We start from the raw sequence: 57,671 nt of genomic DNA, 5'->3' as shown, positions 1-57,671 counted from the left end.
CAATCAGCCGCGCAGCTTCTTCGCGGCGATGAGCTGGGGCAACTGCGGTTATGCGTTCCCCACGATCATCGGTGCGAAGGTTGCGGCGCCGCATCGTCCGGCCGTGTCGTATGCAGGCGATGGCGCATGGGGCATGAGCCTGATGGAAACCATGACCTGCGTGCGCCATAACATTCCGGTGACGGCCGTGGTGTTCCATAACCGCCAGTGGGGCGCGGAGAAGAAGAATCAGGTGGACTTCTACAACCGCCGCTTCGTCGCGGGCGAGCTCGACAACCAGAGCTTCGCCGAGATCGCGAAGGCGATGGGCGCGGAAGGCATCGTCGTCGACAAGCTGGAGGATGTGGGCCCGGCGCTCAAGAAGGCTATCGATCTGCAGATGAATCACGGCAAGACGACGATCATCGAGATCATGTGTACGCGTGAACTCGGCGACCCGTTCCGTCGCGACGCGCTCTCCAAGCCGGTGCGCATGCTCGACAAGTACAAGGACTACGTCTAAGTCCCGCGTCACGCCGCTCCGCGCCCACGGGGCGGCGTTTTTCCTTTGCATCTCACCGAGCGCCCCCATGAAAGCCATGCATCGCATCATCGATCAGGCTCGCGACCTGCCGATGCGCATCGTGCTCTCCGAAGCCGAGGACCCGCGCGTGTTGCAGGCCGCGCAGCGCGCGCATCGGGAAGGCATCGCGCGCATCGTGCTGGTCGGTGCGAGATCGCGTGCGCATCAGGTCGCCGATGAAGCGAACCTCGATCTCGACGGCATCGAGTTGATCGATCCGCGCGAATCGCCACTGACGCAGCGCTTTGCTGAAACGTTGTTCGCCTTGCGCGAAAAGAAAGGCATGACGGCCGATGCGGCGCGCGCCGCCGTGCTCGATCCGCTGTGCTTCGCCAACCTGATGGTACGGCTGGGCGAAGCGGACGGCTCCGTGGCGGGCGCGGTCAACACGACCGCCGACGTGGTGCGCAATGCCATCCAGATCATCGGCGTGCGGCCTTCCTTCAAGCTCGTGTCGAGCTTCTTCCTGATGATGCTGTGCGAGCCCTTCCATACGATGAAAGGCGGCCTGATCTTCTCGGACTGCGCGCTCGTCGTGCAGCCGGACGCCGGGCAGCTCGCCGAAATCGCCATGGCCGCCGCCGACAGCGCGCGCAGCCTGCTGATGGAAGACCCGCGCGTCGCGATGTTGTCGTTCTCCACCAGCGGCAGCGCGCATCATGCGGCCGTGGACAAGGTCATCGAGGCGACCCGGCGTGTGCAGGAAGCGCGCCCCGGCCTCGCCATCGACGGCGACGTGCAGCTCGATGCCGCGATCGTCGCCGAGATCGCCATGCGCAAGGTGCACCACTCGCGCGTCGAGGGACATGCGAACACGCTGATCTTCCCGAGCCTCGAAGCGGGCAACATCGGCTACAAGCTGGCTGAACGGATTGGCGGCGCGAGGGCCATCGGTCCGCTGCTGCAAGGGCTTGCGAAACCCGCCAACGACCTCTCGCGCGGCTGCAGCGCCGACGACATCTATTACGTGATCGCGGTCACCTGCGTGCAGGCGCAGGCCGCGCGGCACGCGACGACGTGAGGCCGCATGGATATCCGAGTCGACACCGCCACGCCCGGCCTGACTGAAGCGGCGGAGAGCGCCGCGCTCAACGACACCCACCCCCACGCGCGCGCCGAGACGCCGACGCTGCGCGCCTTCAGCGTGCTCGAACATCTCGTCGCCGCACGCGGCGCGCTGTCGCTTGCGGACCTGGCGAATGCGCTCGACCAACCCAAGGCTTCGCTGCACCGCATGTTGCAATCGCTGGAAGCGGGCGGCTTCGTTGCGCGCGAGCCGGGCCAGAAGAACGCGTATGTGGTCGGGCCGCGGCTCGAACAACTGGGCGTCGATGTGATGATGCACAGCGGCGCGCGCCGCCAGCGTCACGCGATCCTCCAACGTCTCGTCGCCGATCTCGGCGAGACCTGCAACCTGAGCATGCTGCACGACACGGAAGTGCTCTATCTCGACCGCTGCGAGTCCACCTGGGCGCTGCGGCTCGAACTCAAGCCCGGCTCACATGTGCCCGCGCATTGCAGCGCGAGCGGCAAGCTGCTGCTCGCCACGATGCCGCGTGAAGAACGCGCCGCGCTCATTCGCGCGATGCGGCTGGAACGCTTCACGCCCAACACCCTCGACGAACCCAATCTGCTCGAAGCCGAACTGGATCGCATCGCCCATAAAGGCATTGCCGTGGATAACGAGGAGTTCGTGCCGGGCATCGCCTGCGTGGCCGTGCCGGTGCTCGATTCGCGCGGCAAGAGCATCGCCGCGATCGCGGTGCATGGACCCGTGTCGCGCATGAGCCTGGCGCGCGCACTCACTTTCGTGCCGCGTCTGCGGGAAGCAGCAAGCGAGCTGTCCGCTACTTTCTGATGCGCCGCATCAGCGTTTTTTTTCGGAATTCCAGGCATTAAAAAACGGCTCCGCGAGAACCCGAAGAGCCTCATTTTTTTGAATCGGATTTGGCACTTTCCGTTTCACTTTCGCGTTCTCGCGCGCTTTTCTCTTGGCATCGCCCGCAGCTTCTTCCACATTGAACGTACAGGAAACGAAACGCTTCGTTCCAGAAGAAGACTCCAGGAGACAAGTCTCATGCAGCAGGAAGTCGATTACGTCATTGTCGGAGCGGGCTCGGCAGGCTGCGTCCTCGCCAATCGCCTGAGCGCCGATCCGTCCAACACCGTGCTGTTGCTCGAAGCCGGCGGACCCGATGCGAATCCGTGGATTCATATTCCCGTCGGCTACTTCAAGACGATGCACAACCCCGAACTGGACTGGTGCTACCGCACCGAGCCGGACCAGGCGGTTGCCGGGCGCAGCATCGACTGGCCGCGCGGCAAGGTGCTGGGCGGCTGCAGTTCGCTGAACGGCCTGCTGTATGTGCGCGGCCAGCGCGAGGACTATGACCGCTGGGCGGAGCTCGGCAACGCAGGCTGGAGCTATCGCGACGTCCTGCCCTACTTCAGGAAATCGGAAGATCAGGAGCACGGCGCGAACGAATATCACGGCGTGGGCGGCCCGCTGAAGGTCTCGGACCTGCGCCTGCGCCGTCCTATCGCCGATCACTTCATCGCGGCGGCGCAAGAGACAGGCATCCCCTTCAACGACGACTACAACGGCGCCACTCAGGAAGGCGTCGGCTACTTCCAGCAGACGGCCTACAAGGGCTTGCGCTGGAGCACGGCGAAAGGCTTTCTCAAGCCCGTGCGCGACCGGCGGAACCTGATCGTCCAGACGCGGGCGCAAACCCGCAAGGTGCTCTTCAAAGGCCGCGAGGCGGTCGGCATCGAATATATGCATGAGGGCGCAGTGAAGACGGTACGCGCGCGCGTCGAGGTGATCCTCGCGGCCGGGGCCATCGGTACGCCGCAGATCCTGCAGAACTCGGGCGTCGGTCCCGCCGATGTCCTGGACCGCGCCGGCGTACAGGTACGTCATGCGCTGCCGGGCGTGGGCCGGAACCTGCAGGATCATCTGCAAGTGCGGCTCGTCTTCAAGACCCGCGAGCGCACCCTGAACGACGAAGTCAACAACCCGCTGAAGAAAGCGCTCATCGGTCTGCAATATGCGATCTCGCGCACCGGTCCGCTGACGCTCGCAGCCAGTCAGGTCGTGATCTTCACGCGCACGTCGCCCGATCTCACGCGTCCCGACATCCAGTTCCACATGCAGCCGCTTTCCGCCGACAAACCCGGCGAAGGCGCGCATCCGTTCTCCGCGTTCACGTCGTCGGTGTGTCAGTTGCGGCCTTTTAGCCGAGGCAGCGTCGAGATCCGTTCGAACGATCCGCTGCAATATCCGGCCATCCATGCCAACTACCTGTCTGACGAACGCGATCATCCGGTGGTCATCGGCGGCATCAAGGTGGCGCGCCGGATCGCCGCCGCGCCTGCGCTTGCCAAACATATCGTGTCGGAATTCATCCCCGGCGCGGCCTATCAGACCGATGCCGACCTGCTCGAAGTCGCGCGCAAGTTCAGCCAGTCCATCTATCACCCGGCGGGCACCTGCAAGATGGGCAGCGACGCGCAGGCGGTAGTGGACGAACGTCTGAAGGTGCGCGGCATGGGCCGGCTGCGCGTGGTGGATGCGTCGATCATGCCGGAGCTCGTATCAGGCAACACGAATGCGCCCGTCATCATGATCGCCGAGAAGGCAGCCGACATGATTCTCGAAGACCAGCGTTATCAGCGCGTCACGCACGTGGAGGAAGCACCCGGCGGCGTCATCGAGACGCCCATGGCCCATGCAGCACAGAGAGACTGAACACAAGTCTCGAACACACGCAGACATACGGAGACAACCATGAATGCACTGCCCCGAACCGATGGCAAGCAGATGAGGAAAGTCGTCGTCGCCAGTCTCATCGGCGCGACGATCGAGTGGTACGACTTCTTTCTATACGGTGTCGTTGCCGGCATCGTCTTCAACAAGCTGTACTTCCCGAGCGGCGATCCGCTCATCTCGACGATGCTCGCCTATGGCACCTTTGCGGTCGGCTTCCTGAGCCGTCCGCTGGGCGGCGTGATCTTCGGGCACTTCGGCGACCGCATCGGCAGAAAGAGCATGCTGGTGATGACGCTGACGATCATGGGCGTCGCGACCGTGCTGATCGGCATGGTGCCCACGTATGCGCAGATCGGCATCTGGGCGCCTACACTGCTTCTGCTTCTGCGCGTGCTGCAAGGCATCGGGCTCGGCGGCGAATGGGGCGGCGCGGTGCTGATGGCCTTCGAATATGCGCCCGAAAACAAGCGCGGCTTCTACGCGAGCATTCCGCAGATCGGTCTCGCGCTAGGCCTGTGCATTTCGTCCGGCGTGGTCGCGCTGCTCTCGCTCACGCTCACCGATGCGCAGTTCCTCGCATGGGGCTGGCGTCTTGCGTTCTTCCTGTCGTTCGCGCTCGTTCTGATCGGCATGTATATCCGCTTGAACGTCATGGAGACGCCGGAGTTCGCACGCATCCAGAAGACCGGTGGCGAAGCACGCATGCCGATTCTCGAAGTGCTCACGAAGTATCCGGGCAACACGCTTGCCGGCATGGGCGCACGTTTCATCGACGGTGTGTTCTTCAACGTGTTCGGTGTGTTCTCGATCTCGTATCTCACCGGCACGCTGCATCTTGCGCGAACGGATGCGCTGCTCGGCGTGATGGTCGCCGCCTTCGTGATGATCTTCACAATACCGCTTTTCGGACGGCTTTCGGATCGCGTGGGCCGAGCGCGCATCTACTTCTGGGGCTCGCTTGCCACCGGGTTGTCCGCCTTCCTCGGCTTCTGGCTGATGAAGAACAGCGGCGGCAATACGATGATCGCGTGGCTGGCCGTGGTGATCCCGCTCGGGGTCGTCTATGCCTCGATCTACGGGCCCGAGGCCGCGCTCTTCTCTGAACTGTTCGACGCCAACGTGCGCTACTCGGGCATCTCCTTCGTCTATCAGTTCTCGGGCATCTTCGCGAGCGGCATCAGCCCGATCATCGCGACGTGGCTCCTGCAACGCAACGGCGGCGACCCGTGGATGATCGCCGGCTACTGCCTCGCGGCGGGCATCGTGAGCGCGCTGTCGGCGGCATGGGTCGGTTTGCGGCAACGCCGTTCGCTCGCCTTCTCCGTGAGCTGAGCGCGCTTCTTCGAACGGTTCGCAGCCGCCGCGCCGATCCTCCGGCGCGGCGGCTTTTTTCACCCGCTGGCCAAGCGTGCAAGGCGCACGTAAGATCGCTGCATCACCATGACTTTGCAGGAGACAGGCAATGCCCACCCGCCCGACCGCCACGCTTTGGGCGCAGCTCTTCGAGCGTTCACGGGTCTCGGGAATGAGCCTGCAGAACCAGATCCGCCAGATGATCGTCAATGCGATCCTGAGCGGACACATTGCGCCCGACAGCGCCCTGCCATCGAGCCGCGAGCTTGCGGATCAACTGAACGTGTCGCGCAATACGGTCGTGCTCGCTTATCAGCAGCTGATCGAGGAAGGTTATCTCGTCTCGCGTGAACGCAGCGGCCACTTCGTCAATCCCGCAACCGAAGAACTGCAACGCGGCTTCACCGCTACGGGCATGCGCGCGACGACGCCCGCCGTGGAGACCCAGCACGGTCATCCGGACTGGAGCGCGCGCATCCGGCATGCGCCTTCCAATCAACGCAACATCGTCAAGCCGTCGAACTGGCAGAGCTACGAATATCCCTTCATTTACGGGCAATTCGATACCGAGCTCTTCCCCACCAGCGACTGGCGCGAGAGCTGCATGCACGGCCTCTCGGTGCTGGAGATACGCAACTGGGCGCCGGATCTCATCGAGCGCGACGATGAAACGCTCGTCGAGCAGATCCGCACACGCGTGCTGCCGAGACGTGGCGTGTTCGCGATGCCGGATGAGATCGTCGTGACCAACGGCTGTCAGCAGGCGTTGTATCTGATCGCCGACCTGATGTGCGGACCGCAGACCAAGGTGGGCATGGAGAACCCCGGTTATCCCGATGCGCGCAACATCTTCCAGCATCGCAACGCGCAGATCGTGCCGCTTGCGGTGGATGACGATGGCGCCGTCATCGACGACGAAGAGCTGATGGCGTCATGCGACTACGTGTGTGTCACGCCGAGCCACCAGTGCCCCACCACCGCGACCATGCCGATCGAAAGGCGGCGCGCGTTGCTGGATCTGTCGGTGCGGCATGATTTCATCATCATCGAAGACGATTACGAAAGCGAGAACACCTTCTCGGGCACACCGCATCCGGCACTGAAGAGCCTCGATACGGCGGAGCGCGTGGTGTATATCGGCTCGCTGTCGAAGACTTTTGCGCCGGGGTTGCGTCTGGGTTATATCGTCGCGCCGCGCGCCCTGATCCGCGAATTGCGCGCACTGCGCCGGCTGATGATCCGGCATCCCGCTGCTTATATTCAGCGCGCGTTCGCCACGTTCCTCGCGCTGGGTCATCACGACACCCTGCTGCGCAAGCTCGCGCCGGTCTACAAGGAACGCGCCGAGGTGCTGATGCGCGCGCTCGCCACGCATCTTCCCGAATTGCGCGCGTCGAAGATAACGGGCGGCGCGTCGTGCTGGGTCGAAGGTCCGCCCTGGCTCGATGCCACGCGCCTCGCAAAAGACGCGCTGGCGCTGGGCGTGCTGATCGAACCGGGCAACGTCTTCTTCGCCGATCTCGCCGATGGTCAGCGTTGCTTCCGCATGGGCTTCTCGGCGATTCGCGCGGAACTGATCGAGCCCGGCGTGCGTGCGCTGGCCGAAGTGGTCAAGCAGCAGAAGCCGTGATGCGCGCGGCTTACTTCCATGGCGCCATCGCGTGAAAGACGCCGTCGCGCCGCACGAGCGCATGGAACAGCGCGGCCGCCAGATGCACGACGATCAACGCAAAGAAGCACAGGGCCAGAAAGCGATGCGCGTTCCACAGCAGCGTATGCAATGAATTGCTATGCGGCAGCAGCGACGGAATGCGCGTGCCCGCCACGACGACCGGATAATCCGCCGCCGACAACATGCCATAACCCAGCAGCGGCAACGCGATCATCAGCGCATAGAACACGTAGTGCGAGAGCTTGGCCGCGAGTTTCATCGGCATGGGCATGTCGGCGGGCAAAGGCGGCGCGCCGCGCGTGATGCGCACGACCAGGCGGATCAGCGCGAGGATCAGTATCGTGACGCCGAGCGGCTTGTGGATGGAAACGAGCGTCAGATACTCGGGCTTCACCGTCGACACCATGCCGACGCCGATGAACAGCATCGCGAGGATGCAGATCGCCATGACCCAGTGCAAGGCGCGTTGCAGCGGCGAGAACCGCTCGTTGATCGCGTTCATTGCCGGGCTCCTTCGGCGGGCGTGTGCGGATAGTCCTTGTCTTCGGCGGTGCGCCGGTTGAACGAGACCGAGTACGCAGCCGAGCGCGCGGCCGGGAAAGGATCGTCGGACACGTGCATGCCCGCGGGCAGCACGGTGGGATCGAAGTTGAGATCGCGGCACGGGCCGTCGGGCTCGGGTTCGATCTGCTTCACGACGAGCGTGCCCACTTCCACCGTGTGGCGGTCTTCAGGCCAGGCCTTGCTCGGGTCCGCCGTGGGATCGCCGGGATTCGCGACGGTCACGACCAAGGCCCAGCGTTGCGGCGCGCTCTGCACGCGTTGGGTGATCTCGGCATCGAGGAAGTTGGCGCCCTTCTCCTTGAGCTGTGCCGCGCTGATGTTCTCGACCTTGGCCGCCGGAACGAAGGACCAGCGCACGACCTGATCCTGTCCGTCCGCATTCGAGAACACGAAGCTGTTGAGACTGTTGAAGCGCTCCTCCGCATAGGAGGACGTCCAGGGCGCGCTGCCCGCCCACGCGCCAAACGCCGCGATCTCGGGATGCGCGGCGGAAAACTTCTGCATCGATTGGGGATCGTCCTTGTTCGCGAGTGCGAGTTGCAGCGCGTAGAAGGCTTGCGGCGTGGCGACTGGAAAGACGGGCGCATCGATCATCGCAGAACGCCATTCGCTGCCGTCCGGCGTGACGATGCGCAAGCCGAGACCACGCACGCGCGCCATGGCATCCGAGGCCTTCGGGTCGGGCGTCGCGAGATTGAAGCGTCCTGTGACGGCGTAGGTGCCCGGCGCGAACATCTTGGCTTTGGAGAGCGTTGCGCCCGAGCCATTGGATTCGAAGTCGCCGGTGAAGCAGATGCCTTTCGCGTGATTGCGCCTGAAGCCAGGCACAGCGCCGCCGGGAGGCGCAAGGCTGCCGACTATCTTCGCGGGCGTCAGGCGCTTCGGCGACAGCCAGCCCGCCGTGTACGCGAAGGCCGCGACCAGCACGGCCACGACGGCCGCGATAAGAATCAGCGAAGGCACTGCGGAGCGTGGGGATGCGTTCTTGTCGGTCATCGAAGTCTCACGAGATCTACGATTCGGCAGCAGGGGTAATCTAGCAGCGTCAGGCAAATCGTGCCAGAGACGTCTAAAAATCGCAGTTATCCATCCTCTACGTGGACGGTATGCCGTTCGCTCGCGCTTTCTCGCTGATGTGCTCGACAGGCAGCCTCGCGCTTGGCCCCAATGCTTTGCTCATATAAATAGCCGGATCGAGTAATAACGCCTTAAAAATGTTTCAGCGGTTACTACTTTCCTACCGAAACCGCGTTTACATTCTTACGATGAGAAAGTAATCTTGGCTCCGTCGCAGGCAATCCGGAAAGTATTGCTTTACCCGCCGAGCAATTCGGTAATTCAACCCTGATAGATCATCAGTTCTGAGCCAGCGTTGCTGGCTTCGTTTCGCCGTTCCTTCAAGTCGTGAACATGCGCGGGCAGTGTGCCCCGGGCTTCGCCATGCTCGCGTCCTTTCGGCCCATCGGGAAAAGACTGCACCGCGGAGTGCATTGGAAACGCTCGCCTGTACGCCGCATCCGCGCAACAGCGCACTCGTCGCGATGAACCGGATAACGTCAGTACGTCGCCATCAATATGAATAATAAAAGTTCGAATCACCTTGCCGTCGCAATGAAAGCAGCTTCACTCGCGAGCACGCTGACCATGAGCTTGCTACTCGCGGCCTGCGGCGGCGGTGGCGGCGGTGGCAGCACTGCCGGCGATACCGCATCCAGCATCGCCGCCACTTCCAGCGCTACGCCCGCTTCATCGGCCAGCATGACCAGCGCGGTCAGCACAAGCGCCACGGCTTCTGCGGACATCGCGGGCAGCACATCGAGCAACACACCGAGCAACACCGCGGCCGCAACTTCGAACCCCGTCACGCCGTCCACGCCCGCTGCATCGACCGCCAAGCCCATCTTCTACGGCGTCAACGGCCATAACAACGAAGGCGGCGCCTACGACATCTCCAGCCCCGCCTTGCAGCTCTCACAACTGCAGAGTCTCGGCGCGAGGCTCTATCGCAACGAGGTCTATAACCAGGCGAGCGCAAACAAGCTGGCCGGCATTGCGAAGACCATGGCCGCCGGCGGAGTCACCGTCTTCCCGATTCTTCTGTCCGGCATCGACTACAACAGCGAAAGCGACGCCTACAACGCCGGCTATACGCTCGGCAAACTGACGGCAAGCGCCTATCGTTACGCGTACTACGAGGTCGGCAACGAGCTGGGCGCGGATGCGCTCACGGGTAATGTGGACGGCGTCTATCCGCAGCACTTCGACAACACGAAGTTCCAGAAGGCGCGCGGCGTGATTCGCGGGATGATCGACGGGATTCGCTCGGTGGATTCAAGCGGCAAGATCGTCATGGGCGGCGGCGCGTGGATGCATTACGGCTTCGACCAGATGCTCGCCAGCGGCACGCAGCCCGACGGCTCCGGCGGCCATCCCGTGCTGAGCTGGGACATCACGGCATGGCACTGGTATTCGGACCAGGGCGACATCACGCATGCCTGCGGCGGCACGGGCTGCCATGATGTGCTCGCCGCACTTCAGCAACTCGGCAAGCCCATCTGGCTGACGGAATTCGGCGTACGCCCGGAATACGGCAACGATGACCAGATCGCCGCGTATCTGGTCGGCGGCACGATGATGGCGCAGTTCGCCGCGGTGGCGTCGAAGTACAACCTGCAAGCCATTCAGGCTTATCAGCTCTATGACGATCCGGACGGCGGCGAAGGCGCATACGGTCTTCTGAAGAACGACGGCAAGACGCAGAAGGCCAGCTACTCGGCATACCAGCGCTTTGTGGCAAACAACCCGCGCTGACCGGCGATCCCGCGAAACATTGACAGACGGTCCGCCCCCCCTTCAGACTGCGGTCGTTCATTCACGCACCCCTGAAGTCAATGCCGATTTCCCAGCTATCCGTGTACTTCTTCGCGCAGGCCGCCGTGATCGTCGCCGCAAGCCAGCTGGTGGGACGACTCGCGGGGCGCGTGGGACAGCCGCAGGTCGTCGGCGAGATGATCGCGGGCGTGCTGCTCGGGCCTTCGCTGTTCGGGCTGCTGTTGCCGCACTGGCAGCAGGCGCTGTTTCCGAAGGCCACCATGGGCATGCTGTACGTGGCGGCACAGTTGGGCGTCGGTCTCTATATGTTTCTCGTCGGCACCGGGTTTCGCGCGAAACATTTCCGCGCACGCGCCAGGAGTGCGCTGAGCGTATCGCTCGCCGGCATCGTGGTTCCCTTCGCGCTGGCATTCGCGCTCGCGCCCTGGCTGCTCACCATCCCCGGACTGTTCGCCATCAAGGCGCGGCTGTTCGAAGCTTCGTTGTTCCTGGGCGCCGCTATCGCCATCACTGCTTTTCCGATGCTCGCGCGCATCATTCATGAACGCGGCCTCGCCGGCACGTCGCTCGGCACGCTGGCGCTGACCGCCGGCGCATGCGACGACGCCGCCGCCTGGTGCATTCTCGCCATTGTGCTCGCGAGCTTCGGCGGCTCGTGGATGGGCGCGTATACCGCCATTGGCGGCGGCGTCTGCTTCGCGCTGTTCATGATCTTCGCCGGCAACAAGCTGCTGCGCCGCCTGGCGGAAGGCCTCAATCCGGACGCGCCCTTGCCTTCCAGCGTGCTCGCCATCGTGCTCGTTCTGTTCTCGCTGTGTGCGTTCGCCATGGACGCCATCGGCATTCACGCGGTGTTCGGCGGCTTCCTGCTCGGTGTCGCGCTGCCGCGCGGCCCGTTGACGGAGAAACTGCGCGACATGCTCGAACCCTTCGTCGTCGTGTTCCTGCTGCCGATGTTCTTCACCTATTCAGGCCTCAACACGCGGCTCGACATGCTGATAGACCCCGCCATCATGCTTGCCGCGGTAGCTATCCTGCTGGCCTCGTTCGGCGGCAAGGGCATAGCGTGCTGGGCGGCGGCGCGTCTGAACGGCGAGCCTTCCGGCGATGCCATGGCGATCGGCGCATTGATGAACGCACGCGGCCTGATGGAACTCATCATCATCAACATCGGGCTGGCAGCCGGCGTGATCCTGCCGGGCCTGTTCTCCATTCTCGTGTTGATGGCCGTGCTCAGCACGCTGATGGCCACGCCGCTGTTCAACTGGATCGTGCGGCGGCAAGAAGGCATGCGTTCAGCGGTGGCGCGCTAGCGGCGTACCCGGTTGCGCGCCGCGCGCTGCGGCGTGGCGGCCGGCAGTTCGCCGACGAAGGTCTCCACCGACGGGTTGCGCGTGTCGGCCCGCCAGCACACGACCATGTCGATCTCCGTGTCCTTGTCCGCGAGCGGCCGCACAAGCAGGCCGCTGCGCTGAACATTGCGGATGCATTCGGGATAGACGCTCACGCCGGTATTCGCCGCGACCAGGCCGATGATGCCGTCGCTCGTCGAGGCCTCCTGCGCGATGGCGGGCGCGAATCCCGCGCGATGGCAAATGGAAAAGAAGTGGTGACGAAAGGCTTCCCACGAATGCGGCGTGCCGAGCACGAACCGCTCGTGCGCGAGATCGGCGAGACGCAGTGTCTTCTTGCTGTTCAGCGGATGCGCCGCCGGCAGCAGCGCGACCATCGGCTCCCGGCCGAACACGCGAGTCTCCACGCCGGGCGCCGCGAACGGCCCGATCATGAAGCCCACGTCGATGGTCGAATCGAGCATCGCTTCCTTCTGCAAGGTGCTCGGCATGTGGACGAGATCGATGCTGATCGATGGAAACTTCTTGCCGAACGCCTCGATGATCGCGGGCAAGGTGCCGTTGATCGCGAAGTCCATGTACGCGATCCGCAGATGCCCGAGGTTGCCCGCCTCCGCGCGGCGCGCGAGCGTCACGGCCTGATCGATATGCGTGAGCGCGAGCTGGCAGTGCTCGGCGAAGACGCGGCCCGCGTTGGTGAGCTCGACGCGCCGCGTGGTGCGCGCGAGCAGCGCCGCGCCCACGGATTCCTCCAGCGCCTTGATGATGCGGCTCAGCGCCGGCTGGGTCATGTGCAGCCGCTGAGCGGCGACGCTGAACTGGAGCGCGTCCGCGACCGCGAGAAAGGCCCGGATGTGATGGACATCGATACGCATGCTGCGGCGGGCCTCCCTGTGCGCTGAACGAGCGCACTATCTTACCGTTCTGCCTACCGAACGCAACGTGACCAGCGTGCCGATCACCAGCAAGGCCGATACGACGAACAAGCCGTTGTTGAGACTCCCCGTCATGCTCTTGACGAAGCCGAGCATGCTCGGGCTCGCAAAGCCGCCGAGCAGTCCGAGGCTGTTGATGAACGCGATGGTGCCCGCCGCCGCGCGCGTGCCTGCGAGGAAGTCGGTGGTAATGGCCCAGAAGAGCGGCTGCAACGTGAAGATGCAGGCGGTCGCCACGCTGATGCAGGCGAGCGCCAGCGTCAGGTCCGTGCCCGTGCCGCTGATGGCCGACAACGCCGCCGCGCCGATCAACGCACAGCCGGCCGTGTGCCAGCGGCGCTCGCGGGTGCGGTCCGAGTGACGGCTCACCAGCACCATCGTGACGGCCGCGACGCCGTAGGGAATCGCCGAGAACAGGCCGATCGACCATGCATCGGTGACGCCCGCGCCGCGAATCAGCGCAGGCAGCCAGAAGCTGATCGCATAGACGCCGCAGATGAACGTGAACCACACGAAGGCCAGCGCATAGATGCGCGCGTTCTTCAGCGCGCCGCCGAAGCCGTGCCGCTCGAACATGGATGCGGTGTCGCGTTCACCATCGAGTTGATGCTGCACGAGCGCCTTTTCGGTGTCACTGAGCCAGCGTGCATCGCGCGGCTTGTCATCGAGATAGAAGAACGCGGCGATGCCGAGCAGGCACGACGGCAATCCTTCCACCAGGAACAGCCACTGCCAGCCTTGCAGACCGTGCAGGCCGTCGAGATTGTTCAATGCCCAGCCCGATACCGGACCGCCGAGCACGCCTGCCATCGCCACGGCGGTCAGGAACAGCGCCATCACGCGTCCGCGACGCTCCGCCGGATACCAGAACGTCAGGTAATAGATCATGCCCGGGAAGAAGCCCGCTTCGAAAACGCCGAGCATGAAGCGCATCACATAGAACGCCGTGGGCGACTTCACGAACATCATGCCGGCCGATGTCAGGCCCCACAGCAGCATGATCCGGATCAGCGTCTTGCGCGCGCCGATGCGTTCAAGAATGAGATTGCTGGGCACTTCAAAGAGAAAGTACCCGGCGAAGAAGATGCCCGCGCCGAGCCCGTACACCGCGTCGCTGAAGCCGAGGTCGGTGCGCATCTGGATCTGCGCAAAGCCGATGTTGATGCGGTCCAGATAAGCCGCCACGTAGCAGATGAACAGAAACGGAATCAGCCGCCATGTGATGCGACGATACGTGGCGTTGACCATCGCGGAGGAATGCGGCGCGCTATCGTCCGTGAGGATTGCGCCCGGTAAAGCACTTTCGTTCATTGCCCGTTCTCCAGTAATGAGTCGCGTCAAACCGAGCACTTGCGCGCGGACACGGCCGGCGAACCGGTCCGCGTCCGCGCCATGCTTAGCCCTTCACCGAATGCAGATAGTCCACGCAGCGGTCCACCGATTCGACATCCGCAAACTTCGCGTCGATGTCGAACAGATTCCATTCGACCGCGCCCGGCACGCGATCCCCGATGCACTCGCGCACCGCAATCGTGCGGAAACCTTCGGCGAGGCCATCGCACAGCGTCGTGCGCACGCACGCCGATGCGGTGACGCCGGTGACGAGGATCGTGTCGACGCCCGCGGCGCGCAGGAAGCCGGCGAGATAGGTGCCGTGGAACGAGCTCGCGCGCTTCTTCACGAGCACTTGTTCGCCCTCGATCGGCGCGATGCGCGAGTCGATGGCCCACAGGTTTTCATCGGCCTGGGAGACGACGTCGACGGGGATCTTGTTGTGCCACAGCCCCATGTCGGTATGCGGGTTGTTGCGGTCGGTGACCTGATAGCACGTGGTGACGTGGATCACCGGATGACCGTTCGCACGGCATGCAGCGAGCAGGCGCTGCACGCCCGGAATGATCTGCTCATCGATGTTTTCGCACGTGAATGGATTGCCCGGGCGGGTCCATGCGTTCGCGAGATCGACGTTGACCAGCGCGGGCTTCTTGCCGAACCCCACGCGCCGCTGAAAGCCGCGCTGTTGATAGAGTTCGGTGGCTTCCGCAAAGGCTTGCGCCAGCATCTCGTTCAATCCTGCATTCATGTCTTCAATCTCCGAAAGTTTCTCTGTGACGCATGTGCCATGTGTGTCGGCAGAAAAACTATAGGAGCGACATTATTACTAGTCTATTTACTGTTTTGCTGGGTTTATTACCTCTTCTGGTATGAATTGCGCGGTGCCTCAGCGCACGATGCCTGCGACGAAATCCTCGAAGAGTTCCGCACCGCCCATCTGCCCGCCCTTCAGCATCAAGTCGATGCGGTGCGTCGCCGGGTCATCGGAGTGCACGCGGCACACCGTGACGCCAGAGGCCAATGTCGCCAGACACGACAAACCCCACGCTTTCAACGCATGCACGCCGAGGCTCGACGTATCGCCTCCCGCGATGCCGATGCGCCGGGGCGCGGCGCGTTCGATCACTGCGCGCAGCAGTGCCGCGCAGGATTCGGCGAGCGGTTCGCCCTCGGTGTGTTCGTGATGCGGCGTGCGGCACGTGAAGGCCAGTACGTGCATGCCCTTATGCAGCGCTTCGACAATACGTCCACAACGTTCACTTCGATACGACGGCGAAGCCATCTCGCGCGGGTCGAGTTCGATGCGATGAAACGAACGCGCGGCATCGATCTGCGCTGCGGTCATCGGCGAGAGACTGCCTGCGAGAACGAACACAGGCGATTGAGCCGGACCGAACGCAGCCACCGCTTCCCCGTCGTGATCTGAAGCCGAAGCAAGCGTCCAAGCCTGTGCGACGCTGCTCGCGCCCACTGCCAACACGGGTTCACTCGCCGCCCGTTCATGCATCTCCAACCCGATGCGGCGCAGATGCGTGTCGTCGAGCACGTCGAAGAGCAGCGGCGTGCCCGAGTGCATGTCAATCACCTCTTTCAACGCCGCATCCGGCAACGCGTATGCACGCCAGTCGATCGCGCCGATACGCATGCCCAGCCGCTCGAAATGCAGACGAAGATCCGCTTCGTGCATCGGCGTGACCGGATGACGGCTCATGGCCGGGTGACGATCGATGCGATGCACCTCCGCGCCGCCTGCCGTCGCGAACAGCGTCCCGAACGCGCAATAGCGCCCAAGGTTCGGCTGCCCGCCGATGATCGGCACGAAAGGATTCGTGAAGCGTTCGCGCAGACACGTCATCGCGACCGCGATGTTGCCGGTTTCAGGCGCGCTGTCGAAGGTCGAACAGACCTTGTAGTGCATCACGCGTACGCGCAGCGCCGAGAAAATTTCAGCGGCTTGCCGTATCTGCGCGCGCAGGGGCGACGGCGCAAGCGTTCGAGCCGCGCCCGCGAGACCGATGGCATCGAGCGGTCCAAGCTTCGCGAGACGTTCGGACGTAGGCGGCTCGACGAACAGCATCGCGCGCAGCCCGGCGCGATGCAGCGTGGCAAGCGTATCCGTGGCGCCGGTGAAATCGTCGCCATAGAAGCCGTAGGGCGCGACGCTCATGCGCGGCTGCCGAAGAAAGCGAGCGCCGCCGAGAGTTCAGGCGCATGCCGCGCGTAGTCGTCCAGCGATATGCCCTGCCGCACCGCGTCCCATGCCTGCCGTACGCTCGCCACGCCGGCCGCGACACCGCCCGGATGCCCGAGCATGCCGCCGCCCGACATGAAGAGCAGATCGTCACTACGCATGGCGTCGAACGTAACGGGCGCGGTGCCGGCCCATTGACCGGATGAGAATGCGGGCAGCACGGCATCGTCGAGACCTTCGGCCAAAGCTTGCGCGCACGCGCGCGCCGAGGCGATGACTTCCTCATCGGCTTGTGCGAACTTGCCCGCGAGTCCATGCACATGCATATGATCGACGCCCGCGAGACGCCACAGCGTCTGATACGCGGCGAAGGACATGCCGAGCGCAGGATCGCGCGACATCATCCCGTAGCCGTTGCGGTGCGCGTGCAGCACGAGGGGCGTTGAGCGCCGCATGGTCTCGATTGCCGAGAAGCCGCACCAGTTGATGCTCGCCATCACGCACGACCCGCCTTCGCGTTCGACGAGATCCGCATGACGGCGCATTGCATCGACTTCGTCGGTGATGTTGAACGCGATCATCACGTTCCTGCCAGTCTTTTCGCGGTACGCACGCACTTCCGCCATGACCGCGCGCACGCGTGCTTCGATCGGCGCATGCAACGGATTGGCGCTGATCTCGTCGTCCTTGATGAAGTCGACGCCCGCTTCGCACAGACTGCGTACGAGCTGCGCCGTCTCGTCCGCCGTGAGACCGACGTTCGGCTTGATGATGGTGCCGATCATCGGTCCGCTTGCGACGCCGGTCAGCTTGCGCGTGCCCGCGACGCCATGCGGCGGCTGGGGGAATTGCGTGCGGTATCCAGCCGGCACGCGCACGTCGAGCAAGCGCAGCCCCGTGGTCTCGCCGAGATCGTAGAGATTGCCGGCGACGGTCGCCGCCAGCGTCGGCAGATTGACGCCGATGTTCGCGACCGGAAACCGCAACGTGATGCGCGCCCTTCGATACGGCCCGCCGATGTGCTGACGCTCCAGCCACGCGCTGCGCAGCGAAGGCTGCGCGAGTGGCTCCTCTTCACGGATGCTGAGCACCACGGCGCGACTGCGCGCCCGCAGTGCATCGCTCTCACCCGCCACGCGCACGAAGGTGCCGCTCGACTGCTCGCCCGCCATGATGTCCGCGACCTTCGCGGGATCGAGCGGCGTCTCGACGAGGTAATCGGCCTCGATGAATTCGTCCGCGTTCATAGGCTGCTCAGTGCAGGAAACGGCCGCACGGCCTGCTTGCCGTCCCAGTCGAGCGAGGCCTGGCGGATCAGGTCGAACAGCTTGCCCTTCGGCCCTGCAATCTCCGACAACTCGATCACCGTGCCCGGATGGGTTTCGGTATCGAAGTAGACGAAGCGGCCGTTCTCGCCTACCTTGCCGCTCATCGCCACTTCGAAACCTTGCTGCGTGAGGCGTTCGAGATCGGCGTCGAAATCGGTGGTCCAGTAGGCATTGTGTTGCAGGCCGGTGTGACCCGCCGCGAGGAAGTCGCGATACATCGAAGGCGCGTCGTTGCGCGTCTGGATCAACTCGACTTGCAGGCTGCCCGAGTTCGCGAGTGCAACCGAGTTGTGCACCTCGTAAGATTGCCCGCGATAACGATAATCCTCGATAGGCACGCGTTCGTTATAGAACCACGGCCCGACGCCGAGCACGCGGCTCCAGTAGTCCATGGCGGCCTCGATGTCGCGCACGACGTATCCGGCCTGGCGAATCTCGCCAAAGAATCGGCTCATTGTGTTGTTTCCTTTTTGATGATGCGGCGGCGAGGGCGCGCGAACGCCCCCGCCGGCGCGCAGTACGCGCCAGCGCCGCCGATAGTTGTCATTGCAACTGGTGCTTCAGAGAAAACCGGTGGAGATCCAGGGCACTGCAGCGATCACAATCAGACCGATGACCAGCGCGGCCATATAGCCTGCGATCGGGCGAATGCCCTTGTCGGGATCGACTTTCGCGACCGCGCACGCCGAGTAATAGCCGACGCCGAACGGCGGCGAGAACAGGCCGACGCCCATCGAGAGAATCACGACGATCGCATAGTGAATCTCGTTGACGCCCGCCATGCGCGCGATGGGGAACAGCAGCGGGCCGAACAGCACGATGGCCGGAATGCCTTCCAGCACGCTGCCGAGCAGGATGAACACGATGATCGAGATGCCGAGGAACGCATACGCGCCGCCGGGCAGCGCGGTCATCAGCTGCGCGAGGTCCTGCGAGAAGCCGGATTGCGTGAGCGCCCAGGCCATGGCCGTGGCGCAACCGATGATGAAGATGATCGCGCCGGAGAGCGTCGCTGCTTCCACCAGCATGCGGCCGAGTCGCGACCACTCGAACCGCCGGTACACGAGCAGGCCGACGATCATCGAGTAGACGATGCCAATGGTCGAGACTTCCGTCGCGGTCGCGATGCCTTCCACGACCGCCGCGCGAATCACGAACGGCAGTGCAAGCGCGGGCAGCGCGATCACGAAGAGCCGGCCGATCTGCTTGCGGCCAAGACGCGGAGCATGGCCCACGTTCTCCTTGCGATAGCGCAGCCACACGACGAAGCACAGCATCGCGGCGAGCACGGCGGCGGGCAGCAGGCCTGCCGTGAACAGCGCGGAGATGGAAAGCCCGGTCACCGAGCCGATGGTAATCAGCACGATGCTCGGCGGCACGGTCTCGGTTTGCGCGCCGGCTGTGGAGAGCAGCGCCACGAGATCGCCTTCCTGTGCGCCGCGCACTTTCATTTCGGGGAACAGCACGGGCGCGATGGCGGCCATGTCGGCGACCTTTGAACCCGAGATGCCCGAGACCAGATACATCGTGCCGATCAGCACATACGACAACCCGCCGCGCACGTGCCCGACGAGGCTCGCGAGGAAGTGAATCATCGCGCGGGCCATGCCGGTCATCTCGATCATGAGGCCGAGGAACACGAACAAGGGCACGGCGAGCAGCACGAGATGCGACATGCCTTCGTCCATGCGTCCGACGATGACTTCCAGCGGCGTGAAGGTCGTGAGTCCGAGATAGCCGAAGGTGGCCAGCGCAAAGGAGAAACAGATGGGCACGCCGGAGAAGATGCCGACCGCCACCACGCCCACGAAGAACACGATCAGATTGGCCTTGCCGATGCTCTCGAACCAGGGCGCGAGCCACACGAAGGCACCGGCGACGACAGCCGTCATCAGGATCGCGACGAGCACATGGCGCAAGCGAGCCACGCTGGCGAGCCGGATGAAGCCGACCAGCAACATCAGCGCCGCGCCGACCGGCAAGGCAAGCGCGCGCCACGCGCCGCTGATTTCGAGCGCGGGCGTGACGATCGCCATTTCGCCGGATGCGTAGCCGTATGCGGGCACGAGCACCAGACCGAGACAGCCGAGCGAAAGCACGATGGCGAGCGTATCGACGAACGCACGGCGCGCCGGCGAGAGCCGGCTGACGAGCGCCGTCATGCGCATGTGCTCGCCGCGCCGCAACGCGAGCACGGCGCCGAGCATGGACAGCCACAGGAACATCATGCCGGCGAGTTCATCGGACCAGACGAGGGGCGCGTGCATTACGTAGCGGCTGATCACGCCCGCCAGCAGCACGACGATTTCCGCCGTCAGCAACAGCGCGCATGCGCCTTCGACGAGTGCGATCAACGCGCGGTCGCAAGCACGCAGCAGACGGCGCGCGCCGACGGGTTCGAGATGTCCTTGCGTGGAACTCAAGGCCGGGTTCGCCATGAAGATGTCTCCGAAACGGACGGCATGATCGGGGGCAGTGTCAGGCCAGCTTGCCTGTATAGCCTTCGAGCAGGCTCCACGCCTCGTTGCCGAACTTGCCCTTCCACTGGCCGTAGAAGTTCGCCTGGCGCAAGGCGGCGCGGAACGTGTCCGGGGCGGGGCGGTTGATCGCGAGGCCTTTCGACTGAAGATCGGCCACGGCGGCGTCGTTGAGCTTGCGAACGTCTTCGCGTTGGCGGATGGCGGCCTGGTTGAACGCATCCGCGACGATGCCTTGCAGATCCTTCGGCAAACGCGCCCATGCGCGCTGGTTCAGCACGAACCAGTAACCGTCCCACATGTGATTGGTGAGCGAGCAGTACTTCTGCACTTCATAGAGTTTCGCGACCTGAACGATGGGCAGCGGGTTTTCCTGTGCATCGACGATGCGCGTCTGCAATGACGAATACACCTCGCTGAATTGCAGGCTCGTGGGCGCGGCGCCGAGCCCCTTGAACATGTCGACGGACAGCGGACTCACCGGCACGCGGATCTTGAGACCGCGCATGTCGGCGGCGCTGGCGATCGGGCGCGCGCTGGAAGTCGTCTCACGAAAGCCGTTGTCCCACATCTTCTCGAACGATTCGAGCCCGGCCTTTTGCATCGACGCACGCACGAATGCGCCGAGCTTGCCGTCCATCGCGCCCCAGACCTGGTTGTAGTCGGCGAAGGCGAAGCCCGTGGCGTTGATGGCGGCCACGGGCACGAGCGTCGAGACCACCAGCGCCGATGGCGTGAACATCTCGATGCCGCCGCTGCGCACTTGCGCGAGCATGTCGGTATCGCCGCCGAGCTGATTGTTCGGAAAGATGCGGATTTCCATGCGGCCCTTCGACGCTTCCTTCACCTGGTCCGCCGCTTCTTTTGCGCGGATGTTCAGCGGATGGGTCATCGGCAGGTTGTTGCCGTACTTGAAGACGTATTCGGCGGCAGCGGCGCGGGTGATGGCGGGAAAAGCCAATGTGCTTGCTGCACCTGCGGCTGCTGCGCGCAGCAGCGTGCGTCGGCGTGAATCGATCATACTCGTCTCCTTGCTTTTATTTGATGCGATTTCCAAGTCCATCAGAAACCGTCATGACGCGGGTTTGTACTGATCGCCGGGTTTTGCTGTCTGGCGTTAGCTTCGCTACGTTGGTGAACGAAGACTACGGGTGAGGGGTGGTGGCGTCAAACTCATAACTTGATGGTTTCTGATGGCTTTGCGGTTTTCTTGAGGAGTTTGGAGTGAGTGCGGTAACGCCGTTGTTTCCACCACGCGCCCGCGTGGCCGACATTGCGCAGGCTGCGGGCGTATCCAGTGCAACCGTCGATCGCGTGTTGAACGGGCGGCCCGGCGTGCGGGCGAATACGGCCGCCAGAGTGATGCAGGCCGCTGCGCGCTTGGGGTATTCGATCGAGGCGCCGGAGAAGATCGCGACGGGCAAGCCGATGCGGATCGCGTTCCTGTTGCCTTCCGGGACAAACCGGTATTTGCGCATGCTCGGAGATTACATCGAGTTCGCGCAGAATCAGTGGACCGCGCAAGGCATGAAGTGCCGCGTCCACTACGTCGAGAGCTTCAATCCGGATGAACTGGCGGCGCGGTTGCTGCAGTACGGGCGCAAGGCGGATGGCATCGTGTTCATGGCGCTGGAGCATCCGGTGGTGCGCGATGCGGTCAATGCACTCGCTGACGAAGGCGTGCCGGCTATCACGTTGATTTCAGATCTGTCGAATTCGCGAAGGCTCGCTTATGTCGGGATCGATAACCGGTCAGCGGGACGCACTGCGGGCTTGCTGCTCGGGCGCTTCATGGGTCCGCGGCCGGCGGGGAAGATTGCGATGCTGGCAGGGAGTCTCAACTATCGCGGGCATGAAGAGAGGGAGATCGGTTTCCTGCATTTGATCGAATCGACGTTTCCTTTGCTGCGTGTGATCGGCTTGCGCGAAGGTCATGACGACAGCGAACGCAATTACTTGCAGACACGGAACCTGCTGCAGCAGCATCCGGATCTGGCAGGGGTTTATAACAGCGGCGGCGGGTCAGATGGGGTCGCGCGGGCGATCGTCGAGGCGAAGACGGAGCAGAAGATTCTGTTCGTCGGGCATGGGCTGACACCGGATACCCGGGCGCTTCTGATCGACGGGACCATGGACGCGCTGATTACGCAGACGCCGCAAGCCATGGTGGGGAATTGCCTCAGGATCTTCGACAACGTTCGGCAAGCGCAGGATGCGATGGATGGGGTCAAGCCGGTGATGTTCAGTATCGTGCTGCGGGAGAATTTGCCTTGAGGGGTGGTGCTCACGTTCGGAGGATTTGAAGATGACGAAGTATCTGATCTCCTTTCCCGCATCGGCGATGGTCGTTGCCGATGAAGACATGGCGGCGGTCGGCGAAGCGGCGCGCTCGGTCATCAGGGAAGCGAAGAGCGCCGGCGTGTATGTGTTCGGCGGCGGGATCAATGCGGACGTCGCTCCGCTGATGGTGGCTGCTGACGGTGCGGTCACGAACGAGACCTACCCGCAGACCAGAAAGTTCGACGGCGGCTTCTGTGTGCTGGAACTGCCGTCGCGCGAAGCCGCCGTGCAATGGGCCGCGAAGATCGCCAAGGCTTGCCGATGTTCGCAAGAGCTTCGCGAGTTCGGGTATGACAGGGAGAGTTGAGGCGTTGACGCCCAAGCCGTCGAGCCGTTGGAGTGCAGAGCGAGCGGAATCAGAATTCCGCCCTCCCGAACTCAATAACGCGGCCGTACGTGACCTGTCTGCCCGGTATAGGGATTCAGATTACCTTGTGACGAGTAGTTGTTGTACATCGTATTGTCAGGCGCGGTTCGGTGATAGGGCTCCACGTAGGTCCCGTTGCTACGTGTATAACCGCTGACTTGTTGATCGCTACCATACAAGCCACCGTTGTTGCCATAAGCGGAATGCGACGGTTGATTGCCGTAGTATTGCGCGAACGAAGGTACGCTGATGCACAGCGACGCTGCGAGCAAGGCGAGTTTTTTCATTTTGGTCTCCAGGTTGGGGGTCAATGCGCTTCCACCGCGCCAGTATGGTATCGGCACGCTGCTGCCAAGGGCTGAGCACATTCCGCTTGATCTGCAAAGCTCCCGCAAGGTTGTCGTGAAGATTGACTTCAGTACGGCGCAGCAACCGCGGCTCATAGTGCTTGCCTCAAGCGTTTTCGAGCCGTTTGAATAACGCCTCATGCTCGAAATGGATTTTGGCGATACGCGTCCGATAATGCTCTTCCGTAGGTCCCTGCGTTTCCGCGGGCGCTCTGCGAGCCGCACGCCGCAGCGCTTGCCGCTTTGCTGCGAGCTTGATCCGTGTGCGCTGTCTCATGAGCTGGACGAGACGGCGGCCAAGCTTCCCGTACCTTCCACCCCGCCGAAAACCGTCGGGTTGTGATGCGTCGTTTGAGATATAACCTCGAGCAACTGCTTGCGGGCTGCTTTCGCGGCCCGCGATCTTGCTGACGGATGTTGAATCCGGTAGCACAAGAACCTTCCGTGAAGTTCGAATTCCCATAGTTGAGTCCGCGGAATGCCCGCTTCTTCCCAGTGTCGGCGGCCCACGCAAACCTTCCCATCACCCGCGATCGGGAAGAACTCACGCCTGATGCCAACCGTATCCATCCCGTTCGCGAAGATGACGACATCGGGTCTGAAATGATCGAGTTGTACGTCCAGCAACTGTTTGGAGAGGCGCTTGACGAGTGAGAAGTGCTCCGAGTTGCGAGGAGACTTTCCGCCCGAGTCGAAGCAGAGCAGGTTCGAGTAAATGAGCCCTCCCTCACTGCCGACACTTCGCGCCAAGGCGCGCATGAAGTTGAAGAAGGTGTCGCCCCTATCCTGACCTTTCTTCGCCATGGCTCTGCCGAAGAAATCCCGATGCTTCGAGAGTGCCTTCGTTACATATACGCTGGCCCCTCCACCGTCGTGCATGACATTCCAGCCGTTGCCACCATACTCTCTGCCGATGACCATGATGCGCCGCGCGTCGGGATCGCTCGGGCCGTTCACGAGAAAGGGCGTCGAGAGCCTGCGCTCTTTTGCCTCAACGTGATTCAGGAACGCCGGGTCCAGCGTCTCCAGAATCTCGGAATAGCGCTTTTCAAGTATTGCGTCCATCGTTTCGCTATCGGCTCCAATGTGTGCTCTTTGATTTTCGATGATTCTTGCGCTCACGTTCAACGACGGAAATTGTACTGACCCGTTAATGGATGATGCGCCATCCATCTCCTTGCCAGAAAAAAAGCCCGCCAAAAATGGCAGGCTCCTTCCTACCCAGCGCACACTCCCGCGCGCGCCTTCCCCCTTACCACTTCCAGTTCACCCCCGCGACGCCGCTGTAGTCCTGCTCATGCTTGCCAAAATCCACGGCAGCACGCGCAAACACCGAAGCATGCTTCCCGATCTCCCACGACCCACCCGTCGCCACATGCCCGACGGTGCGCGCCAGCGGCGTACCCGACACCTGGTACACCGACCCCGGCGCCGTCGCGAACGCGGCATTGAGCTGCTGGTCGAGACTGCCGAAACGCTGCTGCACGTTGACATCCACTTCCCACGTGTTGCTCGCGCCGCTCGCCCGCTTCTGCTTCAGCAAGTAACGCACGCCCGCAATGCCCGTCGTCGCGGCCTGGCTGCTGCCCTGATAGACGAGATCGAAGTCGTTGCCCTTGCCTTCGCCAAAACCATCCTGGCTGTAACGGCCCACACGCATGCCGAGATACGGCTGCACCATCATGTCGTCACGCAGATGCAGGTTGAGACCGCCTTCCGCATAAGCCGTCGTCGAACGCGTCTCGACGCTGCCTTGCGGCGTGCCCGACATGCCATCGATCGCCACCACGCGGTTCACCGAATTGCTCCAGCGTCCAATGCCCGCCATGCCGCGCGCAAAGAAGGGCTGCGCCGCCGGTTGCCATGCGCCATAAACCAGCGCCTGCCAGCCGTTAGCATGACCGCTCGAACCCGGCGTGTTGAAGCCCAGGTCGCTGTAGTCCGCATCGACGGCCACGCCCGCGCGCACATCACGCAGCACTTCGCGGTCGAAGCCGATCGCAAGCGAGCTCGTACGCGCATCCAGCGCATGGCTGCCGAGCGCTGCATCGCCCGAGGCGTGCGACTGGCCGTAACGCACCGTCGCCCACACATCGTTCGACGGACGCTCCAGCCCCGCCTGCGTCAGACGCTCGCCCACCGTGTTGCCGAACGCCTCCGTGCTCTGCCGCGTGATGCGCAACAGGCCGGTAGCTTCGTCGCCGGTCATCTGCGACAGCGCCGACTGCGCACCCGCCTTCGTCGCGTAGAGCAGCTTGTCGGTCACGGCATTGCCGCCGGCCGCGAGAATGCGGTTCAACGCGCTCGCCACCTGCAACTGGTTGCGATTCTGGCCAACCATGCCGAAGCCCGCGAACTCGCCCGTCTGATAGAAGATCGACGCGATCTTCAAGGTCAGATCCACTTCCTGCGGCGCGTAGCTGAGCGTCGGCACGAGGTACGCGTAGTCCATCGACACCCCCGCAAACGAGCCGGCAAGCGCGCCCGTGTAGCTCAGGATCGTGTACTTCGTGTTGACCTTCCACGCATCCGGCACGGCGTTCACGACGACCGTCGCGCCGCCGTTCGCCCCGCTCTGCGCGATGCTGACATCGCCCGTCACCGCGACGCTGCCCGTCTGGCCCGCCGCATTCGCGCCGACCGCGAACACCGAGCCGTCGTTGAACGCGAGGTTGCCGTTTACATGCAGCGTCTGGCCGGGCGTCGTCGCGGCGAGCGTGCCGCCCGCGTTGATCGACGCATTGCCGGTCAGCGTGCCGCTCCCCTTCAGCAAGCCGCCGCTGTTCACCGCGACGTTCGCCGCCGTGACCGTATCGACCTGCACCGTACCGCCGTCATCGACGATGCCGAGGCTCGCGCTCGCGAGGTTCTGCACCAGACCGCCGGCCGTCACGTGCACGCCGGCCACGTCGCCGTCGCCGGTCAGCGTGGCGCCGCTGTTCACCAGCGTATTGCTGACGAGCGCGCCCGCGTTCACACGCTGCACGCCGCCCGCATTCAGCGTCGTGTCCTGCGCCGTGCCGCCCGAGCTGACCACCTGCGTGCCGCCGTTCACCGTCGTGCCGCTCGCGATGCCGTCCGCCTGCACTTCCTGCAACGCACCGCTGTTGATCGTCGCGCCGCCCGCGTAGCCGCCGAACGCCACTTGCTGAACACCGCCGCTGTTGACCACGGTGTTGTACGCATAGCCTTCGATCGCGCCATCGACGTATTGCAGGCCGCCCGCGTTGACGGTCGTGTCGTTCGCCACGCCGCCCGCGAGGATGTTCTGCGTGCCGCCCTCGACGGTCGTCCAGCGCGCGGAGCCGCCCGCGCTCAAGGTCTGCGTGCCGCCGGAAGTCAGCGTCGTGACCATCGCGACGCCGCCCGAACTCACGTTCTGCGCGCCGCCGTTCGACACCGTCGTGCCCTGCGCCACACCGCCCGAGGTCAGCGTCTGCGTGCCGCCCGAGATCGTCGTGTTGCTGGCGACGCCCGCGACCGTCTGGCTGCCGCCCGCGGCAATCGTCGTGTCGAGCGCGTTGGCGCCCGATGCAACCTGCTGCACGCCGGCCGCACCGATGCTCGCACCGGTCGCCGAGCCGCCCGCCGACACGCGCTGCACGCCGCCGACGATCACCGAGCGCATCGACGCGCCACCCGACGACACACGCTCCGTGCCGCCCGAGCCGACTTGCGTGCCGCTCGCGACACCGCCCGCCAGCACGTCGAACACGCCGCCGTTCTCGACCAGCACGTTCGATCCGACATTGCCCGCGACCTGGAACGCGCCGTTTGCATTGCTGCCGCTCACGGTCGCCGAGGTATTGGTGACGATGGCCGCGCCGGATGCCTGGCTGAGCGTCGCGCTGCCCGCGCTGCCGACGGTGGCCTTGCCGCCGCCCTCGACCACGATGCTGCCCGCCGCGCCGCCGCTCGATACCGTCAACGCGCCGCCGCTGTGCACCACGGTGCCGCTGGCCGTGCCGCCCGAGGCGACCGTCTGCTGGCCGCCGTTCGACACCACGGCTTGCGTCGAGCTGCCGCCCGACGAAACGGCTTGCGTACCGCCGCTCGAAATGTTCGTGCCGCTGACGTTGCCGCCCGCGAGCACGGTCTGCGTGCCGCCGTCCGTCACCGAGACGCCGTTGGCCGCGCCGCCCGAGCTCACGTACTGATTGCCGCCGCTGCCGAGCGTCACCGAGCCGGCATTGCCGCCCGACGACACGCGCTGCACGCCGCCCGCGCTGACGACCGTGCCGGTGGCCGTGCCGCCCGACGCCACGTCCTGCACGCCGCCGCTAGCCACCGTCGTGGTCAACGCGGTCGCGCCGGTCTGCACGGTTTGCAGGCCGCCGCCTTGCACCAGCGTCGATACCGCGCTGCCGCCGGCCGCGAGGTTCTGCACGCCGCCCGAAAGAATCGACGTCGCCGAGGCCACGCCGCCCGATTGCACCAGCTGCACGCCGCCGCCCGATACCGCCGTGCCGCTCGCCTTGCCGCCCGATGCGACGCTTTGCGTGCCGCCGCTCGTGACGCTCGCTTGCGTCGATAGTCCGCCCGACGCCACGGTTTCGACACCGCCCGCGCCAATCGTCGTGCCGCTTGCCTGGCCGCCCTTGCTCACGACCTGCGATCCGCCCGCGCTGATCACGCTGCCGCTGGCCACGCCCGCCGATGCCACCGTCACCGCGCCGCCCGAGCCGATCTGCGTATCGAGCGCCTGTCCGCCGGAGCCGACCGACACCTTGCCCGCCGAGCTGACTTGCGTGGCGTTCGCGGTGCCGTTCACGACCTGCTTGCCGCCGGCGACCACGGCGTCGTCAGAAACGCCGCCTGCCGCAACGGTCTGCGTGCCGCTTGCGAGGACCGTCGTGCCGCTGGCCGTGCCGTGCACGGTCTGCGTGCCGCCGGACACCATCGTGCCCGACGCGACGCCGCCCGATGCCACGGTTTCAAGACCCGCGCTGCCGACATGCGTATCGAGCGACTGACCGCCCGACAGCACCGTAAAGCTGCCGCCGTTCTCGACGAGCAGGCCCGAGGCAACGCCGCTCATCACGCCAAAGGTGCCGAGCGTGTTGGAGCCGTTGAGGATGGTCGCGGACGTGTCCGCGACGAGCGCGCCGCCTGCCTGCTGCATCACTGCGCTGGCATAGGCGCCGCCGGATACCGTCAGCTTGCCGCCGCCATCGATGACGGAAATCAAAGCGCTGCCGCCCGACTGAACGGTCTGCGCGCCGCCCTCGCCGATGAAGGTAAAGCCCGCGGCGCCCGACGACGCGACAGTCTGCGTGCCGCCGCTGCTGATCGTCGTGAAGCCCGCGATGCCGCCGGACTGCACGTTCTGCGCACCGCCGCTTTCGATGGTCGCGCTCGTCGCCGAGCCGCCCGCCGCGATTTCCTGCGTGCCGCCCGAGATCACCGACCCGAGCGCCCAGCCCGACACGCTCTGCGTGCCCGAAGTCCCCACCGTGACGCCTCGGGCAAGACCGCCCGACTCGACGGTCTGGACCGCACCGCTCGCCACGCTGCCGGCCGATGCCAGGCCGCCGCTCGAGATCATCTGCGTGGCATTTGCGCCGGTAAGCGTCGTGTCTTCCGCCGTGCCGCCCGAAGCGACCGTCTGCGCACCGGACACCACGGTGCCGCTCACGTTGCCGCTGACGATCTGCGTACCGCCCGCGTCGATCGTGCCGCCCGATGCGTAGCCGCCCGCATCGACCGTCTGCTGGCCGCCGCTCGCGACGTGCGTGCCCGAGACCGTGCCGTCAGTGGAGACTTCCTGCACGCCGCCCGCCTGTACTTCGGTATCGTTCGACGTGCCGCCAAAGGCCACGATCTGCTGTCCGCCTTCGCCGATCTGCGTCCCGCTCGCCACGCCCGCCACCTGAACGACCTGCAGGCCGCCCGAGAGCACCGTGCCCAGCGCAGTGCCGATTTGCACGTCCTGCACGCCGCTGGTCGTGACCGTCGTGCCGCTCGCGACGCCGCCCAGCACGTGCTGCACGCCACCCGAGCCGACGTTCGTGGCGGTCGCGGTCGCGCCATTCAGAACGTTTTGTTCGCCGCCCGCCGTAACCACCGTGCCCGTCGCGCTGCCCGCGACCGATTGCGCGCCGCCCGAGAGCACCGCGCCGCTCGCAAGGCCGCCTGCGCTGATTGTCTGCGAGCCGCCCGCGAACACCGTCGTGCCGCTGGCGCTGCCGCCCGAAGCCACGTTCTGCGCGCCGCCGCTGGACACCGACGTAGCGCTTGCCACGCCGCCTTCCGTCACCTGCTCGACACCGCCCGAGCCGACCTGCGTGCCGCTCGCCGTACCGTTCGACGCCACCGTGAGCTGGCCGCCGTTCTCGACGAGCACGTTGGACGCGAGGTTATCGATGATCGAGAAATCGCCGCTGGCGTTGTGACCGCTGACGGTCGCGCCGGTGTCCGCGATGAACGCGGCGCCCGACTTCTGGTCGAGGCTCATCGCGGTTGCGCCCGCGGACACGGCGATCGTGCCGCCGCTCGATACCGTGGTCATGCTCGCCACGCCGCCCGACAGCACGGATTGCAGCCCGCCCGACAGCACCGAAGCCGCATTCGACACACCGCCTGCGTCGAGCACCACCGCACCGCCGGAGGAAATCATCGCGTCATTGAGCGTGCCGCCCATCGATGCGCTGACCAGACCGCCCGCGCTCACTTGCGTGCCGTCGGCCTGGCCGCCGTCGCTGACGCTCTGCACGCCGCCCGCATACACCGCGGTCCCGGTCGCCACGCCGCCCGATACGTTCTGCACGCCGTTCGCCGTGACCTGCGTGCCGCTGGTGTTGCCGCCCGATCCGACGTTCTGCGCGCCGCCGCTGACGACCGTATTGGTCGCCGAGCCGGAGACGTTCTGCGCGCCGGAGAAGATCGTCGTGCCGTCCGCATTGCCGCCTGCCAGCACCGTCTGCGTGCCGCCCGAAATCACGGCGCTCGTGGCCGTCGCGCCATCGGCGACCGTCATCGAACCCAGCGCCTTGACGATCGTGCCCGACGCCGTGCCGCCGAGATTCACCGTCTGCACACCGCCCGCCGCGACGACCGTGCCGCTCGCGACGCCATCGACGTCCTGCTCGCCGGTGACCGTCGCGTTGATCGACGCTGCGCCAACCGCGACCGTCTGAACACCGGATGTCTTGACCTGCGCGCCGGTCGTCACGCCGCCGGTCTGCACCGCTTCCTGCCCGCCGCTGCCGACAATCGTGCCCGTCGACGAACCGCCCGCCAGCACGGTGAGACTGCCGCCGTTCATGACCGTCACGCCCGACGCCATATTGCCGCTGATGCGGAACGACGAGCCGTTCGGACCCGTGCCCGAAAGCAGGCCGGCGGTATCGGCGGTGAGGATCGCGCCGTCCTGCTGATTGACGTTGAGCGCCGAACCGCCCGCGCTCAGCGTGAGCGCGCCGCCCGAATTCATCGTCAGGCCGCCGACGACGCCGCCCGCATCCACGGCGACCGTGCCGCCGCTGCGGACCGTGCCGGCGCTCGCGCTTCCGCCCGACATCACTTCCTGCTGACCGCCCGCGACGGTCGTGAGGTTCGCCACGCCGCCCACGCCGACTTGCTGCGTGCCGGCTGTGATCGTCGTGCTGGTGGCGGTGCCGCCGCTCGACAGCACCTGCGTGCCGCCCGCGACCGACGTGCCTTGCGCCACGCCGCCGCTCACGTTCTGCGTACCGCCCGACGACACGATGGTGCCGCTGGCGAGCGCAGCCGTCGCGACGGTCTGCGTGCCGCCCGCGAGCACGGTCGCGCCGTTCGCCGTGCCACCGCCCGAGATCGTCTGGGTGCCGCCGGAAATCGTGTCCTGCGAGGTCACGCCGCCGTTCGCGACGGTTTCCGTGCCATCCGCGCCGATCGTGCTGTAGCTCGCCGAGCCGCCGCCCAGGACGGCGAGCGTGCCGCCCGCCGAGACTTCGGTGCGCGTCGCCGAGGTGCCCGCCGACACCTTCAGCGTGCCGCCGTCCACCTGCGTGCCGTTCGCCGTTGCGCTGTTGGTCAGCGTGATCGTGCCGCCCGTCAGCACCGTCGCCGAGGTCGTGCGGGCGCCGCTGCCATGAACCGCCTGGCTGCCGCCCGCCGACACCGTCGCGGCCACGCTCGAGCCGCTCACGTCTTCGACGCCGCCCTGGATCTGCGTGCCCGAGGCATAACCCGAGACGGCAATCGTCTGGGTCGCGCCCGCCGAGATGACCGTGCCGTTCGCATGGCCGCTCGTGACCACCTGGCTCGCGCCCGCCTGCAGTTGCGTGCCGGCCGTCGTGCCGCCCACCACGTTGACGACCGTGCCGTTCGCCGCCACCGTGCCGCTGGCCGTGCCGCCCGACACCGTCAGCGTGCCGTTGTTGAACTGCGTCGCGAAGGTCGTGCCGCCGTAGATCGTCTGCGCGCCGCCCTGCACCACGGTGCCGCTCGTCTGGCCGGTCCAGACTTCCTGCGTCGCGCCCGCGCCGACGGTCGTACCCACCGACAGCCCGCCGTTCACGCTCTCGTAACCGCCGCTTTGCAACTGCGTGTTGCTGGTGACGCCGCCGCGCACGTAGACGTCGCCGCCCGCGGTGACGATCGTGTCGTTGGTCACGCCGCCCGAGGTCGTGAGCACGCCCGAGTTGGTGACGGTCGCATCGTTGAGCACACCGCCGCTCACGACAGCGTTACCGCCGCTGTTGATCGTCGCGCCCTGCGCCACGCCGTCCGCGACGATCAGGCTGCCGCGGCTGTTGACGGTCGTCGCGCTGGCGAAGCCGCCGGAGAGCACGGTGAACTGGCCGCCGTTCTCGGCGATCACGTTCGATGCGTAGTTGCCGCTGACGATGAAGTCGCCGATCGAGTTGTGCGCGTCGGTGATCGTCGCCGAGGTGTTGGTGATGAGCGCACCGCCCGCGTCCATCGTCACGGTTTGCGCGTTGCCGCCCGCATCCACCGCGAAGGTGCCGCTGTTGGCGACCGTCGTGGAGGTGGCGATGCCGCCGCTGTTGACCGTCACGCGGCCGCCCGAGCCGACCGTCGTCGAAACGGCGGAACCGTCGCCGAGCACCGTGAGATTGCCGGTGTATTCGATCACCAGGTTGGTTGCGACGTTGTTCGCCACGCTGAAGTCGCCGTGCGTGTTCGAACCGTTCGAGATCGTCGCCGACGTGTTGGTGATGAGGCCCGCGCCCGCGCTCTGGTTCACGAGGTTCGCCGAACCGCCCGCGTCCACCTGCAACGTGCCGGCCGAGAGCAGCGTGTCGTTCGCGAAGCCGCCTTCGTTGACCGTCAGCTTGGCCGCGCGGCCGTCGAGCATCACGCCCGAGGCAACGTTGCTCTGCACCCAGAACATGCGGCCGTCCGCCGTCTGCGCGTCGGTGATGTTTGCCGAGGTATTCGTGACGATCTGGCCGCCTGCGCCCTGCACGACCGTATCGGCCGTGCCGTTCGCATCGACCTGGAAGATGCCGCCCGCCGAGTACACGGTGTCGTGCGCCGAGCCGCCCGCCAGCACGGTGAGATGACCCGTGTCGGTGAGCTGCATGTGCGTGGCGAGGTTGTCGGCGATCGTGAAGTCCGTGCCGTCCGTACGCGTGTTGGTGCCTGCGAGCACGGTCGAAGAGGTCGTCGCGACCAGGCCGCCGCCCGCGTTCTGCACGATGCCCATCGCCGTGCCGCCCGATTCCACTTCGAACGTGCCGCCCGAGTTGATGGTGCCCGACGTCGCGCTGGCGCCCGCGGCCACGTCGATCCGGCCGCCAGCCGCGACCGTCGCGTTGTTGGTCGCGCCGCCCGAATTGACGGTCTGCGTGGCATACGTGCCGCTGACCAGCGTGTTATCTGCGATGCCGCCCGACAACACCGTGTCCTGCGCCGCGTAGCCGACCGTCGTGCCGCTCTCGACGCCGGCCACCGTCTGTCTTGCAAAGTAGGCGGCGGTGCCGCTCAGCACCGAGTCGTTGGCCGTGCCGCCCGCGAGCACGCTTGCGTTTGCGTTGTTGTTGATGTGCGCGTTCGACAGCGTGCCGCCCGCCGACACGGTCACGCCGCCGCCGGAGTTGACGATGGTGCCGTCCGCCGCGCCGCCCGCGACGATCTGGTTGCCGCCAGAGTTGATGGTTGCCGCAGTCGCGCTGCCGCCGGCCGAGACGACCTGACTGCCGCCCGAGGTGACGGTCGCGATGTCCGAGTAACCGCCATTGGAGATGGTTTGCGTGCCGCCGCTCGTGATCGTCGTGTTGGTGGCGAGGCCGCCATCGACGTTCTGCGTACCGCCGCTCGTGATGAGCGACGAAGTCGCCCGGCCGCCGTTCACATTCTGCGTACCGCCCAGGACTTGCGTGGCCGTGCTCTGGCCGCTGGTCAACACGTTTTCCACGCCGCCCGCGCTGACCACGGTGCCCGACGAGCGCTGTCCGGAGAGCACGTCGAGCTGGCTGCCGGCGCTCAGTACGAAGCCGGTGGCGGTGCCGCCTGCCACGTTGAAGGTGCGGTTGCCGGCATCGGTGCCGGTGAGCGAACCGGAAGTCGTCGCCGAGATCACCGAACCCGAGGACAGCACGATGCCGCTCGCCGTCGCGCCTGCTTCGAACAGGGCGGTGCCGCCCGCGGAGACCGTCACGCTCCTGGCCGTGCCGCCCGCCTTGACGTCCTGCAGGCCGCCGTTCAGCACCGAGGTGCTCGACGCAACACCGCCGCTCAGCACGTTCTGCGTGCCGCCGCTCTGGATCGTCGATCCGCTGGCGACGCCCCCGCTCACGTTCTGCGTGCCATACACGGTCGCTGCGTTCGCCGCGCCGCCCGTCACGTTCTGCGTGCCGTCCGTGTTGATGCGGGTCGACGCCGCCGTGCCGCCCGTCTGGACGGTCTGGATGCCGCCGGAGTTGATGGTCGTCGACGTGGCCGTGCCCGCGACGCTCTGCAAGCCGGCTGCGTTGACCGTCGTCAGCATCGACGTGCCGCCCGAGGCGAGATGCTGCTCACCGCCATCGCTGACCGTCACGCCCGACGTGCGGCCGCCCGCGGCGACCGTCTGCACACCGGATGTCACCGACTCGTTGGAGACCGTCGAACCGCTGGACACGGTTGCGGTGTAATCGGTGGGTTGCGGCGTGGCGGGCACGGCGAGGGCCGGCGCGGCGATGAGCGCCTGCAAGCCCAGCATCGAGAACAGACCGGCGAGCAGGCGCGAGGCGCGCTGTCTGCGGCTGCCGAAAATGTGCAGGCAGAATTTACGGCGATAAGTAAGCGGCTTCATTTTTTTGTATTCGTATGTGCGTGACGCGCGCCCACAAGAGACGGCGCGCGACCAGAAATTCGATCAGGCTTGCAGCGCGACAGGCTCGAGGCCCACGCCGAAGCCCGGGATGCGGCGCAGCGTGCGTCGGACCTGTTCGGGTGTGATGAGGCGCGTGCATTCGAACTGACGCGGCGTGTCCTTGTGGCGCGGACACCAGAAGAAATCCTGGTGGTCGAAGCGGTGGCGCACGTCGTTCCAGCAGCCGTTGCAGGCGTGGTAATTGATCACGCGGAAAGGCGTGGCGAATTCGTTGTTCTCGTGGGTGAAGCCGCTGATCATCGCGACTGGAATGCCGCACGCCCACGCGAGCCAGGCCAGTCCGCTCGACAAGCCGACGAAGAAGTCCGCATGCTTCAGCCAGCGCGCGCGCTCTTCCAGCGAACGGTCGCCGGTCTGGTCTTCCGCGCCGTGCGGGATGTGGTTCCAGACGAGTCCCGAGCCGTGCGTCGCCTTCTGGTCGATGCAGATCACGCGGTAACCCGCTTCCTTCAGGAACGTGACGATCTCGCGCCAGCCGGTCGGGTGGTTCCAGTACTTGCACTGGGTCGAGCTCTGCACCGCGATGCAGACATAGCGCTCTTCGATCGGACGCGATTCGTCGGCGAGGACCATCCCGGGGCGCATCTCTTCCGGATCGACACCGAGGATGTGACCCGCCGTGCGATGCAAGCCGACATGCCGGAAGTCGACCGGCTGATGGGTGTGCGCTTCGTCGTCGAAGAACAGGCCGATGTTGTAGGTCGCGTAGTAGCGCGCCGGATCCACTTCCTCCGGCGTGATGAATTTGATTTCAGGGTAGGCGCGGCGAAACAGCGGCGCGATCAGCGCGGACATCGAGCACGTCAGGCGGCAGCCATGCTTGCGCTGGAACTTGACGGCGTAGGGAAACCAGCCCATCAGGTCGCCGAGCGTGCCGACCGGAAACTGGATCAGCACTTCACGGTCCTTCGCGTCGTAGCGATGCAGGATGGCCGCGTCCGCATCCTTGCCGCGCTTCTGCACTTCGAGTTCGAAGGGCACGAAATATTTCTTGCCGCTCGTCACCGCGCCCGCGCCGATGTCCGTCTCGAACAGCACGTTGCCGGTTTCCGTGTCGCGCAGGACCACATGCCATTCGCCTTCGGGCAGCGTCACGCGACAGCCGTCGTTGAAATCGAAGCGCACGCCCTGACCCGCGTCCTGGGTCGGTGTGGGAGCAGGCAGCGGAAATGGCGGCTTGGGCGTGCCGTTGGTGGAGACGAGGCGCACGGGCACGGCCGCGACGGGCGGCGTGTCGCCGGCAGCGGGGACGGCGAGGATGTCGTGGGGGATCGAGGCGGTCATCGAAGGCAAGGAGTCGGACATGAACCGCAGGCCTTCTTAAAGACCTTCGGGACGATGGCTCCTGACCGGTACAACACGTTGAATCACTACGCGGCGGTACAGCACGAGATGCGAGATGTCTGGGCCTGGCTTGCAACGGCGTCGCAAAGGAAGAACTCGGGAATTCGTGACCGCCTCGCGACGCCGTGCACCGGCTTGGAACGCTAGGCCAGTTTCTTAACGGCAGGTAATTTGGGTCCTGAAGAATGTTTTCTGGTTTTATTTAAAATTACTTTCAGTGACGGTAAATCTTGCTCAGGTAGGAGGGCGGGGGTTCGGGGCGCGAAGCCGTCTTTGTTTGTTACCAGAGCGATTACCCGACGCTGCGATCAGCGGCGCACGAACACGAGGCGATGCCGGCGACCTTCTACGCTGACGTGGTAAATTGTTCTCCCATTGCCTCGCCCGTCACTGCTTGTATCAACGCGGACGCGTCTGCTGAGGCTGCCTGGCAAACGACGTTGCTTGCACAGGACAAGCCATGTCTCTCCACACAGTCGTACAGAGCGGAGCCGGTAGTCCATCATCGGGCGCCTGCCGCGCCGGTTGCCATGAATTCACATGATTAATGATTCAAAGAAGCGCCATGCCGCTTCGGGACTCGCCAATGAGGACCGCCTCGGCCGGGAAGTCGCGTGGGATGTCAGCCATGACTTGCACGTCATCGTCGATTTGCGGGGTTGGGTAAAAGACGTCAATCCCGCGTGGCAAGACAAGCTCGGAATCGCTGCAGCCTCCGCCATCGGAAAACACTTGCCGATGCTCGCTCACCCTGAGGATGCCGGCGCCGTTGAAACCGCAATCACAGGGCTCGATACGGATGGCTCCACGGCCGAGTTCGAATGCCGGATCGCGGCATCCGACAACAGCTACCGCCTGATCAGCTGGTCTGCCACGCGTGTGCGCAATCACATTGCGTGCGCCGGACGCGACATCACGGCCGAGCGGCAGCGCCAGATCGCGCTCGACGATTCCCGCGACTTTGCGCGGCTGGCGCTGTCGGCGGTCAGTGGCGTCGGCGTGTGGACTTACGAGGTGTCGAGCGACTGCTTCTTCTGCGATGCAGCTGTCTCCGAGCTCTACGGGATCAATGCGGAGCAGGCGGCCAAGGGCATCCGGCGCGAGTATTTCCTGGCCAATGTCCATCCCGACGACCGGGCCGCCCTGCGCAATACGATGTCGGGCGGGCTGCTGCATAGCGGCGACCTGGAACTCGAATATCGTATCTGTCACCCCGATGGATCCGTGCGGCACGTCCTGTCGCGGGGTCACACCTATTTCAACGAGCAAGGGCTGCCGGTGCGGCGTACGGGTGTCGGCGTCGACATGACCTCGCAACGTGAACTCGAACAGCAGCTCAGGCAAAGTCAAAAGATGGAAGCGGTGGGTCACCTGACCGGCGGCCTCGCGCATGACTTCAACAACATGCTGCAGGGCGTGATCGGGCCTCTGGAACTGGTTCGGCATCTCGTCGCGCGTGGCAAGACCGAACAGCTCGACCGGTTTCTCGGCATGGCGATCTCGTCGGCTCATCGGGCCGCTTCGCTGACGCATCGACTGCTCGCGTTCTCGCGCAAACAGCCGCTTGCACCGAGGTCCGCCGACGTGAGGGAACTGATACCGTCCATCGAAGACCTCATCCGGCAGACCGCGAACAAGGACATCGAGATCGCGTTCGACATGGCCGCGCAGCCGTGCCATATCCGCTGCGACACCAACCAGCTCGAAAGCGCATTGCTCAATCTTTCGATCAACGCCTGCGATGCCATGCCTCGTGGCGGGGTGCTCAGGATTGCGGCTTCGGTCATCGAGGTCAGCGAAGTGGAAGCGGCCGCGAACGAAGGCGCAAGTCCTGGCGCTTACGTGCGCATCGCGGTATCGGACACGGGATCGGGCATGCCGCAGGAGGTGCTGAGACAAGCCCTCGAACCCTTCTTCACCACGAAGCCGCTGGGACGCGGCACCGGGCTCGGCCTGTCGATGGTCTATGGCTTCGTGAGACAGTCCGGCGGCTTCGTGACCATCGAGAGCGCGCTCGGCCAGGGAACGACCGTCGCGCTGTTCATGCCCGAGGCCGTGGTGGCGGATGAGGCGCCACGACAACCGAAAGCACTGGCTGCCGGGCCGGCTGGCGGTGCGGGCGAGACCGTGCTCATCGTCGACGATGACGAGACCATTCGCCAATTGCTTGTCGAGTTGTTCGGACTCTCGGGCTATACGTCGATCCAGGCTCATGACGGACCGTCGGGGCTTGCGGTGCTCAAGTCGGAGGTGAAGATCGATTTGCTGGTGTCGGACGTGCGCCTGCCAGGCCTGAACGGGAAGCAGATGGCCGACGCCGCGAGAGTCGGCCGGCCCATGCTGCCCGTGTTGTTCATTACAGGCTATGCCGAGGAAGCGGTGTCCGACGGCTTCCTCGACGACAACATGGCCATGTTGACGAAACCCTTTTCCATCGAAGCGGTGCTCGCGCAGGCGAGTGAGCTTTTGCGCAGGGGGTGAAGCTCATCGTGCGGTAACAATTGCCTGCCGCACACTGCGGCGAGTGTCGGGCATTACCGAGCGTTCCTTCTCAACAAATCTTCGTGCCTCCCTCTTGAAACCAGCCTGATACCATCCACATGGATGGTAATCGGAGAACTTTTCAAGATGAACAAAGAGACACTGGAACGCTCGCGCGGCAGCGAGACCGAGAAAATCACGATCAATCTCGGCCCTGTCGACCTGGGACAGATCGACCTGCTGGTCGAAGAAGGCTTTTATTCGAACCGTACCGATCTGATTCGCACGGCCATCCGCAACCAGCTCGCAGTCCACGCTCCGGCCGTGAAGGAAACGGTGACTCGCCGTGAACTGGTCCTGGGCCTCCAGCATTTCTCGAAGCTGGACCTCGAAGCAGCGTGCGCTGCCAATCAACGGCTGAGGATCCAGGTTCTGGGCCTCGCGAGCATCGCATCGGATGTTTCGCCTGAACTCGCGCTCGCCGCGATCGACTCCATCCTGGTCCGCGGCGCGCTTCATGCGTCCCCTGCGGTCAAGGCCGCATTGGCGGATCGCATCCGCTGATGCTCTCCAATTTCCTGCTAACGGAAGAACAATGAAACTCAACGACGGATTTCTGGATTCGATGAAAGAGGCCTTCGCACTCTTTCGCAGCAATGATCCCGCGGCGGCCGCCGAGGTCGTCAAGCGCGCCATGCATGGTGAAAAGACGGACGTGGCAGACGCGCGTGACAAGACCGGCACGACAGCTTTCGCCGACCTCTTGCAACCCCGGCGCCGCGCCGGCAACGAGCAAGCCGGACAGCAAGGGCAGTTCAGCACGCGGCGCTTTGTCGGCGCCGCCGGTCAGCGTGATTACAAACTCTACGTCCCCGCATTACCTCGCGGCGAACCCTTACCCCTGGTAATCATGCTGCACGGCTGCACCCAGGACGCCGACGATTTCGCGGCCGGCACCCGGATGAACGCGCTTGCGGACACGCACGGCTTCATCGTCGCTTATCCGGTTCAGCCGCAGAGCGCGAACGCATCGAAATGCTGGAACTGGTTCAAGCCCTCGGATCAGCAGCGCGATCAGGGTGAACCGTCGCTGATTGCGGGCATCACGCGCGAGATCATGGCGAACCACAGCGTCGATCCGAAACGGGTCTACGTGGCGGGCCTGTCCGCCGGTGGCGCGATGGCAGCGGTCCTGGCGCGCGCCTATCCTGACCTGTACGCGGCAGCGGGCGTTCACTCGGGCCTGCCGGTGGGTTGCGCGCACGACTTGCCGTCGGCGTTGGCGGCGATGCGCGGTGGCAAGCCGCGCGCCAATGCCCGAAGAACCGGCCCTTCATGCCCGCTGATCGTCTTTCACGGCGATGCCGACGCAACCGTGCATCTCGCCAACGCCAGCGAACTGGTACGCGAGTTCTCGGCAAGCGAAGTGATGATCGATGGCGCATCGAGCGCAAGAAAGAACACGGTCCGGATCATGACTTCACCCACGGGCGTCGATGCCGAACTATGGGTGATTCACGGGGCGCCGCATGCGTGGGCCGGGGGCTCGTCGAGCGGCAGCTACACCGATCCGTCCGGCCCCGACGCCAGCGCCGAGATGATTCGCTTCTTCCTCAATCATCCGCGAAAGCCTGAGTAATGCTCGTGCTCTTCGCATCATGAGCAACGCGACAGGCAGCACGCGCTAGGTCACCGCTTCATCCGCGAGCACCCGTTCGATGTCGGGAATCGCGGCTGGCTTGACGAGATGATGTTTGAAGCCCGCCTCGGCCGACAGCTTCTTATCCTCCTGCTGGCCATAACCGGTATGCGCGATGAACACGGCGTTCCGCGTGCCGGGAAGGGTGCGCAGTTCGCGAGCGAGATGATAGCCGTCCATATCGGGCAGTCCGATGTCGAGCACGCAGCGGTCAAACGACTCCCGTCTGGCCCGCTCGATCGCACTGCGTGCGTTGTGCTCGATGGCGACATCGTGTCCAAGAATCTCCAGCACCATGCCCACCGAGTCCGCGACGTCGACATTGTCCTCAACCAGGAGAATGCGATGTCGATGAGCCTCGTGCATCGGCTCAGGCGTCGCGGGCGGTGTTATGGGGTCCGCCCGGGTAGCGACGAGCGGAAACCGCACGGTGATTTCGCTGCCCTTGCCTTGTCCTTCGCTTGCCGCCGTCACGGTCCCATGCTGGCGCTCGACGAGCCCTTTCACAAGCGCGAGTCCCAGTCCCAGACCGCCTTCAGTTCGCGCGGCGCTTCGCGTGCCCTGCTCGAAGAGCTCGAATGCCCGTGTCAGCAGTTCCGGCTCCATGCCGTTGCCATTGTCCTTCACCTTGAGGACGGCCTCACCGTTCTCTCGCGATACCAGCACCGAGATGCTTCCGCCGTCCGGCGTGTACTTCGCCGCGTTCGTGAGCAGATTGCTGAAGACCTGGACGAGGCGATTGTGGTCGCCGCACACGCAGACGGGCTCGACCGGCAGATGGATGGCCAAGCGGTGCTTGTGCGCTTCGACGAGCGGACGCACCTGCTCGGATGACTCATGCACGACACGCTTCAGATCGACGGTATAAGTCTCGAGCGAGACGCGATTCTGGTTGACGCGCGAGGCTTCCAGCAAGTCGTCGATGAGTGTCGAAACGTGCGCCACCTGGCGACGGATCATGTCGCCGACGTGGGACATGCGCTCGTCGTCCTTGCCGAGTCTTGCCATCATCTCCGCGCCCGCCCTGATCGGCACGAGCGGATTGCGCAGTTCGTGTGCGAGCATCGCGAGGAATTCATCCTTGCGCCGGTTCGACACGTGGGCTTCCACCTCGGCCAGCATGCGCGCGTCGATGTCGGTGTTGCTGCCGACCCATTCGATGATGTCGGCGCCTTCCCGAACCGGCATCGCGCGCACGAGCGTCCATTGGTAGTCGCCAGTGTGGTAGCGCACGCGGAAGGTCGACTCGTGCGGCGTTCCTCTTTGTATGCTTGCCTGCCATTCCTGCTTGGCGCGCTTCACATCGTCGGGATGAACGAAGTTGATCCAGAGCCCGTCTTTCGCCGCTTCCGGTTCAGCGCCCATGAACTCGCGGAATCGCGCGTTGTAGAAGTCCACGTATCCGTCCGGACGTGCCGTCCACACGCAGTGCGGAAGCGAGTCGACGATGCGTTTGTAGTCCGGCTCGCGAGCCGCGTCGAGAGAGATGTGCTGCGCACTGGACAGCTTCTGGAGCCAATGCACGATACACAGAAGCTCACCTTCATCGGTCAGGACCGGTCTTTGTACGGCCCGCCATGTCGAGGCGCCTTCGTCCTTGTGCGCGGAGATCCTGAAGCGTTGATCGGCGCGATCGCTGGCCGACTTCCAGGTCGCTATCGAAGTCAGCGCCGCATGGAGATCCGCCGTCTCCGTCGAGTTGAAGGGAAACGCGCTGTGAGGGTAGACATCGAGAATCGATTGCCCGACGACTTCGGCGCGCCTGCTACGCGTCTCGCTGAGATAGCCCTCGCTCGCCGCGGCTACCGTGAAGTCCTTATCCGGGAGCAAGATCAACAGCGGCACCGGCAGCGACTCGAAAATACCTTTGGCACTATCGTTGTCGCGCAGCCTGATCTCTTCAGGATCCGCATCCGGCTCTGCGTCCCTATCGAAGCCGTCGACCATGTCAGCCAGTCCTCAACGTATTGGGTGTACGCACCGGGGCCGACGGCGTGGTTCGAAACAGCCACGCCTACAGGCGCCTTGATTCTTTTTCCGTCAATCCAGCTTAGCAGTTCACTCATGCCAGAACTGGACTTTGCGGCAGTCATCAAGCGGTGCTTTCCGGACGTTCGACAAGAGCTAGACGTGCGAGATCGAACGGCGCCACCGCGCTGTAGTCGTTCCTCACGGCCGTCATATAGTTGACGATCATGAACGACGCGACCACGAGCAGCATCGGGATGATGCCCGCGATGAACATCGTGCCCACCGAGACGTTCGCGGTACAGGCGTAGACGAGCATGCTCATCGACACGGGCGACAACAGCCCGAGCGATCCCGCCGCCGATTGCAACGCCACCGCGATGGTCGCCGCGATGCCGATGCAGATGGCCACCGGCACGCCCAGCCCGAGCAGCCCTGCTCCAAAAGCGATTGCCCACATGATGTTTATCCTGGAAATCTGGAGATGATCGGACACGCCTTCGACCAGCGTCGCATCGGACTGCGCCTGCGGCGCCAGATGCGACACCACGATGCGCACCAGCGAATGAAACGCGAGCAACGCACCGCATAGCGGTATCGAGAGATACGGATAGACCATCGAAATCGGCACGGACGTAGCTGTTTCAGTGCCCATCAGTTCGAGCATGTCGGTGCCGTACAGCACGAACACCGCGCCGAGCGCGAGGATCGCGCAGTCCGTGAAGTCCTTGAGCAAGGGCGCGACCACGGCCGGAACGCGGTCGGCCAGCACGCGCACTTCCGGATGCGCGCGCAGCTTCACACCGGCCGCCGCGCCCAGACACGTGAGCCACACGAACAGGTAGGCCGATACTTCGTCGGACCATGACAAGGAATCGTGCAGCACGAAGCGGAAGATCACGCCGAGACCGGCCACGATCACCGCCCCGAGCAGCAGACAGCTACAGGCGAACAGATTGAGCTTCAGCACGATGTCGTCGATCCACATCAGGCCGCGCGCGAGCTTCTCCATGGGTGTGGCCTCCGATGCCGGGTTGGAGCCACTGCCGCCGTTCGCATCCGTCATTTCGATGCAACCGCCGAAGCCTGCTTGGCCGCGTTGATTTACTGATAGAGCGCGGGACCGTCGGGAATCTTCGCGACCAGTTCGTCGCGCGCGGCCTTGGTGGCCTGCTGCCACGGCGCCGTATCGACCACCGTCACCTGGATGCCCTTCGCCTTCATCGTGGCAATGGCGGCATCGTATTCACGCTTGTATTCCTTCAGGTCGAAGTCGGCGGCCACTTTCGCCGACTCCTGGAACGCCTTCTGATCGGCGGGCGAAAGCTTGTCCCACGATGCCTTGCTCATCGTCAGCACCACCGGCAGATAGTTCACGTGCGTCACGTAAAAGTGCTTGGCGACATCGGAGAACTTGTCCTGCACGAACTGCTCCGGCGAGGCATCCGCGCCATCCACCAGCCCTTGCGACAGCGCGAGGAACAGCTGGTTATAGGCGAGCGGCGTCGGATTGACGCAAGTATTCGTGATCGCTGCAAGGGTGCGTCAGGACCAGTCTTCGGATTTCCTGGACTTTTTAACGCTGCCCCGGGCGTTCGCGCGGCGTGCTGCAAAAAAGTCCAAAAGATCGCATGAACCGTCCTACCCGTCGAATGAGGCGCCTCTTTAAAGTGACTTCCACGCTGACGGCGCCGTAGCGCAACGCATGACGCCGCGTTCAGCCAACCATTCAAGAAGACCCATCGACATGGCCAAACGCCCCCATATGGCGCGCGCGTGCGCGGCTATACCTTCCAGGGCGCGTTCGATGAATCCGCATGGAGCCGCGGCCAGGCATGGGCGATCTATGGTTACGTGAACTCGGCGCGCGAGACCGGCAAGCGCGCGTATCTCGATCTCGCGGAACGGCTCGCGGAATACTATCTGCGCCGCCTCGAAGGACGTCAGGTGCCGCGCTGGGACTTCGACGCCACCGGTCGCGACGCCGAGATCAAGGACACGGCGGCGGCCGCGATCGTGGCGTCGGCGCTGCTGGAACTGGCGCGTCTGCATCCCGATGCGCAGGCCGCCGCGAAGTGGCAGCGTCATGGCATCGCGATGCTGGAAGCGCTGTGCCGCGACGAGTTCACGAAGGGGAGCACGGGCTGTTGCATAACTCGTGCTATTCGAAGCCGCATGACATCGGCGTCGATGGCGCGACCATGTCGGTGATTTCTTCTTTGTGGAGGCGCTGTGCCGCGTCGTGCATCCGGGCAAGCTGCGGCCGCTGAATGAGCCGCGTATCACGCTGGAGTGAAGCCCGTGAAGGCCGGTTCCTCAGCCGGTCTTCAACACCCTCAGCGCCACCCCTGCCGCCTCGCTTTCCACGGGCTGCTTCGCCTCGCGCATCGACAGATAGCGCAGACAGCACACCCGCAAAAACGATGCAAAGTTGGTCGGCACCTCGCCGCGCAGCGCGATCAGTTCATCGTAGAGCTTGACCGCGAACTGGCTGGTCGTCAGGTTCTCGCGCCCGGCGATTTCCTGAAGCACGTCCCAGAACAGGTTTTCGAGCCTCACCGTGGTAATCACGCCATGAATGCGCAGCGAACGCGTGCGCGATTCATAGAGGATCGGATCGGCGTTGATATACACCCTACACATGGCGTCATCCCCCAGGAAAGGGCCGCCGCGCGTTCGCACGACGGCCATGGCTCAAGCTACCCCTCCACGCTCACGCCGGCAATGGCGTCAAACCCTGCGCTGCTTCATCTGGCCCGCAATGTAGTCGGCCTGACGGATCGCCAGCGTGACGATGGTGAGCGTCGGGTTTTCCGCCGCGCCCGTCGTGAACTGGCTGCCATCGGAGATGAACAGGTTCGACACTTCATGCGCCTGACCGTAGCCGTTGCAGACGCCCTCGTCGGCCTTCGCACTCATCCGCGCGGTGCCGAGGTTATGCGTCGAAGGATACGGCGGCACGATGTACGTCGCCTTCGCACCCGCCGCCTCGTACACGGCGCTGCCCTGCTTGTACGCATGCTCGCGCATGGCTTCGTCGTTCGGGTGATCGTCGAAGTGGACGTTCGGCACCGGCATGCCGTACTGGTCCTTCACGTCGTTGTTGAGCGTGATGCGGTTCGACTCGCGCGGCATGTCTTCGCCGACGATCCACATGCCCGCCGTGTACGGATAGCGGTCCATGGCCTCGGTGAAGTTCGGTCCCCATGCGCCCGGGTCGAGAAACGCCGCATAGAACGGCAGGCCGAGCGAGATCGTCTCCATGTGATAGCCGCCCGCGAAGCCGCGCTTCGGGTCGAACTTCGCCTCGTCCTCGATGATGCCCGCCATCGTCGTGCCCTTGAACATCTCGACCTTGTCGTCGAACACGCCGTACACCGAGCCCGTGGTATGCCGCATGTAGTTCCGGCCCACCTGACCGGAGCCGTTCGCGAGGCCATCCGGGAACTTGCTCGACTGCGAGTTCAGCAACAGGCGCGGCGTTTCGATTGCGTTGCCCGCTACCGCGACGGCACGCGCCTTCTGCCGCTGGATCTTGCCGTCCTTGTCGTAATAGACGACGCCCGACACTTTGCCGCGTGCATCGTGCTCGATCTTCACCACGTGCGCCTGCGGCCGCAACTCCATGTGCCCGGTCAACTGTGCATGCGGGATCTCGGTATAGAGCGTCGACCACTTCGCGCCCATGCGGCAGCCCTGGAAACAGAAGCCGCGCTGGAAGCAGTGCGTGCGGTCGTCGCGCACAGTGCTGTTGATCGCCATGTGACCGGTGTTGCATTCCTTGTAGCCGACCTTCATGGCCCCGGCCGACATCACCTTGAAGTTGTTGTTGCCGGGCAGGCCGGGCAAGCCATTGGTGCGCGTCACGCCCATCTTCTTTTCGGCGCGGCTGTAGTACGGATCGAGGTCCGCGCGCGTCACCGGCCAGTCGAGCAGGTTGGCGTCCTTCATGTCGCCATACGTGGTCTTCGCCTTGAACTCGTACGGCTGGATGCGCAGGCTCGCGCCCGCCCAGTGAACGGTTGTGCCGCCGACCGTCTTGCAGATCCACGCGGGCAGGTTCGGGAAGTCCTTTGCGACGCGCCACGAGCCGGAGGTCGTGCGGTTGTCGAGCCATGAGAGCTGCTTGAACGCGTTCCATTCTTCAGTGGAGAAGTCGCCCTGCGTATGCATGGCGCCTGCCTCCAGCACCACTACGTCGATACCCTTCTGCGCGAGCTCGTTCGCCAGCGTCCCGCCGCCCGCGCCCGAGCCGATGACCACCACGACGTGGTCGTCGTTATGCTTGAACTGCACCTTGTTCTCTGTGTACATGTCTGTCTCCGTTGTCCCATCGACCGAAATCAAACCGACTGGATCAGCCGTCTTTCGGAATCGGGCCGCTGTCGGCCGCGGGTGGATCGGGCAGCCATGAAAGGTTGTTGAAGCCCTGATAGAGATAACCGCCGTCGCCCTGTGCCGCGCCATAGCCGAAATGCTGGTAGGCCAGCGCGTTGCTGTACAGGGACACCACAGCCGTGCTGCGTACCGTGTTGAAGAACGGCGTGCCGGCCAGCGCGGCGATGTCGTGCGCCTTGTCGGCGGGGCCGCGCCGGGTCCAGTCGGAGCCGGCTTGCGCGTCGAGCTTCGCCACGCCGTCGGCGAGTTGCTGGCGCACGGCGGGATCGGCTTTCGCCTTCGCATCGAGGTCCTTCACGACGAGCGCGTACACGGCGTCATCGAGCGTGGCATGCGGATAGATCTCGCGAGTGACCTGCAGCAGCACTTCGCCCTGATGCGTACTGAGCCCCTGCATTTCGAGCGCCCAGACACGGCTCGGCGCAAGGCTTGCGAATATGGACGAGGCGGCGATCGTGCCCACCAGCACGCCGGTGCCGCGCAGAAACTCGCGCCGCGTCAGCGCGATCCGGGGTGGAGCGGCGTCAAGCCTGGCGTGTCCGTGTGGATGTCCGTCGTCGTGCGCGCGCCGTGGCGCGACGATCGGGATGATCGTGTCTCGCATGTCTGTCTCCTTGTGGGGTGCTGCAACAACTTATGGTCGTGCGGGTCCTGCTTTCGGATTGCCGGTGCGTCATCTGCGTGACGATCGGGTGCTGCGAGACGCGCTAGCGGTAATGTCCATGCTTCTCCAGCACTTCGATCTTGTACCCATCCGGGTCTTCGATGAAGAAGAAGCGCGCAATCAGTTCGCCCTTGCCGTCCTTGAATTCCTTCACGTCCTTGGGCGTCAGGCCGAGGCCGACAAGGCGTTCACGCTCGGCATGAACGTCATCGACGACGACGGCGAAGTGTCCATAGCCGTCTCCATGGGTATAGGGAATATCGCGTCCCTTGTTCCAGGTCAATTCGATCTCGGCTTCGGTTTCGTCGTTGCGCAGATAGACGAGCGAGAAGTCATCGAAATCGAGCCGGTGACTCGGTGTCAGGCCGAGCGCGGACGCATAGAAGCCGAGCGACCGGTCCAGGTCCTTCACGCGAATCATGGTATGAATCAGTTTGGCCATCGATCCTCCTGTGCTGAACATCGCTGCGAACCTGCATGCCGCAGCGTTCGTAGTGAATTTAGCGACCGATGCGCAGGCCGAGGTAATAGCTCGTTAAATCCGGGCGTTAACCCTGTCCGGGCATCGAAGGCCAATTGAAGGGCACGCATGGACTTCATCGCCATGGGTTTTTTGACACGCTAAGATCCGGGAAAACCCGTACCTTCCATCCGCCGGCGATCCCGCGTGAATGGCATGGCACGGCAACTTTCCTCGATGGACTCCGGCCACAAGCCGCGTCCGTCATCGCCCGGATGTCGCCCTGATGATTGCAATGCTCTTCACGCGAGCGGCCGATCGCCTGCTCGTCGCGGACCCTGGACTCGCGCGCTTCGTCACGGCCCTGCGCGCGACGCTCGCCACGTTTCTCACCGCGGCAATCTGCCTGCCACTGGCCGCGCGGCTCGATGCGCCGCCGACCGTCGCCGGGCCCGGCATCCTGTTCGTGATGGTCGCGCCTCTGTTCCTGCGCGACGGCACGCTGCGAGGCTGGCTCGCATCCCTGCTATCGCTCTATGTCGTTGCGCTGGTTTCCTTCGCGTTGGCGAGCGCACTGGCTCCGTGGCCCGCGCTCGCCGATGCCACGTTTGTCGCGCTGCTGTGCGGCGGCATGCTGATCCAGGCGTGCGGTCCGCGAGCGCTCGGCGGTGCGTTGCTGGCGCTCGTGGCCTTCTATCTCGGCTTGTATCTTCATCCCACCATGCCGATGACGCAGCTCGCGATGGCAATGTCCTTGATTGCGCCATGCGTGACCGTGTGCATCGCGCGCTGGATCATTCCGCCTCGTCACGACGCCGCGCTCGGGCTCGCAGTCCGGACCGTGACTGCCCGCGCGAGAAGGCTGCCCGCCACTGCGCCCCGCGCGGCCTCCTTGCACACGGCGCTCACCGCGCTGAACGAAGCCGCGATCTCGCTCGAAGACCGGCTCGCGCTGCTCGAACCCGGCGATACGGACGAGGTCCGCGACGCGCTCATCGCGCTGGAAGTAGCCGCGAATCAATATGTGTTCGATGCATCCGCACGCGCGGATCGCGAAGCGCGCTTACGCAGCGCCATTGCGGCGCTGGAACGGATGGTCGAGTCGAGGCAATGGGAAACAAAGCGTGTTGACGCCGCGCGCGCTTCGGGGCAAAGCGCACTCGCCAGCCTGTCATGGTGGCCGGCCGCGCGCATGGCGGCAGCGGCGTCGATGGCGCTGTTGGCCGGACATTGGCTCTCCTCCGAGCGATGGTTCTGGGCCGTCATCACCACCTTCGTCGTATTGCTCGGCACACGTTCGCGCGGCGATGCCGTGCACCGCGCGATGCAACGGATTGCCGGGACGCTGGCGGGCGCGCTGGTCGGCGCGCTGCTCGTGACCTCGCTGCACAGCGAGCCGGTCGCGATTGCCTGCGCGATGCTGCTGTGTGTCTTCGGCTGGGCGTATTTCATCCTGAGCGCGTACGGGCCGGGCGTGTTCTGCATCACCGTGCTGGTGAGCCTCGTGTACGGCATGCTCGGTCATGCGGTGCAACCGCTCGTCGAACTGCGGATCGGTGAAGTGGCGATCGGTTGTCTCGCGTCGCTGGTGGCCGCGTTCACGATCAAGCCGCTCGAAACGAGCCGGCATATCGAGGCACGCTTCGTGGAAGTCATCGACGCGATGATCGCCGGCGTGCGCAGCGCGGATAGCGTACAAGCCGGAGCGGCGGTGCGCTCGTTGGACAGCCATTGGCAAGCATTCCGGCTGGCACTGCGGCCGCGGCGCGTGTTCGTGTGGGCAACCCACGATGATCTCGTTGCCGGCGCTTTGTCGTGCTGCGTTCACAACGTGCGCACCTTGTTGCGGCAACCTCACGCCATGCAGGATCAAGGCGGCATCGAAGGCATTCTGGAACGTCTGGAAGCGATTCGCGCGGGCTGCACTCGCGCAAGCATGAAGGGCACGAAGCGCATGAAGGGCATGCCGGCGGCCACAGGGATGGCCGCCTCGCTCGACGGCGCGGTCGCGTTGCTCGCGCAGCGCATTGGCGGATTCAGCGATGCAGCCCCTTCGTTGCGCGAACGTGCTGCTTGACCCGACCCGCTATTCGATGCGCCGCCGCGTCGAGATGGCCGACGCAGTGGAGATCACGAGATCGGCGAAGCGCTTTTCGTCGCGGTCCGCGTGCCAGCGCGAACGCGCCACCGCGATGTTCACCGCGCCGATGCCGCGTCCATGCGCATTCGTAATGGCCGCCGCCGTGGAGATGTCGCTGACGAAGTACTCGTCTTCCGTATGCGCATAGCCCTGCTTGCGGATCTGCGCAATGCGCTCCTTGATCTTGCGCGGCTGATACACGGTCGATCCCGTGTAGGGCACGAGGTTCGTGCGCGCGAGGATGTCGTCGAGCTCGCCGTCGTCCAGCGTGGCGAGAATCGCGAGTCCAGGCGCCGTACAGTAGGCCGGCAGACGCGAGCCGACGATCACATGCGCGTTGAACACATTGCGGCTCACGATACGCAGGACGAAGACGATGTCGGTATCGTCGAGCACGGTGAGATTGGTCGCCTCCTCGGTCTCCGAGCCGAGTTGCTGGAGATAGGGCGTGGCGCGGCTGACCAGGTCGTTCGACGTCAGATAGTGATACGTGAAGTCCAGCAGCCGCGGCGACAGTTCGTACTTGCGGCTGTCGGGGTCCTTGAAAAGATAGCCGAGCGCCGCGAGCGTATAGGCAAAGCGCTGCGTCGCGCTCATGTCGAAGCCGGTCAGCGCGGCGATTTCGGACAGCGAGAGCTGGCGCTTGCTGCCGTCGAAGGCGGTGAGCACTTTCATCGCCTTCTCGACCGACTGCACATACAGCGAAGACGCGCTCGGGTCCGCCGCCTCGCCGCGCGCCTTCGCTGCGGGGCTCTTGCGCTTGCGCGGCTCTTTGGGCTCTTCGATCATCACGTGGTTCATCGTTTTCGATTGTCGACGAATTATCGCATAGCCCTAACACGCTATCTTTAGGCGATATTCATGGCGTCATCATGCCTGCGCCTTCTCGAGCCGATCCCATGCATCGTCGGTGCTGCGCGGCAGAAGATGCTTCTTGATGCGCTCGCTCGCGGTCAGCTCGAAGCCTTCCACCGCGCGGTAATAGCGCGGCAACTGGAAGCTCGCCAGGCGCTCGCGCGCCCACGCGTGCATGCTTTCCCACTCCACCGGCGCGTCCTTGAACTGCACGTTGAGCAAGATGTCCTGCTCGCCGATCGGCGATGCCACGCCAATCGCCGCACTCAGGCGCACGGCCGGATGCGCGGCGAAGATCCGTTCGATCTCCCATGCCGACACATTCTCGCCACGCACCCGCATGCTGTCCGTCTGCCGCCCGATGAAGTAGAGATCGCCATCGGCGTCGCGGCGCGCGCGGTCGCCGGTATGCAGCTTGCCGTTGCGCAGCGCGGAAGCCGTCGCTTCGGGATTCTTGAGATAGCTCGGCAGGAAGGTGCCCTCCACCTTGCTCGACAACACGATCTCCCCCGCTTCGCCCTCTTTCACCGGCTGCGCTTGTTCATCCAGCAGTTCGATCTCGATCCACGGCAACGCGCGGCCAATCGAACCCGGCTTGCCCGTGGCATTGGCGGTGGCGAAGCTCGAACACTCCGTCATGCCGTAGCACTCGCGCAGCCGCACCTTGAGGCGGTCCTGAATCGGTTCCCATGCAGCGGCGCTCACGCCCGCGCCCCAGGCGACGCGCAATGTGTGCGCGCTGGGCTGGGCATCGAGCGGCAGTTGCATCAGGATGTCGAGCACGCCGCCGAGATAATGCAGTTGCGTCGCGCCCGCGCGTTCCACCTGCGACCAGAACTGCGAAGCCGAGAAGCGCGGCACCGCGTGCAGCGTGATCGTTTCGAGGAACGGCAGCAGCAGCATCTGCGCGCCGCCGATATGGCACAGCGGCTCCCACAGGAACAGCCGGTCGCCCTCGCGCACGTCCGCGACGCGCAACGCCGCCTCGCTGGCAATGCGCATCATCCGCTGCGTGAAGACGACGCCCTTCGGCGCGCCCGTCGTGCCCGATGTGTAGATGACGCACAGCGGATCGTGAATGCCGATGACCGGCGTCGTGAAAGCGGTGGCGTCATCGCGCGGATCGAAGGCGGGCAGACGCACACGCTGCGACTCGCCGCAATCGATATTGGCCGTCACCGCATCGAATTCGTCTTCGATGATGAAGCGCTTCGGCTCGGCGTGGCGCAACAGGTACTCGAGGCCCGCCGCGCGCAGCTTCGTGTTCACCGGCACCCACACCAGGCCGCTCAGCACGAGCGCATAGATGAGGTGAACGTGTTCCGCGCTGTTGCCCAGCATGACGGCGACGCGGTCGCCGGGCACGAGGCCTTCCTGTGCGAACCAGCGCTGCAATTGCTCGACGCGCCGCATGACGTCGCCGCAGGTGATGGCGTGACCGTCGAAGTCCGCGACGATGCGCGCGGGATCGCGGCGCAGTCCTGCCGCGAGCAGGGGAACGCAGTCGAGTTCGTCGTCCGCGTGGCGATGGGCAAAATATTCCGGGTAGCGATGCATGGGTTCAACCGATTTGAGAGCCCGGGGTTCAGCGCGCACGGCGCTTGAGCCAGGAGGAAACCGCGACGACGAGCGCGATCAGGATGATGAGCGTGGTGGATACGGCAGCGAGCGTTGGCGTGATCGCCAGCTGGATGTCGTCCCACATTTGTTTCGGCAAGGTCGAGTTGATGCCGCCGCTCACGAAGATGGCGATGGTCAGATCGTCGAAGGAGACGAGGAAGGCGAACAGGAACGCTGCCGTCACGCTGGCCATCAGCAGGGGCAGGACAACCGACGTGATGCGCCGCAGCGGCGAAGCGCCCATGACGCGCGCGGCATCGTCGAGACGCCAGTCGAAACGCTGGAAGCCCGCAGCGAGCGTGACGACCACATAGGGAATCGCCAGCACCGTGTGCCCGATGACGAGGCCCAGGTTCGTGCCCGTCAGGCCGAAGCGCCCGAACAGATACAGCAGCCCGACCGCCACCACGATGCGCGGCACGATCAGCGGTGCGACGAGCAGCGCGAACAAGGGCTTGCTGGCGCGGCGCGGCATGCGCGTCATCGCAAGCGTGGCGCCGAAGCCGAGCAGCAGCGAAAGCACCGCCGTGCCGAAGCCCACTTCGAAGGACCGGATCACCGCGCTGCGCCACACCGGCGAGTCCATGAAGGTGCCGAACCACTTCATGCTGAAGAGCTTCGGCGGAAAGCCGATGTAGTCGCTCTTCGTGAACGCGTACGGAATGACCGAGAGCACCGGCAGGACCAGCAGCGCCATGATGATGCACGTGTACAGCCCGAGCGGACTGGCGGCGCGCGCCACCGGCTCGGCATGCGCGCGGCGCCGCATCATGAACGGCGCGCACACGCGGCCCGCCGTCATCAGAAACGCCAGCCTGAGTCCCGCCGCACGCGAACCGCGCGTCTTCTCGCTGGTCTCGCCGGTCAGCGAGGTCAGGCCCACCATGCGGTCATAGACGAAGAAGATGAAGATCGAGCAGATGAGCAGCACCGTGGACAGCGCGCCCGCGAAGCGCATGTCGAACAGTTCGAGCACCGACGAGATCACGAGTTGCGCGATCATCGTTTCCTTCGGCGAGCCGAGCAGCGCGGGCACGATGAAGAAGCCGAGACTGGAGATGAACACCAGCAGGCCCGCTGCCGCCACGCCCGGCGACGACAGCGGCAGGAACACCGTAAAGAAGCTGGTGCTGCGTTCCGCGCCGAGCGTTTCCGCCGCTTGCGCAAGACGGTCGTCGATGCCGCGCATCACGGGCAGCATGGTCATCACGGCGAGCGGGAGCATCGAATGCACCATGCCGATCAGCACGCCCGTCAGCGAAGGAATCGTGCCCGTGGTTTCACGCACGAGGCCGAGCGAAAGCGCGATGGTCGACAGCACGCCGGTCTTCGAGAGCAGCAGCATCCATGCATAGGTCTTGACGAGATAGCTCGTCCAGAACGGCAGCATGATCCACAGCAGCCAGCGTTCGCGCACGCGCTCGGACAGGCGGCTCAGCATGTATGCAACGGGATAGCCGAGCAGGATGGAAAGCGCGGCAGTCAGGAACGAGATGGCGAAGGTGATCCACAACACCTTCGCATAGACCGGCGTGCGCGCGATGCGCTCGAACTGCGCGAAGCCGAACTGGCCGTCGGCGCTGACGAGACCGCCTTGCAGGATCTCGCCCACCGGCACGATGAAGAACACCAGCAGGAACAGCAGCGTAGGCACGACCGGCAGGAAGCGGACGCAGCGCGCCAGCGCGACGGACCAGCCGCGGCGCGCGCCTTCATGCTCGCGCTGGGCGTGTAGTGCAAGAGTCATGACGATTCCTCAGGCGTGCAGCAAGGTGGTGCGATACGGGTCCCACGTCAGCCCCACCTTGTCGCCGATACGCGGCGACAGGCTGCGCTCGCAACGCACGGTGAGTTCGCTGCCGTCGTTCATCGCGAGCTGCACGCGCGTGTCGCTGCCGAAGAACACGACATCGGAAATCGTGCCGTCGACATAGCCGCCCTGCGGTTCGACGAGACGCGGCGCCTCGGGCCGCACCAGCAACGTATGACGCGCGGCAGGCGCGATGGATGCGCCCAGCGGCAGCGGAATACGGCCGCCCGCCGCCAGCAGGATGGGTTCGCCGCGGGTGCCGCGGGTGGCGTCGAGTTCGCCTTCGAGCAGGTTTGAATGGCCGATGAAGCCGGCCGCGAAACGCGTCGCGGGCCGGTCATAGAGATCCGCCGGCGTGCCTACCTGTTCGATGCGCGCCTGGTTCATCAGGCAGATGCGGTCGGACAGGGTCAATGCTTCGTCCTGGTCGTGCGTGACATACACAAAGGTCGCGCCGAGTTCCTTGTGCAGGCGACGAATCTCGGACTGCATGTGCTCGCGCAGTTTCTTGTCGAGCGCGCCGAGCGGCTCGTCGAGCAGAATCACCGAAGGCCGATATGCGAAGCAGCGCGCCAGCGCGATGCGCTGTTGCTGGCCGCCCGAGAGTTCCTTCGGAAAGCGCTTCGCGTATTCGCTCATGCGCACCATGGCGAGGGCATCGTCCACGGCCGCGCGCACTTCATCGCGCGACTTGCGGCGCATGCGCAGGCCATAGGCCACGTTGTCCCACACGCTCATGTGCGGAAACAGCGCATAACTCTGGAACACCATGCCGATGCCGCGCTTGCCCGGCTCCACATGCGTGACGTCGCGGCCATCGATCTCGATGCGCCCCGCGCTCGGCGCAACGAGCCCGGAGATCATCTGCAGCAACGTGGTCTTGCCCGAACCCGAGGGACCGAGCAGCGTCAGGAATTCGCCCGCCTGCACGGCGAGATCCGTCGGTTCCAGCGCAACCGCATCGCCATAGCGCTTGGCGATGCCGATCGCCTCGAGTTTCGAGCTCATGATGTCGTCCTCAGGAGATGATCCACGAATTGAAGCGCTCAGTGACCTTCTGGCGATTCTCTTCCCACCATTGCGGGCTCGGCAGCTTCATGTCCTTGATGTTGTCCGGGGCCGTCGGCAGCAGCGTCGCGCGCTCCTTCGTGATGCTCTCGAACGACTTCTTGTTGGTCGGACCGTAGGCCAGCGTGCGCGTGAGCAGCGCCTGACGTTTCGCGTCCGCGCAGAACTTGACGAACTGCTTCGCGGCATCCGCACGCGGCGTGCCCTTCGGAATGCCCCAGCCTTCGATCGAATACAAACCCTGATTCCACACGATCTGCACCGGCGCGCCACCGTCCTTCGCTGCCTGCGCGCGGCCGTTCCAGGTCGAGATCATGTCGACGTCGCCGCTCTGGATGGCCTGCATCGCCTGTGCGCCCGAGGTCCACCAGATGTTGATGTGCGGCTTGATCTTGTCGAGGCTCTTGAACGCGCGGTCCACGTCGAGCGGATAGAGCTTGTCGAGCGGCACGCCGTCGGCGAGCAGCGCCTGTTCGAGCGTGTCGAGCGGACTGCGGCGCAGGCAGCGGCGGCCCGGAAACTTCTTCACGTCCCAGAAGTCGGCCCACGACTTCGGCCCGTTGTCCTTGAACTTGTCCGTGCGATAGGCGAGCACCGTCGAGTACACGTCCACGCCGAGCCAGTTCGGCGTGATCGCCTCCGGCATGATGTCGGGATAGTCGCTCGCCTTCAGGCCGATGGGTTCGAGCAAGCCTTTCGATTCGAGGTAGGGAATGTCGGCGGACAGCGTCAGCGTGGTCACGTCCCACACGTAGTTCTTCGTCTGCACCATCGCCGCGAACTGCGCGACCGGCTGCGATTCGCGCGCGACGCTCACCACCTTGATGCCCGTCGCTTTCTCGAAGGGATCGTAGAAGGCCTCGCGATACGCCGTCGTGTAAGGACCGCCCGGGTCCGAGACGACGATCTGCTTGCTCTGCGCACGCGCCGCCAACGGCATGGCGCCGGCGACGGCCAGCGCGCCCGCGCCGTGAAGAATCCGGCGTCGCGCCGGGTTGAATTCTTGGGTCATGATTCAGGTCTCCCGCACTGGGTAGGTGGATGAAGAGTGCTTACTTCGCGCGCTTTTTGAAAAACTCTTCCATCATGCGTGCGGGTTCACCGGAGTCGTACGCTTCGCGCTGAATGCGCATGCCCGCCTCGATGCAATCCACGAAACCCGGCTCGGTCATCTCGCGGAAACGCTGCTTGTCCAGACGCATGGCGACAGAAGGCTTCGCGGCGAGCTCGGTCGCGATCTCCAGCGCCTTTTCGAAGACCTTGCTTTCATCGACGAGGTGATGAATCAGCCCGATGCGATGGCACTCGTCCGCGTCCATCAAACGTCCGGTGAGCGTCAGCTCGATGGTGCGCGACATGCCAAGCATCGAGTTCATGATCCACGGGCCGGTCGTGCTGGCGATGCCCGCGTTGATTTCCGGCTGCCCCATGCGCACGCCCGGATGACCCACGCGGATGTCGCCGAGCAGCGCGACCTGGAACGCGGAGCCGGCCGCCGTGCCGTTGAGTGCCATCACGAGCGGCTTGGAGAGGTTGCGCAGCGCCGCGTAGTAGATCTGCCATTCCTTGACCCATGCGACCGCGCGCTCGCCGTCGAAGTCATGGGCTTCCGACAGATCCTGTCCCGCCGAGAACGCGCGATTGCCCGCCCCCGTCATGATGATCGCCGCGACTTCGTCGTCGGCATTGAAGCGGTCCAGCGCCTCGATGATCTTGTTGCGCATCGGCGTGGTCCACGCATTGAGGCGTTCAGGACGATTCAGCGTAATGACCGCCACGCGGCCGTGGTTCGAGAACAGGACGTCTTCGCTCATGTCTTATCGCATAGAGATAGTTAATGGTGAAATTTAATATAAGACTGTCAAAAATGTGTTGCAAGCGGGTTTACGCGAATTCGTTGCGAGTCGGCAGGAAAACTGCGGCGAAATGAAAAAAGACCTCGTGCCGAAAGAGGCAACGAGGTCTTGAGCATGCAGGTTTTACTCGACCCGACGCGTTCGCTTTAGTTGAACATCGGGTTCAGCGAAGACGCCGCTTCAGGGCGCCTCGCTGTTCGACGCGTTCTTTGGCGCGTCGGATGGCTTCGTCGAAGGACGGTTCGGTCGCCACGTGGCGGTTGTCGACGCTGACGAACCATCGGTCATCCGCCTGGCACCAGCGCACGCGCCGGTCCTGCATGAGCAGCGAGAACCAGCGCCAGACCTCCGCGTCCTCGGCGTTCGCGCCGGCGGCAGCCGTGGCGCGGTCTCTTGCGTTCAGATGCATGACCGTGAGTCTATGCAAGGCTCCTGCGCCGCAGACGGTCCGCCAGCGAGATCAGAATGGAGATGAACACGAACAGCAGCGTCGAGACAGCGGCGATCACCGGCGAGATCTGCATCGTGGTCTCGTCCCAGAACTGCTTGGGCAGCGTC

The 57,671-nt window shown here is 64.6% G+C and carries 43 protein-coding genes (1 of these 43 running past the window's edge); 15 read left to right on the top strand and 28 right to left on the bottom strand.

Annotated features, from left to right (window positions below; genetic code table 11):
• The 6 genes from xsc to QCE64_RS13605 form a co-directional block, all read left to right on the top strand.
• Positions 1-502 carry the 3' portion of a sulfoacetaldehyde acetyltransferase gene (gene xsc / locus QCE64_RS13630; protein WP_309920112.1) on the top strand. The gene continues 1,340 nt to the left of window position 1, outside the view, so the window shows 502 of its 1,842 coding nt (coding positions 1,341-1,842); the start codon falls outside the window, past its left edge; it ends in the stop codon at positions 500-502.
• Between the two features lie 67 nt (positions 503-569).
• A complete protein-coding gene (gene pta, locus QCE64_RS13625) occupies positions 570-1,583 on the top strand; it encodes a phosphate acetyltransferase (RefSeq protein ID WP_309920109.1) in 1,014 nt (337 codons plus the stop codon).
• A gap of 6 nt (positions 1,584-1,589) precedes the next feature.
• Positions 1,590-2,420, top strand: coding sequence for an IclR family transcriptional regulator (locus tag QCE64_RS13620; protein WP_309920107.1), 831 nt, complete (start codon positions 1,590-1,592; stop codon positions 2,418-2,420).
• A 219-nt stretch (positions 2,421-2,639) separates the two neighbouring features.
• Positions 2,640-4,313 (top strand): choline dehydrogenase, encoded by a 1,674-nt coding sequence (locus tag QCE64_RS13615; RefSeq protein WP_310004285.1) that lies wholly within the window; start codon positions 2,640-2,642, stop codon positions 4,311-4,313.
• Positions 4,314-4,352: 39 nt separating this feature from the next.
• The gene (locus QCE64_RS13610; RefSeq protein ID WP_310004283.1) at positions 4,353-5,666 is read left to right on the top strand and encodes an MFS transporter; all 1,314 of its coding nucleotides are present in this window, start codon (positions 4,353-4,355) and stop codon (positions 5,664-5,666) included.
• Positions 5,667-5,796: 130 nt separating this feature from the next.
• Positions 5,797-7,317 (top strand): PLP-dependent aminotransferase family protein, encoded by a 1,521-nt coding sequence (locus QCE64_RS13605; RefSeq protein WP_309920097.1) that lies wholly within the window; start codon positions 5,797-5,799, stop codon positions 7,315-7,317.
• 10 nt (positions 7,318-7,327) lie between these two features.
• Here the strand turns inward: QCE64_RS13605 and QCE64_RS13600 are convergent, their stop codons facing one another.
• Positions 7,328-7,861 carry a cytochrome b gene (locus QCE64_RS13600; protein ID WP_310004281.1) on the bottom strand — a complete coding sequence of 178 codons (534 nt, stop codon included), beginning with the start codon at positions 7,859-7,861 and terminating at the stop codon, positions 7,328-7,330.
• Complete coding sequence (locus tag QCE64_RS13595) at positions 7,858-8,919, bottom strand: catalase family peroxidase (protein ID WP_310004279.1); 1,062 nt, start codon at positions 8,917-8,919, stop codon at positions 7,858-7,860. Before QCE64_RS13595 ends, QCE64_RS13600 begins: the two co-directional genes overlap by 4 nt.
• 648 nt (positions 8,920-9,567) lie before the next feature.
• Between QCE64_RS13595 and QCE64_RS13590 the strand changes: the two genes are divergently transcribed.
• Both QCE64_RS13590 and QCE64_RS13585 read left to right on the top strand, forming a co-directional pair.
• Positions 9,568-10,734, top strand: coding sequence for a lipopolysaccharide biosynthesis protein (locus QCE64_RS13590; RefSeq protein WP_310004277.1), 1,167 nt, complete (start codon positions 9,568-9,570; stop codon positions 10,732-10,734).
• 80 nt (positions 10,735-10,814) lie between these two features.
• Positions 10,815-12,068: a cation:proton antiporter gene (locus QCE64_RS13585; RefSeq protein ID WP_310004275.1), complete on the top strand. Its 1,254-nt coding sequence runs from the start codon at positions 10,815-10,817 to the stop codon at positions 12,066-12,068.
• Here the strand turns inward: QCE64_RS13585 and QCE64_RS13580 are convergent.
• The 8 genes from QCE64_RS13580 to QCE64_RS13545 all read right to left on the bottom strand — a co-directional run bounded on the left by QCE64_RS13580 (position 12,065) and on the right by QCE64_RS13545 (position 21,394).
• Positions 12,065-12,982 carry a LysR family transcriptional regulator gene (locus QCE64_RS13580; RefSeq protein ID WP_309920086.1) on the bottom strand — a complete coding sequence of 306 codons (918 nt, stop codon included), beginning with the start codon at positions 12,980-12,982 and terminating at the stop codon, positions 12,065-12,067. The genes QCE64_RS13585 and QCE64_RS13580 overlap by 4 nt on opposite strands.
• Positions 12,983-13,018: 36 nt before the next feature.
• A complete protein-coding gene (locus QCE64_RS13575) occupies positions 13,019-14,353 on the bottom strand; it encodes an MFS transporter (protein WP_310004273.1) in 1,335 nt (444 codons plus the stop codon).
• Between the two features lie 85 nt (positions 14,354-14,438).
• A complete protein-coding gene (locus tag QCE64_RS13570) occupies positions 14,439-15,125 on the bottom strand; it encodes an isochorismatase family protein (protein ID WP_309903726.1) in 687 nt (228 codons plus the stop codon).
• A 138-nt stretch (positions 15,126-15,263) separates the two neighbouring features.
• Entirely contained in the window at positions 15,264-16,544 is a 1,281-nt protein-coding gene (locus tag QCE64_RS13565; RefSeq protein WP_309931742.1) for a four-carbon acid sugar kinase family protein, read from the bottom strand.
• The gene (locus tag QCE64_RS13560) at positions 16,541-17,815 is read right to left on the bottom strand and encodes a ribulose-bisphosphate carboxylase large subunit family protein (RefSeq protein ID WP_309931741.1); all 1,275 of its coding nucleotides are present in this window, start codon (positions 17,813-17,815) and stop codon (positions 16,541-16,543) included. The genes QCE64_RS13565 and QCE64_RS13560 overlap by 4 nt, the downstream gene beginning before the upstream one ends.
• Entirely contained in the window at positions 17,812-18,351 is a 540-nt protein-coding gene (locus QCE64_RS13555; RefSeq protein WP_309920074.1) for a VOC family protein, read from the bottom strand. The genes QCE64_RS13560 and QCE64_RS13555 overlap by 4 nt, the downstream gene beginning before the upstream one ends.
• A gap of 105 nt (positions 18,352-18,456) precedes the next feature.
• On the bottom strand, positions 18,457-20,334 hold the full coding sequence (locus tag QCE64_RS13550) for a TRAP transporter large permease subunit (protein WP_310004272.1): 1,878 nt from the start codon (positions 20,332-20,334) through the stop codon (positions 18,457-18,459).
• A gap of 40 nt (positions 20,335-20,374) precedes the next feature.
• Positions 20,375-21,394, bottom strand: coding sequence for a TRAP transporter substrate-binding protein (locus QCE64_RS13545; RefSeq protein WP_309920067.1), 1,020 nt, complete (start codon positions 21,392-21,394; stop codon positions 20,375-20,377).
• 203 nt (positions 21,395-21,597) lie between these two features.
• Between QCE64_RS13545 and QCE64_RS13540 the strand changes: the two genes are divergently transcribed.
• Positions 21,598-22,647 carry a LacI family DNA-binding transcriptional regulator gene (locus tag QCE64_RS13540; RefSeq protein ID WP_309931736.1) on the top strand — a complete coding sequence of 350 codons (1,050 nt, stop codon included), beginning with the start codon at positions 21,598-21,600 and terminating at the stop codon, positions 22,645-22,647.
• Between the two features lie 31 nt (positions 22,648-22,678).
• Positions 22,679-23,020 carry a YciI family protein gene (locus QCE64_RS13535; protein WP_309920062.1) on the top strand — a complete coding sequence of 114 codons (342 nt, stop codon included), beginning with the start codon at positions 22,679-22,681 and terminating at the stop codon, positions 23,018-23,020.
• A gap of 71 nt (positions 23,021-23,091) precedes the next feature.
• On the opposite strand, the gene QCE64_RS13530 is transcribed toward QCE64_RS13535, so the two are convergent.
• The 4 genes from QCE64_RS13530 to QCE64_RS13515 form a co-directional block, all read right to left on the bottom strand.
• Positions 23,092-23,367 (bottom strand): hypothetical protein, encoded by a 276-nt coding sequence (locus QCE64_RS13530; protein WP_309920059.1) that lies wholly within the window; start codon positions 23,365-23,367, stop codon positions 23,092-23,094.
• A 333-nt stretch (positions 23,368-23,700) separates the two neighbouring features.
• Positions 23,701-24,627, bottom strand: a complete 927-nt coding sequence (locus QCE64_RS13525) for a hypothetical protein (protein WP_309920056.1) — start codon at positions 24,625-24,627, stop codon at positions 23,701-23,703.
• 52 nt (positions 24,628-24,679) lie between these two features.
• A complete protein-coding gene (locus QCE64_RS13520; RefSeq protein ID WP_310004271.1) occupies positions 24,680-34,669 on the bottom strand; it encodes an AIDA repeat-containing protein in 9,990 nt (3,329 codons plus the stop codon).
• A gap of 63 nt (positions 34,670-34,732) precedes the next feature.
• On the bottom strand, positions 34,733-36,055 hold the full coding sequence (locus QCE64_RS13515; RefSeq protein ID WP_310004269.1) for an autotransporter strand-loop-strand O-heptosyltransferase: 1,323 nt from the start codon (positions 36,053-36,055) through the stop codon (positions 34,733-34,735).
• A 579-nt stretch (positions 36,056-36,634) separates the two neighbouring features.
• Between QCE64_RS13515 and QCE64_RS13510 the strand changes: the two genes are divergently transcribed.
• The 3 genes from QCE64_RS13510 to QCE64_RS13500 all read left to right on the top strand — a co-directional run bounded on the left by QCE64_RS13510 (position 36,635) and on the right by QCE64_RS13500 (position 40,214).
• Positions 36,635-38,575: a PAS domain-containing protein gene (locus QCE64_RS13510; protein WP_309920047.1), complete on the top strand. Its 1,941-nt coding sequence runs from the start codon at positions 36,635-36,637 to the stop codon at positions 38,573-38,575.
• A gap of 147 nt (positions 38,576-38,722) precedes the next feature.
• Positions 38,723-39,139 carry a CopG family transcriptional regulator gene (locus tag QCE64_RS13505; RefSeq protein ID WP_309920044.1) on the top strand — a complete coding sequence of 139 codons (417 nt, stop codon included), beginning with the start codon at positions 38,723-38,725 and terminating at the stop codon, positions 39,137-39,139.
• Between the two features lie 31 nt (positions 39,140-39,170).
• Entirely contained in the window at positions 39,171-40,214 is a 1,044-nt protein-coding gene (locus tag QCE64_RS13500; protein WP_310005766.1) for a PHB depolymerase family esterase, read from the top strand.
• Between the two features lie 45 nt (positions 40,215-40,259).
• Here QCE64_RS13500 and QCE64_RS13495 read toward each other — a convergent pair whose 3' ends face one another.
• The 3 genes from QCE64_RS13495 to dctP all read right to left on the bottom strand — a co-directional run bounded on the left by QCE64_RS13495 (position 40,260) and on the right by dctP (position 43,772).
• Entirely contained in the window at positions 40,260-42,221 is a 1,962-nt protein-coding gene (locus tag QCE64_RS13495; protein WP_310004267.1) for an ATP-binding protein, read from the bottom strand.
• Between the two features lie 145 nt (positions 42,222-42,366).
• Positions 42,367-43,254, bottom strand: coding sequence for a TRAP transporter small permease subunit (locus tag QCE64_RS13490; protein ID WP_310004265.1), 888 nt, complete (start codon positions 43,252-43,254; stop codon positions 42,367-42,369).
• Between the two features lie 92 nt (positions 43,255-43,346).
• A complete protein-coding gene (dctP, locus tag QCE64_RS13485) occupies positions 43,347-43,772 on the bottom strand; it encodes a TRAP transporter substrate-binding protein DctP (protein ID WP_310005764.1) in 426 nt (141 codons plus the stop codon).
• 246 nt (positions 43,773-44,018) lie between these two features.
• Between dctP and QCE64_RS13480 the strand changes: the two genes are divergently transcribed.
• On the top strand, positions 44,019-44,453 hold the full coding sequence (locus QCE64_RS13480; RefSeq protein WP_310004263.1) for a hypothetical protein: 435 nt from the start codon (positions 44,019-44,021) through the stop codon (positions 44,451-44,453).
• Between the two features lie 105 nt (positions 44,454-44,558).
• Here the strand turns inward: QCE64_RS13480 and QCE64_RS13475 are convergent, their stop codons facing one another.
• The 4 genes from QCE64_RS13475 to QCE64_RS13460 all read right to left on the bottom strand — a co-directional run bounded on the left by QCE64_RS13475 (position 44,559) and on the right by QCE64_RS13460 (position 47,746).
• Complete coding sequence (locus QCE64_RS13475; protein WP_309903688.1) at positions 44,559-44,885, bottom strand: ribbon-helix-helix domain-containing protein; 327 nt, start codon at positions 44,883-44,885, stop codon at positions 44,559-44,561.
• A gap of 87 nt (positions 44,886-44,972) precedes the next feature.
• A complete protein-coding gene (locus tag QCE64_RS13470) occupies positions 44,973-46,556 on the bottom strand; it encodes a GMC family oxidoreductase (RefSeq protein WP_310004261.1) in 1,584 nt (527 codons plus the stop codon).
• A gap of 43 nt (positions 46,557-46,599) precedes the next feature.
• The gene (locus QCE64_RS13465) at positions 46,600-47,244 is read right to left on the bottom strand and encodes a twin-arginine translocation signal domain-containing protein (protein ID WP_310004259.1); all 645 of its coding nucleotides are present in this window, start codon (positions 47,242-47,244) and stop codon (positions 46,600-46,602) included.
• Positions 47,245-47,347: 103 nt separating this feature from the next.
• Positions 47,348-47,746: a VOC family protein gene (locus QCE64_RS13460; RefSeq protein ID WP_310004257.1), complete on the bottom strand. Its 399-nt coding sequence runs from the start codon at positions 47,744-47,746 to the stop codon at positions 47,348-47,350.
• A 304-nt stretch (positions 47,747-48,050) separates the two neighbouring features.
• On the opposite strand from QCE64_RS13460, the gene QCE64_RS13455 reads away from it, so the two are divergent.
• Positions 48,051-49,841, top strand: coding sequence for an FUSC family protein (locus QCE64_RS13455; protein ID WP_310004255.1), 1,791 nt, complete (start codon positions 48,051-48,053; stop codon positions 49,839-49,841).
• A 9-nt stretch (positions 49,842-49,850) separates the two neighbouring features.
• Here QCE64_RS13455 and QCE64_RS13450 read toward each other — a convergent pair whose 3' ends face one another.
• The 7 genes from QCE64_RS13450 to QCE64_RS13420 form a co-directional block, all read right to left on the bottom strand.
• Positions 49,851-50,693 carry an IclR family transcriptional regulator gene (locus tag QCE64_RS13450; protein ID WP_309922835.1) on the bottom strand — a complete coding sequence of 281 codons (843 nt, stop codon included), beginning with the start codon at positions 50,691-50,693 and terminating at the stop codon, positions 49,851-49,853.
• Positions 50,694-50,774: 81 nt separating this feature from the next.
• Positions 50,775-52,316, bottom strand: a complete 1,542-nt coding sequence (locus QCE64_RS13445; RefSeq protein WP_310004253.1) for an AMP-binding protein — start codon at positions 52,314-52,316, stop codon at positions 50,775-50,777.
• Between the two features lie 28 nt (positions 52,317-52,344).
• Positions 52,345-54,126, bottom strand: coding sequence for an ABC transporter permease subunit (locus QCE64_RS13440; RefSeq protein WP_309931722.1), 1,782 nt, complete (start codon positions 54,124-54,126; stop codon positions 52,345-52,347).
• A gap of 9 nt (positions 54,127-54,135) precedes the next feature.
• Entirely contained in the window at positions 54,136-55,197 is a 1,062-nt protein-coding gene (locus QCE64_RS13435; protein WP_309931721.1) for an ABC transporter ATP-binding protein, read from the bottom strand.
• A 10-nt stretch (positions 55,198-55,207) separates the two neighbouring features.
• Complete coding sequence (locus QCE64_RS13430; RefSeq protein ID WP_310004251.1) at positions 55,208-56,269, bottom strand: ABC transporter substrate-binding protein; 1,062 nt, start codon at positions 56,267-56,269, stop codon at positions 55,208-55,210.
• Between the two features lie 40 nt (positions 56,270-56,309).
• A complete protein-coding gene (locus QCE64_RS13425; protein ID WP_309931719.1) occupies positions 56,310-57,071 on the bottom strand; it encodes an enoyl-CoA hydratase/isomerase family protein in 762 nt (253 codons plus the stop codon).
• Between the two features lie 205 nt (positions 57,072-57,276).
• The gene (locus QCE64_RS13420) at positions 57,277-57,540 is read right to left on the bottom strand and encodes a hypothetical protein (RefSeq protein WP_310004249.1); all 264 of its coding nucleotides are present in this window, start codon (positions 57,538-57,540) and stop codon (positions 57,277-57,279) included.
• Positions 57,541-57,671: the final 131 nt, after the last annotated feature.

This window comes from Caballeronia sp. LZ043 (genome assembly GCF_031451075.1).
In the GTDB taxonomy this organism is placed as follows: domain Bacteria; phylum Pseudomonadota; class Gammaproteobacteria; order Burkholderiales; family Burkholderiaceae; genus Caballeronia.
This window is presented reverse-complemented; position numbering and strand designations above follow the sequence as displayed.

Bases quoted from the DNA above. Each gene is read 5' to 3' on its own strand.
- QCE64_RS13505 (WP_309920044.1), top strand. From the start codon at position 38,723: ATGAACAAAGAGACACTGGAACGCTCGCGCGGCAGCGAGACCGAGAAA.
- QCE64_RS13450 (WP_309922835.1), bottom strand. From the start codon at position 50,693: ATGATCGAAGAGCCCAAAGAGCCGCGCAAGCGCAAGAGCCCCGCAGCG.
- QCE64_RS13500 (WP_310005766.1), top strand. From the start codon at position 39,171: ATGAAACTCAACGACGGATTTCTGGATTCGATGAAAGAGGCCTTCGCA.
- QCE64_RS13445 (WP_310004253.1), bottom strand. From the start codon at position 52,316: ATGCATCGCTACCCGGAATATTTTGCCCATCGCCACGCGGACGACGAA.
- QCE64_RS13460 (WP_310004257.1), bottom strand. From the start codon at position 47,746: ATGGCCAAACTGATTCATACCATGATTCGCGTGAAGGACCTGGACCGG.
- QCE64_RS13580 (WP_309920086.1), bottom strand. From the start codon at position 12,982: ATGCGTATCGATGTCCATCACATCCGGGCCTTTCTCGCGGTCGCGGAC.
- QCE64_RS13430 (WP_310004251.1), bottom strand. From the start codon at position 56,269: ATGACCCAAGAATTCAACCCGGCGCGACGCCGGATTCTTCACGGCGCG.
- QCE64_RS13535 (WP_309920062.1), top strand. From the start codon at position 22,679: ATGACGAAGTATCTGATCTCCTTTCCCGCATCGGCGATGGTCGTTGCC.
- QCE64_RS13455 (WP_310004255.1), top strand. From the start codon at position 48,051: ATGATTGCAATGCTCTTCACGCGAGCGGCCGATCGCCTGCTCGTCGCG.
- QCE64_RS13520 (WP_310004271.1), bottom strand. From the start codon at position 34,669: ATGAAGCCGCTTACTTATCGCCGTAAATTCTGCCTGCACATTTTCGGC.
- QCE64_RS13425 (WP_309931719.1), bottom strand. From the start codon at position 57,071: ATGAGCGAAGACGTCCTGTTCTCGAACCACGGCCGCGTGGCGGTCATT.
- QCE64_RS13600 (WP_310004281.1), bottom strand. From the start codon at position 7,861: ATGAACGCGATCAACGAGCGGTTCTCGCCGCTGCAACGCGCCTTGCAC.
- QCE64_RS13475 (WP_309903688.1), bottom strand. From the start codon at position 44,885: ATGTGTAGGGTGTATATCAACGCCGATCCGATCCTCTATGAATCGCGC.
- QCE64_RS13575 (WP_310004273.1), bottom strand. From the start codon at position 14,353: ATGAACGAAAGTGCTTTACCGGGCGCAATCCTCACGGACGATAGCGCG.
- QCE64_RS13550 (WP_310004272.1), bottom strand. From the start codon at position 20,334: ATGGCGAACCCGGCCTTGAGTTCCACGCAAGGACATCTCGAACCCGTC.
- pta (WP_309920109.1), top strand. From the start codon at position 570: ATGAAAGCCATGCATCGCATCATCGATCAGGCTCGCGACCTGCCGATG.
- QCE64_RS13530 (WP_309920059.1), bottom strand. From the start codon at position 23,367: ATGAAAAAACTCGCCTTGCTCGCAGCGTCGCTGTGCATCAGCGTACCT.
- QCE64_RS13570 (WP_309903726.1), bottom strand. From the start codon at position 15,125: ATGAATGCAGGATTGAACGAGATGCTGGCGCAAGCCTTTGCGGAAGCC.
- QCE64_RS13490 (WP_310004265.1), bottom strand. From the start codon at position 43,254: ATGGAGAAGCTCGCGCGCGGCCTGATGTGGATCGACGACATCGTGCTG.
- QCE64_RS13585 (WP_310004275.1), top strand. From the start codon at position 10,815: ATGCCGATTTCCCAGCTATCCGTGTACTTCTTCGCGCAGGCCGCCGTG.
- QCE64_RS13495 (WP_310004267.1), bottom strand. From the start codon at position 42,221: ATGGTCGACGGCTTCGATAGGGACGCAGAGCCGGATGCGGATCCTGAA.
- QCE64_RS13555 (WP_309920074.1), bottom strand. From the start codon at position 18,351: ATGAGCCGATTCTTTGGCGAGATTCGCCAGGCCGGATACGTCGTGCGC.
- QCE64_RS13620 (WP_309920107.1), top strand. From the start codon at position 1,590: ATGGATATCCGAGTCGACACCGCCACGCCCGGCCTGACTGAAGCGGCG.
- QCE64_RS13440 (WP_309931722.1), bottom strand. From the start codon at position 54,126: ATGACTCTTGCACTACACGCCCAGCGCGAGCATGAAGGCGCGCGCCGC.
- QCE64_RS13545 (WP_309920067.1), bottom strand. From the start codon at position 21,394: ATGATCGATTCACGCCGACGCACGCTGCTGCGCGCAGCAGCCGCAGGT.
- QCE64_RS13510 (WP_309920047.1), top strand. From the start codon at position 36,635: ATGATTAATGATTCAAAGAAGCGCCATGCCGCTTCGGGACTCGCCAAT.
- QCE64_RS13610 (WP_310004283.1), top strand. From the start codon at position 4,353: ATGAATGCACTGCCCCGAACCGATGGCAAGCAGATGAGGAAAGTCGTC.
- QCE64_RS13560 (WP_309931741.1), bottom strand. From the start codon at position 17,815: ATGAACGCGGACGAATTCATCGAGGCCGATTACCTCGTCGAGACGCCG.
- QCE64_RS13595 (WP_310004279.1), bottom strand. From the start codon at position 8,919: ATGACCGACAAGAACGCATCCCCACGCTCCGCAGTGCCTTCGCTGATT.
- QCE64_RS13465 (WP_310004259.1), bottom strand. From the start codon at position 47,244: ATGCGAGACACGATCATCCCGATCGTCGCGCCACGGCGCGCGCACGAC.
- QCE64_RS13435 (WP_309931721.1), bottom strand. From the start codon at position 55,197: ATGAGCTCGAAACTCGAGGCGATCGGCATCGCCAAGCGCTATGGCGAT.
- QCE64_RS13615 (WP_310004285.1), top strand. From the start codon at position 2,640: ATGCAGCAGGAAGTCGATTACGTCATTGTCGGAGCGGGCTCGGCAGGC.
- QCE64_RS13605 (WP_309920097.1), top strand. From the start codon at position 5,797: ATGCCCACCCGCCCGACCGCCACGCTTTGGGCGCAGCTCTTCGAGCGT.
- QCE64_RS13470 (WP_310004261.1), bottom strand. From the start codon at position 46,556: ATGTACACAGAGAACAAGGTGCAGTTCAAGCATAACGACGACCACGTC.
- QCE64_RS13515 (WP_310004269.1), bottom strand. From the start codon at position 36,055: ATGTCCGACTCCTTGCCTTCGATGACCGCCTCGATCCCCCACGACATC.
- QCE64_RS13565 (WP_309931742.1), bottom strand. From the start codon at position 16,544: ATGAGCGTCGCGCCCTACGGCTTCTATGGCGACGATTTCACCGGCGCC.
- QCE64_RS13590 (WP_310004277.1), top strand. From the start codon at position 9,568: ATGAGCTTGCTACTCGCGGCCTGCGGCGGCGGTGGCGGCGGTGGCAGC.